This is a genomic window from Streptomyces sp. CHD11, assembly GCF_018638295.1.
Taxonomy (GTDB): Bacteria; Actinomycetota; Actinomycetes; order Streptomycetales; family Streptomycetaceae; genus Streptomyces.
The window spans coordinates 1-56572 of record NZ_JABTTS010000014.1 but is presented as its reverse complement, the minus strand read 5'-3'; the positions used below and the strand labels follow the sequence as shown (position 1 = coordinate 56572).

Below are 56572 nucleotides of genomic sequence, written 5' to 3'. Positions count from 1 at the left end.
GCGGCGGACTGCTTGATCACGGCACCGTCGGGGCACAGGTTGCCGCGCAGGACGGCGATACCGGTACCGGCCGGCTGGAAGGGGGCGTCGAGGCGGGTGATGACGTCGGAGTCGACGCGCTCGGCGTTCTCGTTGTTCTCGGCGATGGTGCGTCCGGTGACCGTGATCTGTCCTCCGTGCAGCAGCTCGCCGCCGAGCAGCTCGGCCATGACGGCGGGCAGACCACCCGCGTAACAGAAGTCCTCCATGAGGTACTTGCCGCTGGGCATCAGGTTGACCAGGGTCGGTACCGCGCGGACCAGGTCGTCGAAGTCCCGCAGGTCCAGCTCGACGCCGACGCGTCCGGCGATGGCGGTGAGGTGGATGATCGCGTTCGTGGAGCCGCCGATGGCCGCGTTGACCCGGATGGCGTTCTCGAACGCCTCCCGGGTCAGGATCGCCGAGGGCCGCAGCTCCTCCTCCACCATCGTCACGATGCGCTGCCCCGCCGCCTGAGCGACCTCCATCCGCCGGGAGTCGACCGCGGGCCAGGCCGCCGAGCCCGGCAGCTGCATACCGAGCGCCTCGGCCACGCAGGCCATCGTCGAGGCGGTCCCCATCGTCATGCAGTGCCCGCTTGAGCGGGCCATGCACCCTTCCGCGAAGAAGCACTCCTCCTCGGTCATCCGGCCGGTCTTCAGGTCCTCCTCGAACTTCCACACGTGGGTGCCGGATCCCACGTCCTGGCCCCGGTACTTGCCGTTGAGCATCGGCCCGCCGGTGACCATGACGGCGGGCAGGTCGACGCTGGCGGCGCCCATGAGCATGGCGGGGGTCGTCTTGTCGCAGCCGGACAGCAGCACGACACCGTCGAGCGGATTGGCCCGGATCAGCTCCTCGACCTCCATGGCCATGAGGTTGCGGTACAGCATGGCGGTCGGGCGCATCAGGGTCTCGCCGGTGGCCATGGTGGGGAACTGGAGCGGCAGGCCGCCCGCCTGCCACACACCGCGTTTGACCGCTTCGGCGACGCGTGTCAGATGGGCGTTGCACGGGGCGAGTTCGGAGGCGCTGGTCGCGATGCCGATGACGGGACGCCCGTCGAACACCTCGTGCCCGAACCCCTGGTTGCGCATCCAGGAGCGGTACAGCATCCCGCTGCGGCCCCGCGCGCCGAACCATGCCTGGCTGCGGCGACTCGTCTTCCGACCGTCGGTCATGTGGGCCCTTCCCGTGGCTTCGCCGTCGTCCGCTTCGCGATGGGGTCGTGGGTGAAGCCCGCAGGCCGTACCCTGGACCGCAATCATTAAATGATTCGATGAATGAGTCCAGAGGGTGAGCGAAGATCGTGGTGCACTTTCTGACCATGCACCAGCGCGTGGTCGACGAACTCGGGCGGCGCGTCGCGGGCGGCGTGTGGGAGCCGGGGGATCCGCTGCCGGTCGAGGACGCGCTCGCGGCCGAGATCGGCGTCAGCCGAGGGGTGGTGCGGGAAGCGGTCAAGGCACTGGTGGCCAAGGGGATGCTGCACGTACGCCCGCGCACCGGCACGCGGGTGCTGCCCCCGGAGCACTGGAACCACCTGGACCGTGACGTGCTGCGCTGGCAACAGGCCGGGGAGGCCACGGCCCTGCTGCGCGACACGACCGAACTGCGCCGGATCGTCGAGCCCGAGGCGGCCCGGCTCGCCGCCGACCGGGCCGGCCCCGGCGAGGTGCGCGCCCTGTACGACCTCCTGGCCGCCATGGAGGCCGCGGCGGCGGAACCCGGCCGCGGCGGTTACGTCGAGGCCGACATCGCCTTCCACCGGGCGCTGCTCGACGCCAGCGGCAACCGTCTCCTCGGCTCACTGGGCCGCGCCGTCGACATCGCGCTGGAGCACAGCTTCCTCGTCAGCACCCGGACCCCCGGCGCGGTGGAGGCCTCGCTGCCGGGCCACCGCGCCGTGGTGCACGCCGTCGAGGCCCGCGACCCCGCGGCCGCGGCGGCCGCCGTCCTGGCCATCATCGACGCCGCCGAACAGGAGATCGCCGAGTCGCCCGATCTGCCGGGCGGCGCCGCGTGACCTGACGCGACCCCTCGACCCCGCGACCCCGCGACCCCGCGACCCCGCGCCCCCGCGGCGTCACGGCGTCACGGCGGCGCGGAGGATGGGTGCCGGCGAGATCCTCCTCCGGCGCCTCCGACGCGAGGGCCCCGCACGAGGTGGTCGCTCGCCCGGGGCAGCCGTCCGGCCGGCCGGGTCGCTCGGCGGCGTGCGAGGCCGTACCGCGCGACCCGCCGGGGAACGCCCACCGCCAGCTGCCGGCAGCCCGTTCGTCACCACCGCGCCGGCGTCCGGCGCCGGCGCCTCAGGAGACGGTGCGGGCCGTCCCGCCCCCGCCTGTGGCGACTGAGCCGCTCGGCCTGGGCGCGGCGAACGGCGGTGTGTCCTGTTCGCACGTCGCCCCGGGCGGCGGCAGGACGCCGTCGACCAGGTAGCGGCTCTCGTGGGCCTGGACGCAACCGCTGGGGTTGAGCAGCGCGGTGTGCCCGTGGCCGTGGTGCCTCAGCAGCCGGGCGTCGGCCAGTTCCTCCGCCATGGCCTGCGCCGCCGAGTAGGGGGTGGAGGGATCGTAGGTGGTGCCGATCACCAGGACCGGGTGTGCCGTCGGGGTGTCCCACGGCCCGCGGTAGCGGTGCTCGGCGACCGCCGGCCAGGAGGCGCACGCGGCGGTGGCCCAGACCCAGTAGCGCCCCAGGTCGCCCGCGCGGGCGGCGCTCAGCTCCTCCAGGGCGTGGTAGGCCCCGGCGTCCGGTGGATTGGGACTGTCACCGCAGAACACCGCGGTGCTCTGTTCCTCGCCCAGGTACGGAGCGGGGTCGGGGACCGCCGGCGGGGGCGGGGACGGCGCCGGCCGCGGGGCGCGGCCCTGCCAGAGGTCCTGCAGCCGGGCGGCGAGCAGTGTCCACCCGGGGTGGACGACGTAGAAGCTGTTCACCACGTCGGCGACCGTGCCGGCGTAGGTCCACCCCTCCACGGGCCGCTCCCGCAGCCGCCGCATCAGCCCGTCGAACTTGTCCCTGGTCGCCTCCGGGCTGCCCGCGGAGAAGGCGCAGCGGTCGGTGCCGGCAGACCCGCACAGCGTCAGGAAGCGGTCCAGGGTCGCCGCGGCACCGCGGTCGGAGCCCAGTCGCTGGAAGCTCGTCAGCCGGGCGTCCTCGTCCGAGGCGTTGTCCGTCCAGGCCCGCGGATCCCAGTTGCTGTCCAGGATCATCGCCCGCACCCGGTCGGGGAACAGGTTCGCGTAGGTGGCGCCCAGTATCGTGCCGTAGGAGATCCCCAGGTAGTTGAGCCGGTCCTCGCCCACCGCCGCGCGGAGCAGGTCGAGGTCGCGTGCCGTGTCGGCGGTCGACACATGACGCAGCAGCTCCGGGTCCCGCCGCTCGCAGCGCCGGCCCAGCTCCTCGTACGAGGCGGTGAACGCCGCCCGCTCCTCCTCCCCGACCGGGAAGCCCGCGGCGCGGTCCGCGCTCCACCCGGCGGCCTCCTCGAGGCTCGCGAAGCAGTTCACCGCCGTGCTGTTGCCGATCCCGCGGGGGTCCCAGCTGACGATGTCGAACCGCTCCCGCACCTCGCGCGGGAAGGACGCGTGGTTCTGCGGCATCTGTACCGTTCCCGGACCGCCGGGGCCGCCGGGATTGAAGAACAGGGTGCCGACGCGCCGGTCCGGGTCGGCCGCCTTCCGTCTGACGACGGCCAGTTCGATGGCGCGGCCCCCGGGATCGCCGTGGTCCAGGGGCACCTTCGCGGTCGCGCAGTCGAAGTCGCTGCCCGGCACGCACCGGGTCCAGTCCAGCTCCGGGACGGGCGGGGCGGGCGGGGGAGCGCCGCCGGCCGCTGCGGGACCCGGTCCGCTCAGAACCGTGCAACCGGCCAGCAGGGCCGCGACGACGGCGGTACGACGTCGGCGCCCTGCCAGGGGGCCGCGTATTCGGGGTATGTGCATGTTCCGTCCCTCTCACTGCGCCGGACCGGGCGCCCGGGGCCACCGATGCCCTGGCGGCGGGCGCGTCACGCCAACGACACCGTGAAGCGGCCGGACGGGCGAGGCGACCGCGGCCGAACGGGCGAGCCCGGCGCCCGCCGGCGCCCGCCGGCGCGCACCGGGGCGGACGGAGTCGCCGGACGGCCCCGTCATCCCGCCGGCCGGCCCGGTGAACGGACCGGTTCCGGGGCCCGGCGGTCACCGCGCCCGGCTGGGTGATCACCGGTGGCGGGGCGGAACACCCGCTCATAGCTTCGGCTCATGAACAGACGCCACATCGCGTATCTCGCATGTACCACCGCAGTCGTGGCCGCGGGGCTGGGTGCCGCTCCGTCGGCCCAGCAGCCGACCGTGCACCGTGTACAGCCAGGACAGTCGATCCAGAAAGCCGTCGACGCCGCCGAACCGGGGGACACCGTCCTGCTGGCGCCCGGTACCTACCGGCAGAGCGTCGACATCACCGAGTCGGACATCGCCCTGCGCGGTCACGGTGCCACCCGCACCGTCCTGGTGCCCGCCAAGACCCCCGGCAAGAGCGCCTGCGCCAAGGCGGGCAACGGCATCTGCGTCACCGGCACCGACAAGAAGCCCCTCGACGACGTCAGCGTGCGGTCGCTGACGGTGCGTGGCTTCGCCAAGAACGGAGTGTGGGCCACCGGCACGGAGGACCTGAGGGTCCAGCACGTGACCGCGGAGAAGAACGGCCAGTGGGGCATCGCCGCGGAACGCTCCGTCAGCAGCGTGATCAGTCACAACCTCACCCGGACGAACGGCGACGCCGGACTCTTCGTCGCCAACACCGTCGACACCGAGGAGGGTGCCCGCGACGCCCGCAGCACGGCGGTCCGGCACAACAGGACCGAGGGCAACCGGGTCGGCGTCACGGTACGGCGGCTGCGGAACCTCAGCGTCTCCCACAACGAGGCCACCGGCAACTGCGCCGCCGTGTTCGTGGTGGGGGACGAGTCCACGCCGCGCGCCGGTCATCTGGACGTGACGTGGAATCGCATCCACGCCAACAACAAGCACTGCGCCAAGACACCGAGGCTCCCCTTCCTCCAGGGCTCGGGCATCGTCCTCACCGGTGTCGAGAAGACGCGCGTCGCCTTCAACCGGGTCGAGAACAACAAGGGCACCTCCCCCCTGTCCGGCGGCATCGTGCTGTTCAAGAGCCTCGTCGGCACCCCCAGTGAGCACAACGAGATCCGCGACAACCTGGTGACCGGCAACGCCCCGGCCGACCTGGCCAACCGGGACACCGCCCGGACCAACACCTTCAGCCGCAACACCTGCACGCTCTCCGAACCCGCCGGAATGTGCTGACCCGCACCACCCACCTCCCCCCCACCGACTGCACTGCAGCAGAAGCGAGGCAACGGATGACCACCGTTGATCCGGCTCCCCCGCCGCCCATGCGGCTCAGGGAGCTCGTATTCGGGGCGGCCTGTGCCGCCGCCGTACGCGCGGCCGTCCGGCTCGGCGTGCCGGACGCCCTGGACGACAGCCCCATGACCGTCGACGACCTGGCGGCGGCGGTGAAGAGCCAGCCGCACACCCTGCGCAGGCTGCTGCGCGCACTGTCCTGTCAGGGAGTCTTCGCGGAGAACCCCGACGGCACCTTCGCGCACACCGAGATGTCGCGGCTGCTGCGCGAGGACGACCCGCACAGCCTGCGCTACATCGCCCTGTGGTGCACCGAGCCGTGGACCTGGAACGTCTGGCCACTCCTCGACGACGCGGTGCGCTCCGGCCACAACGTCTTCGAGGACGTGTACGACCGGGAGTTCTTCACGTACCTCAACGACTCGGCCCCCGAGTCCGCGCACGTGTTCAACCGCGCGATGACGACCTCCAGCGAGCAGTCCGCGCGCGACGTGGCCCGCCTGCTGGACCTGGACGACGCCTCCTCGGTCGTGGACATCGGGGGCGGCCAGGGCCACGTCCTGGCGAGCCTCCTGGAGAAGCACCCCCACCTGCACGGCACGCTGCTCGACCTGCCGGGCGTCGTCGAGAACGCCGACCCGCGGCTGCGCGCGGGCGGTGCCCTCGCCGGCCGGGTCGAGGTCGTGGCCGGTGACTGCCGCGAGAAGGTGCCCGTCCGGGCGGACGTGTACATCATCAAGAACGTCCTGGAGTGGGACGACGACAGCACCCGCCGGGCGCTGGGATCCGTCCACGAGGCGGCCCGGCCCGGAGCCCGCGTCGTGGTCATCGAGAACCTCGTCGACGACACCCCGTCGATGCGGTTCACCACCGCCATGGACCTGCTGCTGCTCCTCAACGTGGGCGGCGCCAAGCACACCCGGCAGAGCATGGTCGACCGGCTGACCGACGCGGGCCTGGTCATCGGCGACATCCGCCCCGTCAACGCCTACCTGCACGCCTTCGAGTGCACCGTGCCCGGCTGATCCGAGGACGCCGCAACCCGGAATCCCGGGAACCGCGAGGCGCCGACACCCCGGGGCCGCCGGCTCCGCGACTGACGCGGAACCGGCGGCCCCGGGGTTTCCCGGCGGGCCCGGCTCAGGAACCGGCGCCGCGCTCCCAGCGGTAGAAGCACTGCGCCATGGCGTCCTTCGGGCCACGCCACGTGGCCGGGTCGTACGGGCTGACGTACGCCTCCAGCCGCTCGCTGATGCCGCGGAACTCGGGGTGCGAGGCCAGCTCGGCGATGGCGGGCGCCGGGTCCCGCTCGGACTCGATGAGGTGCAGGTACAGGTCGTCCCCGAACCGGAAGAGGCTGCGCCGGCTGACTCCGACCAGGTGGGGGAGTTCACCCCGGTCGGAGGCGGCGAACACGTCGGCGATGTCCGTCGCCGAACCGGGCTTCATCCGGGCGACGATGAGGGCGTGGTGCATGAGGGTGTCCTTCCGTGTCCTTCCCGGACCGGCGCTCAGCGCGAGGACGCGACGGACGCGCTCGCGCTGTCGCGGGCGGCCTGCTCGATCCGGTCCCGGATGAGGGCCATCTGCGTACGGGAGTTGCGGTTGATGTTGTCCGTCATCCAGTCGTCGTCGACCGGGGCGTCGGGCTTCATCGCGAAGTCCTGCGTCCAGCGCATCTCGACGCCGCCGGACAGCTCCGCGTACTCCCACAGGATGTCCATGTGGGCGAACGGGCCCGTCTCGACCCGGCGGGCGCGCACGATCCGCTTCGCGCGGTCCGGGGTGCGTTCCGACACCCAGCTCCACACCTTGCCGTTCTCGTCCGGGTGCATGGTCAGCCGGAACGTCGTCGTGTCGCCCTCCCGGGAGATGACGTCCACGGACGCGTACTCGCTGAACAGGCGCGGCCAGTTCTCCAGGTCGTTGGTCATCTCCCACACGAGGTCGAGGGGAGCGTCGATGGTGATGCTGTTCTCGGTGTGTCCGGCCATTTTCAGGCTCCAGCCGTGAGGGTGCCGTTGATGAGGTTCAGGAACTCCCGGGGCGTCCTGCAGCGCTCCGTGTCGGGGGGCAGCGACTGCCCGTACCGGTTCTCCAGCTCGCCGACGATGCCGAGCAGCCCGAGCGAGTCCAGACCGAAGGAGTCGAACGGGGACTCCGCGGCCTCCTTGAGCTCCAGGGGGTCGACGCTGATGCCGGCCGCCTGCTTCATCAGGGCGGACAGCTCTTCGAAGGTCACTTCGGTGGTGATCATGGGTGACTGCTCCTTCCCCGCCCGGACCTACCGGGCGGAATCGTCACCGCGGCGCACGACCAGCGCCGCGTTGGAGCCCATCAGTCCCCGGCTGAGGACGAGGGCGGTGCGCAGCTCGGCGGGGCGGGCGTGCGACATCACCAGGTCGAGGTCGTGGCAGATGTCGAACACGTTGGGTGTGGGCGGCACCTGGCCGTTCTCCATGGCGAGCACCGCCGCCACCGTGTCCAGTACGGGCGCCGCGCAGTAGGCACGGCCGATGCCGGTCTTGGGGGCCGTGACGGGCACCCGCCTGCCGTGCGCGCCGAGGACGTCGGCGATCGCCAGCGCCTCCGCGCGGTCCGCCTCGGGCACACCCATGGCGTCGGCGAACACGACGTCGATCTCCTCCGGAGCACAGCCCGCGTCGTCCAGCGCGCCGGAGATCGCGCGGGCCAGCCCCTCGCGGGACTCCGCCCACCGGGAGGCCCCGGTGAACGTGGCGGCGTGGCCGGCCACGACGGCCCGTACCGGCACACCGCGCGAGCGGGCCCGCTCCTCGTCCTCGACGACGAGCAGGGCGCCGCCCTCGGCGGGCACGAAGCCGCACGCCTTCTCGGTGAACGGACGGTAGGCGAGGGCGGGGTCGTCGACGGTGCTGAGTTCGGGGTAGCCGAGCTGGCAGACCATCGAGTACGGGGCCAGCGGCGCCTCCGCGGCCCCCACCACCATCACGTCGGTGCCGCGCCGCACGGCCCGGCTCGCGTGCGCGAGGGAGTCAAGACCGCCGGCCTCGTCACTGGCCACCACCCCGCAGGGCCCCTTGAGGCCGCCGCGAATGGAGATCTGGCCGGTGCTCGCGGCGTAGAACCAGGCGATGGACTGGTACGGGCCGACGAACTTGGAACCCTTTCCCCAGAGTTTCTGCAGCTCGCGCTGGCCGAACTCGCCGCCGCCGGAGCCGGCCGCGGTGACCACGCCGACCGAGAAGGGCTCCGCGGGATCACCGCCGAGCCCGGCGTCGTCGAGGGCGAGCGCGGCCGCGGCCATCGCGAAGTGGCTGAACCGGTCGGTCTGCACCAGGAACCGGTCCTCGATGAGGGCCGCCGGATCGAAGGACCGCACCTCGCCCGCCACACGGAGCGGCAGATGCTCACAGCCCTCCCGGCTGATCAGATCCAGTACGCCGATGCCTTCGCGGACGGACTTCCAGTAGGCGTCGGTCCGCTGTCCGTTGGGCGCGATCACACCGATGCCGGTGACGGCCGCGCGCCCGGAGCGCCGATTGCTCATCGTGTCCTCCCGCCCGGCCCCGTCAGCAGCACCGCGGACTGGAAGCCGCCGAACCCGCTGCCGACGGAGAGCACGTTGTTCAGCTTCCGCGGGCGGGCGGTGCGCGGCACGTAGTCCAGGTCGCACTCGGGGTCGGGGGTCTCGTAGTTCGCCGTCGGCGGCACGACCTGGTGCTTCAGCGCGAGCACGCAGGCGACCACCTCGATCGCGCCGATCGCGCCCAGTGAGTGCCCGACCATCGACTTGATGGAGCTCATCGGTGTCTCATGGGCGTGCGCGCCCAGCGACCGCTTCACGGCGGCCGTCTCGTGCCGGTCGTTCTGCCGGGTGCCGGAACCGTGCGCGTTGACGTAGTCGATCAGCGTGGGGTCGATACGGGCCTGGTCGAGCGTGGTGTCGATCGCCCGGGCCATCTCCAGTCCCTCACTGGTCAGACCGGTCATGTGGTAGGCGTTGCCGTACGTGGCGTAGCCGCCCACCTCGCAGAGGATCTCCGCGCCGCGGGCCCGCGCGTGCTCGTACTCCTCCAGCACGAGCACCGCCGCGCCCTCACCCATCACGAAGCCGTCGCGGTCGGCGTCGAACGGCCGGGAGGCGTGCTCGGGGTCGTCGTTGTTGGGCGACGTCGCCTTGATGGCGTCGAAGCACGCCATCGTGATCGGTGAGATCGGCGAGTCCGACGCCCCCGTGACGCAGACGTCGGCGCGGCCCTCGGTGATGGTGTGGAAGGCGTAGCCCACCGCGTCGAGTCCGGAGGTGCAGCCGGTGGAGACCGTCTGCACCGGGCCCCGGGCGCCGAACCGCTCGGCGACGACCGAGGCGAGGGTGCTCGGTGAGAACGCCAGATGCAGCTTGGGCTCGGCCTGCCGGTGGTCCACGTCCCAGCGACTGCCGTGCTCGCTGACCCGCACGTAGTCGCTCTCCAGCCGGGTGGTGCCGCCGACCGCGCTGCCCAGCGACACCGCGGTGCGCCAGGGATCCACGGCCCCGGTGTCCAGCCCGGAGTCCCGGACGGCCTCCGTGGCGGCGACCACGGCGAACTGGATGTAGCGGTCCGCGTGCCGGCACAGGTCCGCGTCGAGGCCGTACTCGTACGGATCGAAGTCGCACTCGGCGGCTATCCGCGAACGCAGGCCCGCCGGGTCGAACAGGGAGATGCCGCGGGTCGCGGTGCGGCCGGCTGCCAGAAGATCCCAGAACGCCGTCGCTCCGATGCCGCCGGGAGCGACCACACCGACACCGGTGACGGCCACCCGCCGGGTCATTTTATGGCCTCGCTGGGCTCGGCCGGCCGGCCGTGTTCCGGGCCGCCGACCTTCAACTGGGGCCCGGCGACGGCACTTTCGGTCTCCTCGGTGTCGACGTGACCGAGGCTCGGGTGCGGGGCGAGCGGGCCCAGGTGGAACACCATGCGGGCCTCCTGGCCGCCGACGTTGCGGAAGCGGTGCCGCATGTCGACCGGGATCATCAGTCCCTGCTCGGCGCGGAGCGCGAACGGCTCACCGTCCAGGTCCACTTCGAGCGCGCCGCTGACCACGTACACGAACTCCTCGGAGTACGGGTGGTAGTGCTCGCCGATGCGCTCGCCGGGCTTGATGATCGCCAGGCCCATGAAGCCACTGGTGGAGCCGACGGTGGAGGGGGTGAGCAGGGTCCTGAGGTCACCTCCGCGCCGTCGGTTGGGTTCCGTCTCGCTCAGGTCCACGATGCGTGGATGCTGCTTGGACATGGTTGATACCTCCGGTGTGCCGGTGACGTCCGGGCGGGCACGGCCGAGGACGCCACCACGGTCGGCCGTCAGGAATCCGCGGAGCTGCGGTCGGTGACCGGCAGCATGTCTGCGTGGGCCAGAAGGCGGTTGAGGTTGCGCTCCGAGTCCAGGGCGCCCTCGACGCCGATCGCGGCGCCGTCCAGGAGCCCCCGGAGTTCCGCGGCCTTGCCCGGGCCCTTGATGCCGAGGGCGGCGAGCGGGTCCAGGTCGAGGTCGCCGGTGACGTCGACGAGGCGCACCACGATGTCGTCGCGCTGGAACACGGTGCTCGCGAACACGGGGCCGTCCGGATCGGCGGCCGCGGCCTCGTCCTGGTGGGCGAGGAACCGGGCCAGGTCCATGCCCCGGCCCTCGACGGCCGGGTAGTACAGCGCGTGCCGTCGCAGGTCCGCGGGTTCCGGGCGGCCGGCCGCCACATGGTGGACGGCCGGGAGCGCGGCCCGGGTGAAGAACACCCGCGCGGAGTCGGGGTCGGTCAGGTCCCGGTCCTGCTCCAGATAGGGGTTGATGGCCTCCTCGACCGCCCGCACCTCCGGCTGACGGGCGACGTGGCGCAGCGCGGCCAGCAGGTCGCCCTCCACCTCCACGGCGCGCACGACACGGTTGCCGTGCATGAACAGCGAGGTGCGGCGCAGCCGTGTGGTGTCGTCGACCTGCGCCTTGGGCGACCGGTAGGCGGCCAGGTGCTCCGCGACCTTGGACTCGGAGCCGGGCTTGACGGTGAAGGTGAGGGCGTGGCGCGCCACACCGTCGCCCACCCGGGCGGCCGACTGGAGGCCCGCTGCCGCGGCCTGTGGGGTCAGCGGCCGGTCGGGGTGGGTCTCGCGCAGGACGCTGTAGCGCATCGACCGGGTGTCGCGGACGCAACTGTGCATCGGCCGGACGGTCTCGACGTGCTCCTCGCTGTTCACCCACGCGAGGAACGGCGGGGCGCTCTCCCATTCGCTGGTGATGAGCCACTGCGAGGGGTTCTCGATGGACTGGCACAGCTGGTCACTGATGTGACCGGGGACGGACGCGACCTGGTTGCGCATGTGCTCGTAGGCGTCGAGGAACTGCTCCTGGGCTCCTTCGTACAGGTCGAGCAGCAGGATCACCCGCAGCCTGGACCCGTCGAAGGCGGACTGCGATATGCGTCCCGGCATGGTCATCCGGCGCACCTCTCCTCTTCTTCACGAGGCCTCTGCGCGAGGCCTCTCGCCGAAAAGCTCTTCACGGAAGGTCGGAAACGACCACCGTGTCCGATGGGCCGGGGTCGCCATGTGTCGATGGTCGACGCGTCCCCGGGAGCGCGCGAGCGACACGGAGCACCTGGGTGAACCGCGTGTCATCCGGGTGCCGCCGGGACGCGAACCGGTCCGTACCGGGCATGCAATGTGCGTCCCGTATCTCACCGTCGCGGGCGACGCTGGAGGCGTTTCAATGAACCGATCGGACACGGCCGGCGAGGCGGTTCACCGCACGCCCGTCCTCATCGTCGGCGGCTCCCTCGTAGGGCTGTCCATGTCCCTGTTCCTGGGGCGGCACGGGGTGCCGCACACGCTCGTGGAGCGTCACGCGGGTACGTCGGTCCATCCGCGCGGGCGGGGGAACAACGTGCGCACGATGGAGCTGTTCCGGACGGCCGGTGTGGACCGGCGCATCGAACAGGCGGCGTCGGTGCTGGCCGGCAACCACGGCATCCTGCAGACGCCGGGCCTGGCCGGCGACGAGGGTGAGTGGCTCTTCCGGGAGATCGACCCCGGCGGCGGACTCGCCCGGTTCAGCCCCGCCGGATGGTGCCTGTGCAGCCAGAACGATCTGGAACCGGTGCTGCTGAGGAGCGCGCGGGAACTCGGCGGGGACCTGCGGTTCGGCACGGAGATGATGTCGTTCGACCAGGATCCCGACGGAGTGACGGCCCGGGTCAAGAGCCGGGAGACGGGCGAGCACAGCACCGTCCGCGCGGACTACCTCGTCGCCGCGGACGGTCCGCGCAGCCCCGTCCGCGAGCAGCTGGGCATCGGGCGGAACGGCCCGGGAGACCTGTTCCACAACGTCAGCGTCACCTTCACCTCCCGGGACCTCGCCGGTGTCGTCGGCGACCGGAGGTTCATCGTCTGCTATCTGACGAGCCCGGAAGCCGACGGAGCGCTGCTTCCGGTCGACAACCGCGAGCGCTGGGTGTTCCACGCCCCCTGGCACCCCGAACACGGCGAGACCATCGAGGAGTTCACCGACGAGCGGTGTGCCGCCCACATCCGGCGCGCCGTCGGCGTACCGGACCTGGACGTGACGATCACCGGCCGGGCCGCCTGGCACGCCGCCGAGCGGGTCGCCGAACGGTACGCCGACGGCAGGGTGTTCCTGGCCGGCGACGCGGCCCACGAGATGTCGCCCACCGGGGCCTTCGGCTCCAACACCGGCATCCAGGACGCGCACAACCTCGCCTGGAAGCTGGCCGCCGTGCTGGGCGGCTGGGCCGCACCCGCGCTGCTCGGCACCTACGACGCCGAACGCCGGCCCGTCGCGGAGGCCACCGGCGCCCGCGCCTCGTCCCGCTCCGTGGAGCACAGCCACCCCGGGTACACGCCGGCCGACGGTGCCACGGGTGCGGCGGGCAGGAAGGGCGGCATCCTCAACGTGGCGCTGGGCTACCGCTATCCGGGCGGCGCGGTGCTGGGCGCCGACACGGCCGCGCCGGTGGTCCCGGACGCGCTCGCGCTGACCGGTGAGCCCGGTACCCGGGCCCCGCACCTGTGGCTGGAGCGTGCCGGCACCCGTGTCTCCACCCTCGATCTGTACGAGCGCTCACTGGTGCTGCTGAGCTCCTGCGACAGCCCCTGGCAGACCGCGGCGGCCGAGGTGTCGGCAGACCTCGGCGTACCGATCGACGCCTACGGGCTCGGCGACGGCCCCGGCGCCGACCTGACGCCCGACCCCGGCACGGACTGGGCCGCGGCCCACGGCGTCTCCCCGGACGGCACGGTCCTGATCCGCCCCGACGGCTTCGTCGCCTGGCGCCACGAGATCCACTCGACCGACCCGGCCAAGACACTGCGCGAGGCGATCACCGCCCTCTTCCCGCCCCCCTGACGAGCCCACCCCCACCAGGTCCCCCACGGGGCCTTGGGGCCTACGCCCCTCCGAACCCGCCCTGCCGTCCCCGTTCCGCCTTGCCCATGTGCTGCTCGAAGCGCTGGACGGCCGGCCCGTCGACATCCCACGGCCACGGAGTGACCACACCCTGGAGCGCCTCGAACACCGGATGCGCGTCAGCGGCGCGTCCGGCCGCGCACAGCGCGTACGCCAGCACGTTCAGATCCGACGCGGCCGCCGCGTGCTGGAAGAACCCCGGCTTCACCCACAGCGCGGCCGCCTGCTCCAGCGCTGTGGCGATCTGCCCGCCCTCCCACAGCTGACCGGCCGTCATGGCCCGTACGCCGCCCTGCGCCAGCAACCCCTGGTACTGGCGGACGGCCGCGGTCAACTCCACCGCCGCACACGGCGCGTTGGCCGGGATCCGGCTGCGTACCACGTCGACGAAATCGAGTACGGAGGCGCTGGAACCGCCCTCCTCCGGCGACAGATACGCGAGCATCTGCAGATACGCCTCACGGTGCCAGCGGTCACGGCCGGTGGCCTCCCGCCAGACGGCGTTGACGTCGTTCTGGCCGTACCGCTCGATCCGTGACACACCGATCAGGACGACCCACGGCAGCGGATCCTCCGGTCTCAGCTCGGCGGCCTGGTGGCACTGGGTGAGCAGCTGCCCGGCGTCTTCCAGGTGCCCTTCGCGCAGCCCGCGCGCCAGCTGGGACCAGGCGTGGAAGATCAGGGCGTCGGCGTTGTCCGGCTCCCTGGCCAGCCAGGCGGAACCGACCCCGGTGTCCGCCGTCGCCTCGGCCAGAACCGACATCCGGTGACTGCGGCGGTCCCAGTCGTCCCCGGTCTCCTCCAGCAGGGTGGCCACGAGCGCCACGTCGGCCGACTTGCCGCTGCCGCCCCGCTTGCTCAACTTCCCCAGTACGCGGGCGAGATCGGCGTCATCGAGGGCCGGTGCGATGCGGGGACGTCTGCTGGTGCGACTGCTGAAGAGGGACATGTGTGAAGACTAGGAACTCCGGATGCCCGGGGAAGCCGGTCGGGGCGATCGTTATCGATCTGGCCCTTACCGCCGGTCAGCCGGGCAGACCGGGGCGGGGCCGGACATGTCGTCGGCCCCGCCCACCGCTTTGTCGCTCCGCCCGCGCGGCAGCGGCCGTACCGATCAGACCTCCGGCGCCGGGTACGTCGGGTACTCCACGCCCGAGACGTACTGGACGACCCGGACGACCTGGCAGGAGTAGCCGAACTCGTTGTCGTACCAGAGGTAGAGGATCGCGTTGTCGCCCTCGACCTTCAGCGCGCCGGCGTCCAGGATCGAGGCGTGCCGGGAGCCGACGAAGTCGCTGGAGACCGCGTCGGGCGCGCTGATGAAGTCGATCTGACGCTTCAGCGGCGAGGTCAGCGACACGTTGCGCAGATGGTCGAGGACCTCCTGGCGGTCGGTCGCGCGGGCCAGCTGGAGGTTGAGGATCGCTATCGAGACGTTCGGCACCGGGACCCGGATCGAGCTGCCCGTGATGGTGGCGTCGAGGTCCGGCAGCGCCTTGGCGACGGCCGAGGCGGCGCCCGTCTCGGTGATCACCATGTTCAGCGGCGCCGACCGCCCGCGGCGCTCCGACTTGTGGTAATTGTCCAGCAGGTTCTGGTCGTTGGTGAACGAGTGGACCGTCTCCACATGTCCGCGCAGTACCCCGTACTCGTCCGCCATCGCCTTCAGCGGCGGCACGATCGCGTTGGTGGTGCAGGACGCGCAGGACAGGATCCGCTCGTCGGGCTTGAGGGTGTCGTGGTTGACACCGTGCACGATGTTGGGCACGTCGCCCTTGCCGGGCGCGGTCAGCACCACCTTGTCGACACCCGGGCGCAGGTGCTGCGACAGCCCTTCGCGGTCGCGCCACATACCGGTGTTGTCGATCAGGATGGCGTCGTTGATGCCGTACGCGGCGTAGTCGATCTCCGCCGGGTCGTTCGCGTAGATCACCTTGACGGTGTTGCCGTTGGCGACGATGGCGCTGTTCGCCTCGTCGACGGTGATCGTGCCCTGGAACTGGCCGTGCACGGAGTCCCGGCGCAGCAGCGAGGCCCGCTTGACGATGTCCTGCTCGCCGCCCCCGCGGACCACGATCGCGCGCAGCCGCAGACCGTTGCCGGAACCCGACTTCTCGATCAGCAGCCGGGCCAGCAGGCGGCCGATGCGGCCGAAACCGTAGAGGACGACGTCACGCGGCTCCCGGCGGTCGATCTTGTTGGCGCCGGTCGCGCCGGCGACGGCCTCAGCGGTGAACTCGGCCACCGACCGGCCCTGGTCGCCGGCGCGGTACGCCTCGGCGAGCAGGCCGATGTCGATCTGGGACGGACCGAGGTCGAGGGTGGTGAGTGCCTGGAGGAAGGGCAGCGTCTCGGTGACCGACAGCTCCTCACCGGCGATCTGCCGGGCGAAGCGGTGGGTCTTGAGGATGCTGACCACCGACTTGTTCACCAAGGAGCGACTGTGCAGCAGGACGGTCACGTCCCGCTCGCGGTGCAGCTTCCCGATGATCGGGATCATCGACTCCGCGATCTCCTCGCGGTGTTTCCAGTGGGTGAACGAGTCTTCGTTGACAGTCACAGGATCATCTTTCGAGCTAGAGGGTGCTCATATGATAGCCATGCTGGTCGGGGGGTCCGGAGGGGGTGTCCGCAACGGGGGAGCGCCCGCGATCCACAGGGTTGCGCGCCAGATGACCGGGTACGCGTGCAGGACTGCGCCCGGGCCGGATCTTGGTCCCGGGTGGGCCGCACGACCATCGCAACCAGGGAATCTGCCATGGAAACTCCTGCGCACGAGAACAACGCCCCGACGCCCGCCCAGCGGGCCCTGGACACCCTGTCCGACAACACCGAGGACACGGCGGCGCTGGACGCTCTCGCCAACAGCGACGTACTGATCCCAGTTCCCGACGACGCGGGTGACCAGGAGGCCGCCGACCCGGGCGCCGTGGCACTGCCCGTGCTGGAGCAGCCGGGCGGCGATCACGTGGTGCCCGTGTTCACGTCCGAGCTGGAGATGGCCGGGCTGCTGCCGTTCGTCTCCCGCTACCGCCTGGTCCCGCTCGGCGCGCTCGCCGCCCAGTGGCCGGCCGAGGATCTGTCGCTGACCATCGACGGCAGCTCCGAGCACCGCCTCACGCTCACCTCGGAGGGGGTGCGGTCCCTGCTGGCCCGCCCGTGATGCCGAGCCGGTCCGGCCCCGGGCCCGGTCCGCTCACCCGGCGCCCGTGGCGGCACGCCGCGCCGGCGGCGCGGGGGGCGTGCGGAGCCCTGCCCTCGGGGTGAGCGCGCCGGAGGGCCGGCGGGCTCCGGCCCGGAGGGACCCGGACCACCGGCTTCCGCTCCCGCCTCCGGCCATCGTTCGGCCGCCGCGGTGCGGCCCGCCGGACCGAGCGGGTCCAGCACCCCGGGACCGTGCCCGCCGAGTCCGTACCGGGAGAGGCGCACGACTGCTCCGCGCCACGGCGCCCCGCACCGGGCGGGGCGGGCCCCTCGGGCCGAGTCGTGTCTCACCAGCTCCGTCGGCGGGATCGCCGCCGCCGGGTCCTCACCGCCGATCTGCGGCGACGGCATGGCGCGAAGCCGGTCGCGGCCGGTCGCCCGTCGACTGGTTCGGGGTTGAACGACCGTGCGGCTGAAGGCCGTTGAGTCCCGGCCGGGGTGCCGGCAGTCCGGGACAGGAGGGCCCCGGTCGCGGCACAGTGGGAGGGCGCCGGAGTAAGGAAGCCCGGCGTGGAGGTGGACGAGATGCTGAGGATTCCCGTCGACGGGACACGGCTGCGCATCCTGACATGGCTGGGCGAACCCGCCGCGGTGGAGCGCGGTCTCACCGCGGACGACGTCGCCACCCGGCTCGGCGTCACCCGCCCGGCCGCCCTGACCCACCTCCGGCTGCTCACCGCGCTGGGCCTGCTGTACACCGGCGCCGACCACCGGTACTACCGGCGTGACGAGGTGCGCATCGCCGAGGTGGCGCAGCTGTTCGGCAAGGGCTGGTAGCGCGCTCCCGGAATGCCCCGTCCGGTGCCCGGCCGGTAGGCTGGCCCCGAACGAGTGGGAGACGTACGACCGTGACAGCCCCGGAAACCGAGGGTCCCCGGGCCCGCCACGTCTTGCGTACCCGGGCCGCCGTGGTCGCGGCGGTCGCCCTCGGCGGGGGAGCGGGGGCGGTGGCGCGGTACGCGGCCTCGCTGGGGTGGCCGGCCCCGGCGCACGGATTCCCCTGGACGAACCTCTGGGTCAATGTCTCCGGCTGTGCCGCCATCGGCGTGTTCATGGTGATCATCACCGGGTCCGGCGCCGTCCACCCCCTCGTCCGGCCGTTCTTCGGCACCGGCGTCCTCGGCGGTTTCACCACCTTCTCGACCTACGCCGTGGACCTCCACGGCCTGTTCGGCGAGGGCGAGGCGGGTGCCGGACTCGTGTACCTCGCGGTGACCCCCCTCGCGGCGCTGGCCGCGGTGTGGTCGGCCGCCTCGGTGACCCGGCGCGTCCTGACCAGGAGGCGGCCGTGACACGGTCGGCCGGAGCCGTCCCCCGCCCGAGCGCGTATGCCGGCGAGAGCGACATCCGGCGCCACCGGCCCCGCTCCGTGGAGGGTGGGGACCACCCGGCGGCGGTCGTCGTGACCGGCATCGGGCGGCGCACAGGGGCCCCGCCGGAACCCGACGGGCCGGGCGGCCGGAGCCCGGCGCTCCCGCACCGCCGCGGGGCGGCCCGGCACACGCGCCGCGAGGAGCCTCGGTGAACTGGCTGTACGTGATGCTGGGCGCCATGGTCGGGGCCCCGCTGCGTTATCTCACCGACCGTGCGGTGCAGTTCCGGCACGACTCCGTGTTTCCCTGGGGGACGTTCACGGTCAATGTCACGGGCAGTCTGGTACTCGGCCTGCTCACCGGCGCGGCGGCGGCGGGCGCCGCGGACTCCCGTCTCCAGCTGCTTCTCGGCACGGGCCTGTGCGGCGCCCTGACCACCTACTCCACCTTCTCCTACGAGACCCTTCGCCTGGCCGGGACCGGCGCCCGCGGCTACGCCGCCGCGAACGTGGTGGTGAGTGTGGCGGCCGGCCTGGGCGCGGCCTTCGCGGGTGCGGCACTGGCCGAAGCGGTGTGGGGTTAGAACCGCGTGTCCGGTGCTCCCGGCCCGTGCGGGACGGCGAGGGACCGCACGGTGCGGGGCGAGCGGAACCGCCCAAGGGCCGGCGAGCGGGAACGCGCCCGCGGACGGCACTCGACCTCCGCTTGACAGCGCCCGTGCCACCCCCGCACCATCGGCTCCGTGAATCTGTCAGACAGCCGGACAAGTGGGCCGGGGCTGCGGCGTGTCAGCGCGATGGAAGCGGTGCTCACCCACCTTCGCGGCGCCATCGAGCGCGGTGAGTACCCGATCGGCGCCAAGCTGCCCCCCGAGGCGGAGCTGTGCCGCGTCCTCGAGGTCTCCCGGCCCGTGCTCCGCGAGGCCCTGAGGGCCCTGCAGACGATGGGCCTGACCGTCTCCAGGACCGGCAGCGGCACCTTCGTCGTGGCCGACGCCGTACAGGACCCCACCTTCGGCGACTACGCGGCCGGCGACCTGATGGAGGTGCGCCGTCACATCGAGATCCCGATCGCCGGGTACGCCGCCCGGCGGCGCACCCCGGAGAACCTCGACCGCCTGGAGCGTCTCCTGGACCGGATGGAACGGGAGACGGACACCACCGCGTGGGTGGCCATGGACACCCTCTTCCACCTCTCCGTCGCCGAGGCCGCCCAGAACCCGGTGTTCCGCCGCGTCATCGAGGAGATCCGGGACGCACTGGCCCGCCAGTCCGCGTTCCTCAACGAACTCGGCGACCGCCGCGAGCGGTCCGACCGCGAGCACCGGGCGATCCTCGAGTCGCTGACCGCCGGCTCCGAGTCCGGCGCCGTCGACGCCATGACCCACCATCTCGACCGCGTCGGGACCACCCTCACCGACATCGTGCGCTCGGCGCCGCCCCACGACCGATCCCAGGCAGTGTGATGCACAGCAGCTTCCCCGCCGGTCCGCCCCCGGTCCGCGAGCCCTTCCACGCCCCCGTCGCCCACCTGATACGGGGCGGGGTCGTCGAAGGCGTCCACTACGGCTCCGTCGTGATCCTCGACGGGGCCGGCCAGGTCTGCTTCGAGCTCGGCGACGCCGAGGCGGCCTGCTATCCCCGTTCCGCGCTCAAGCCCGTCCAGGCCGTGGCCATGGTCCGCGCCGGACTCCCCCTCGACGCGGAACTGCTGTCGCTCGCCGCGGCCAGCCACTCCGGCGAGGAACGCCATCTGGCCGGCACCCGGCGCGTCCTCGAACTGGCCGGACTGACCGAGGACGATCTCCGTAACATCCCCGACCTGCCGTTCGACCCGGTCGTGCGGGACACCTGGGTGCTCGAGGGCCGGCCGCCGTCCCGGCTCGCGCAGAACTGCTCGGGCAAGCACGCCGCCATGATGTACACGGCCGCGCTCAACGGCTGGTCCCTCGACGACTACCTCGACCCCGCCCACCCCCTCCAGCGGGCGATCGCCGAGACCGTCGAGGACCTCACGGGGCAGCGTGTCGCCGCGGTCACCGTCGACGGCTGCGGCGCGCCCCTGTTCTCGGTCTCCCTGCGCGGTCTCGCCGTCGCCGCCGCACGGCTCACCACCGCCGCGCCCGGAACCCCCGAGGCCCGCGTCGCCGACGCGATGCGCGGGCACGCCGAGATGGCCTCCGGTTCCGGCCGTGACGTGGCCGCGCTGATGCGGGCGGTCCCCGGGCTCCTCGCCAAGGACGGCTTCGAGGGCGTGCAGGTCGCCGCTCTGCCCGACGGCCGCGCCGTCGCCGTGAAGATCGCCGACGGGGCCGCCCGGGCACGGGTCCCGGTGGCCGCGGCGGCACTGGCGCTCGCGGGGGTGGACGCGTCGCTGCTCGCGGAGTTCGCGGGGGAGGCGCTGCTCGGGGGCGGGCGGCCGGTCGGTGAGGTGCGGCGGGCGCCGGCGCTCGCTCCGGCGACCGTCCCCGCGTGTGCCTGACCTTTGCCGCTCGCCGCCGGGGAGAACGGGGTTCCGTCCGTCCGTGCGGTCCGCCGGCGGCCCGTCGTGCGGTTCCCCACGCCCCCGCGCGGCGGGTCCTCGTGCGACCCTCCCCTAGGACGTCGCCGGGGCGAAGCCGCCGAAGGCACGCAGGACCCTCTCCTGGAGAATGAGGTCATGGCAGTTCCCACGACGTTCGAGCCGGTTCTGGAGCGTATCGCCGAGGAGATCGAGCGGACCCCGGGCCGGGGCCGTCCCGCCGGCTACATTCCGGCGCTCGCGGCCTGTGACCCCAGGAGCTTCGGCATGGCCGTCGCCGAACCGGACGGCACGGTGTACGGGGTGGGGGAGTGGCGCCGGCCGTTCTCCGCGCAGTCCATCACCAAGGTGTTCACCCTCGCCCTCGACCTGGCGCGCGAGGGCGACGACCTGTGGGAGCACGTGGGCCGCGAACCCTCCGGCAACCCGTTCAACTCCCTGGTCCAGCTGGAGTACGAGGACGGCATCCCGCGCAATCCGTTCATCAACGCGGGCGCCCTCGTCGTCACGGACCGGCTGCACACCCGTACCGGTGACGCGGCCGGCGAACTGCTGACGTTCCTGCGGGCGGAGAGCGGCAATCCCGACCTCGGGTTCGACATGGCGGTCGCCGCCTCCGAGGAGTCCCACAGCGACCGGAACGCGGCCCTGGCCCACTTCATGGCGTCCTACGGCAATATCGACAATCCCGTGCCGGTCCTGCTCGACCAGTACTTCCGCCAGTGTTCCGTCTCCGCTTCCTGCGCGGATCTCGCTCTGGCGACCGGCTTCCTCGCCCGGCACGGCGTCCGCGCCGACGGCACCCGGCTGCTCAGCGGCAGCCAGGCCAAACAGGTCAACGCCGTGATGCTGACCTGCGGTACGTACGACGCGGCCGGGGACTTCGCCTACCGGGTCGGACTGCCCGGCAAGAGCGGTGTCGGCGGCGGGATCATCGCGGTCGTCCCGGGCCGCTGCGCTCTGTGCGTGTGGGGCCCCGGACTGGACGAGCGGGGCAACTCGGTGGCCGGCGTCGCCGCGCTGGACCGGTTCACCACACTCACCGGCCTCTCGGTGTTCTGAGCCGGCCCTCCGCCGGCCCTCCGCCGGTCAGTCGGCCGGCACCGGGCCCCACCTGAGCCGCAGGAACAGCGCCGTCCCCGCCCCGCCCAGCAGGGCGGCGCCGGCGATGGTCCAGGACGCCGGCCGCCCGGGCCCGTCGTCCCTCCGGGCCACCGGCACCGCCGCCTCCGCCTCCGGTCCGCGCAGCGGCCCGGCTCGCAGGGCGTCCAGTGAGCCCACCGCGTCGACCCGCCCGGCCGCCCCGAATCCCCAGTCCAGGAGCGAGCGCGCTTCCTCGTAGACCGCGTACCCGTCGTCCGAGCGGGGGTTCATGACCGTCGCCACGAGGGTGCGCCCGTCGCGGCGCGCGGCGGCGATGAGCGTGTTCCCGGCGTTGCCGGTGTAGCCGTTCTTGATCCCGATCAGGCCGCGGTACGGTTCGACACCGTCCGCTCCGGTGAGCAGCCGGTTGGTGTTGACGATGGGGTACGAGCCGCCGTCACGGCCGGGGAACCGGGCCTCTTCCCGGGCGCAGTACCGCGCGAACTCGGGGTTGCGCAGCCCGGCCCGGCCGAACACCGCCAGGTCGAACGCGGACGACACCTGGCCCGGGGCGTCGTAGCCGTCGGGCGACTTCACCCGGGTGTCGCGGGCGCCGAGGGCGCGGGCCTTGGCCTGCATCCGCTCGGCCGTGGCCCGCCAGCCGCCGGTCAGCCCGGCCAGTACGTGCACGGCGTCGTTGCCGGAGCTGAGGAAGACCCCGTTCCACAGGTCGGCCACCTGGTACGTCCGGTTCTCCGCGACCCCGACCAGGCTGCTGCCGGGCCCGACGTCCGCCAGTTCCTTCTGGCCGACCCGGTGCCGGATGCCGGCCGGCAGGGCGGGCAGCACGGTGAGGGCGAACAGCGTCTTGAGGGTGCTGGCGGGCGGAAGCCTGCGGTGCGCGTCGTGTGCCGCCAGCACATCGCCGGTGCGCGCGTCGGCGATCAGCCAGGAGCGGGCGGTCAGCTCGGGGACCTCGGGCGCCCCCCGGCGCGGGCGGACGTGGGTGCCGGGGCGGTCCAACGGCGAGGTGGCGGCGTCCGTCGCCCGCGGCCCCGGTTCCGGGACCGTACCGGTGGTGGCCGCGGCGGGCGCCAGCACCAGCAGGCCCGCGGTGCAGAGTGCGCAGGCGGGTGCGGCCACCTGTGAAGCAAATCCGATAGTCATACCGCAAAAGTAGGAAGGGCCCCCCGGAACAGCGTGCTGCCCCGGCCGGGGGCCACCCCCGAGCACCCGGATGCCACACCTCGACGTACCGTCAGCCGCCCGGCGGCGCCGGCCGGGTCCGGCGCAGGAACGTCGTGTTGACGGGGGTCTCGCGCAACCGCCCGAGCGGTGTCTCCGGACCGGCCGGAGCGTCCCGGGAGCCCAGAACGCGCCGCGGTCCCGCCGCGGCGGTCAACTCGGCCGGGCTGAGCAGCGGGTGGCGGGAGACCCTGCCGACGAGGTGATGCGGGAAAGCCGGTGAGCCGGTCGTTGACACGGGCGGAGCGGCGAACCGAAGGAGAACCGGCACCGACACCCGAACACGGGCGTACAGCAGATGCTGGCTGAACCGCACCACCGGTGTCCCCGGTGTGGAAGACCGCCGTGACCCGGAGCGCTCCTCTAGGCTGATCCGATGTTCGACCCCGAAGGTCCTCGCCTGCGTGAACTCGTCGTCCAGGCGCTCTCATCCGTGGAGCGTGGTTACGACCTCCTCGCGCCGAAGTTCGACCACACCCCGTTCCGTACGCCGGACTCGGTGCTCGAGGCGACGGCGTCGGCGCTGCGCCGGGCCGGGCCGTTCGGCACGGGGCTTGATCTGTGCTGCGGCACCGGGGCGGGTGTCGATGTCCTGCGGCAGGTGTGCGAGGCAGGCGTCACGGGTGTGGACTTCAGCGCGGGGATGCTGGAGGTCGCGCGGGAGCGGACCGGCCCGACCGGGGTGTCCGCCTCCTCGGGGCCGCCGGTCGGCTGGGTGCGGGCGGACGCGCGGGCGCTGCCGTTCGGGCCGGCCTTCGACCTCGTGGTCAGCTTCGGGGCGTTCGGGCACTTCCTGCCGCGCGAGCTGCCGGGGCTGTTCGCGCAGGTCCACTCGGTGCTGCGGCCCGGTGGCCGTTTCGTCTTCCCTGTCGTCGCTCCGCCCCGGCCGGGCTCGCTGATGTACGGGATGCTGCTGGGTTTCGACACGGTGATGCGGCTGCGGAATGTGGTGTGGCGTCCGCCGTTCGTCATGTACTACCGGTCGTTGCGTTTCGGGGAGATGCGGCGGGAGCTGACGGGGGTGGGGTTCCGGGTCGGGTTCTGGCCGCTGCCCGAGTTCGGCCGGCGCGCGGACGGCAGCCCGGAGGTGCGGCTGGTCGTGGCCACGGTGTAGCGGGCCGCCCGTTGGTGCCCCGCGTGGGTGCTGGGCGTGCCTGTCGCGCGACCCGGCGTGTGCGGGGTGCCTCCCCCCTCCCGGCTTCTCCTTCCCGCTCGGCCGCGCTCGAGCGGGGGCACCCCCAGCGCCCTGGGGGTACCTTCCAGGCTCTTCAAGAACTGGGGAGGCGCCACTGCCCGCGGAGGCGGTGTGTCTCCGGTCCTGGATGGTCAGACCGTGGCGGGGACCGTGAATTCGTAGACCAGGGCGTCCTGCTGAGTGTCCATCACCACTTCGGTGATCTCCAGCGGACGGCCGTACTGGTCGTGCACCCGCCGGGTGACCCGGACCGACGGTGTTCCCGCGAGGCGTGTGATCGTGTCGCGGTGATGCAGGGAGAGGCCCGCCCGGCGCATCCAGTCGTAGGCGCGCCGCAGCTCCGCCGCTCCCGCGCCGTCGGCCCGGTCGCGGTAGCGGCACAGCTCCCCGACCTCGGCGAGCGCCACGGCGGAAAACGATGTCACCGCCGTACGGGATTCGTGCCCGTCGGCCGACGCCGACCAGTAGTGGTGCACCAGCGTCGGCCGGGCGGGCGCCAGGCCCAGCGCTTCGGCGTGACCGGGCGGCGGGATCTCCCAGGCGACACCGGCCCTGGACACCGTGCCATGGGTGGCGGAGCCGGCGCCGAGGGGGAAGCCGGAGCAGGCCGGTGTCTCCACCGGCGGGCCGGGCAGGGCGGCATGACTGCCCCGCCGGTCGGTGGCGACCAGTCCCTCACGGCGCAGCAGTTGCAGCGCCTGTCGTACGGTCTCCCGGCTGACCCCGAAGTGTTCGGCCAACTGCCGCTCTCCAGGGAGGCGTTCACCGGGCGGGATGGTTCCGTCGTGCAGCTCGCCGAGCAACTGCGTCGCGATCCTCCGGTAGAGGGGCTCCCCTTCGGTGAGCGGATGGTCGTGCGGGGTGGTGCGGGCCATGCCGCGCCTCCTGTTGGTGACGTTCCGTAGCCGTGCGGGCTCGTTGCGCCATCACATCTAGCATTGGTCTACACCACCAGGGAAGGGCGCGCCGCCAGATCGGCCGGAACCGTACGCTCTGCCCGGTCGCCGGAACCACCCCGCTGGAACCGCCCTGCCGGAGCCGCGGCGCGGCCGCACACCGTCCGCCGCCGACCGTCAGATGTACGAGCGCATCCACCGCAGCTTGGCCGCTTCGTGGTACGGCCCGCCGCCTTCGTGGTCGTTGAAGTCGTACACCTCGATGCTCTTGTCCTCGTGCGCCCACGCGTTGTACGCCCCGAACACCGTCGAGGGAGGGCAGGTCTGGTCCTCCAGGGCCGCCGAGAAGAGCGCCGGTGCCCGGCCGCGGGCGGCGAAGTGCACGGCGTCGAAGTAGGACAGGGTGCGCAGGACGTCGTCGAAGCGGCCCCGGTGCGTCTTGAGGTAGAGGCCGACCTCCCGGTAGGGATGCCGGTCGGTGAGTGTCGTCGCGCGCGGGAAGTCGCACAGGAACGGCACGTCCGGCGCGATGCCGGCCAGGTCCGGGACGAGGCCGCCGACCGCGAGGGTGATGCCCCCGCCCTGGCTGGCGCCGACGGCCACGGTACGGCTCGCGTCGGTCAGCGGATGCGACCGCGCCGCCTCCACCGCGCGCACGGCGTCGGTGAACACCCGGCGGTAGTAGTAGCGCTCGGGTGCGTCGATGCCGCGTGTCATGAAGCCCGGGTAGGCCGGGGCGCCGCCCACCGGGTCGGCGGTGCCTCCGCCGGCGCCCCAGGCGCTGCCCTGCCCGCGGGTGTCCATCACGAAGTGGGCCCGGCCGGTGGATGCCCAGAGCAGATGCTCGTGGGGCAGTCCGCGCCCTCCGCCGTATCCGATGAACTCCACCACCAGCGGCAGTGGCGTGTCGGCGCCGGCGGGCAGGGTCAGCCAGCCTTTGACCGGATGGCCGCCGAACCCCGCGAACGTCACGTCGAACACCTGCACGGTGGACAGTCCCGTGTCGACCGGTTCGAAACGCGCGTCCAGATCGTACTCACGTGCCTCGTCCAGCGTCCTCGACCAGAAGGCGTCGAAGTCCTCGGGCGCCGTGGACGTGCTGCGGTACTCGCGCAGTTTGCCGAGGGGGAGGTCGAACAGGGCCATCAGGGACCGCCTTCGTGAAGAGACAGTGCGAAGCGATGACACCGTACGTGGATCATCCGGGGGGTTTCCAGAGCGTTCCGGAAAGGCAGCAGGTGAAGGGGATGGAAAGCGGTTTCTCATCCCGTCGCCCGGCCGCAGGGTCAGCCGAAGCGCTCGATCCGGATCCGCTCCACGGGCTGGCCGGCTGCCACCAGCAGCCGGGAGGCGTGCTCGGCGAAGGAGCTGGAGCCGCACACATAGGCTTCCCACCCGCCGGCGGGCCGTTCCGCCATGACCGGTGCCAGGTGTGCGGCCGTCATACGTCCCACGGCCTCACCCTCCGGCGCGCTCCGTGTGAACACCGGAGTCGTCTCCGCGCCGAACTCGCGCGCGTAGATCAGCTCCGCCGGACCGCGCGCGGACACCAGCAGCCGCAGCGGCACGCTCAGGCCCCGCGCCCGGTGGTGCCGCACCATGGACATCAGCGGGACCACGCCGGAGCCGGCGCCCACCAGCAGGGCGGGCCGGTCGCCCGGCCAGGCGAAGAAGCCGCTGAGCGGGCCGCGGACCTCGATGCGGTCGCCGGGGCGGGCCACCGTGTGGAACCAGCCCGAGACCTCGCCGTCCTCGACATGGTCCAGTGTCAACTCGACGTGTCCGTCTCCGGAGTCGTCCGGCGCGGACGCGATCGAATAGTGGCGCTGGGCCACATAGCCGTCCTCGGCGACCAGCCGCAGCATCAGATGCTGCCCGGGGACATGCCCCGGCCAGCCGGGCACCGCGAACCGGAAGGTCGACACGCGGGGGGTCTCGCGGCGGATCCCGGCCAGGGTGGCCGTCCGCCACACGGAGGCGGTGTGTGCGCTCACCCCGATGCGCCCGGGTACGGCGAACCGGGTCAGCGGGGCGAACGGCTCCGGTGCGTTCCGCCGCGTCCGGTCCGCGGATGCCTTGCTCCGCGTCGTCCGCTCAGTCACCGGAGTACCGCTGTTCGTCCCAGGGGTTGCCACGGGGGTGGTAGCCGTTGCCCTCCCAGAAGCCGGGCTCGTCGTGGTCCAGGAGCCGCAGCCCGGCGATCCACTTGGCGCTCTTCCAGAAGTACAGGTGAGGTACCAGCAGCCGCGCCGGACCGCCGTGCTCGGCGGGCAGCGGACGTCCGTCGTACTCCCAGGCGATCCAGGCCCGGCCGCCGGTCACATCGGTCAGCGGCAGGCTGGTGGTGTAACCGGTGTGCGCGTAGGCGACCACATGGGTGGCCGAACCATGGGGCCGGACCGTGTCCAGGAACGCGTCCAGCGAGACGCCGCCGAACCGCACCCCGAACTTCGACCAGCTCGTCACACAATGGATGGCACCCTCGTACGTCGAGGCCGGCAGCGCGTGCGCCTGGTCCCAGTCCCAGGTACGCGGCTCCGCCACCAGACCGTCGATCCGGAAGGTCCAGTCGGCCGGCGCCAGGTCGGGGGTGACTTCTGCGGACAGGACGGGCCATTCGTCGCCCGCGTCGTACTGTCCGGGCGGCAGCCCCGGATCGTCCACGCGGGGTCGGCCGGTGAAGCCTCGGGTGATGTTCACGTGATCGGTGATTCCGTTACGGCTGGTGCTCAAGTGTTTCCGAGTTCAACCGTACGGGATTCCGTACCGACAGCGCGTACCGGCGGACGCCCCCACAGCGCATCCCGAGTCCCGGCACACCGTACGACCGCGGAGATCGTCGGGTAGTGTTGCTCCCCGGCTGAGGACCGGCCCAGCCGTGGACGCCGAGGGAGGTGAGACCGATCACCGTTCGTCAGATCGGGTGCTCTCACCTCGAAGCGAAGCCGTTCACCGACAGCAGGTGACCGCGAGGGCGCCCTTCGGCTCCCGAAAGGCTCCAGGCTCGTGCCGCACTCGCCGTACCGGTCCCCTTCACCTCTCCCTCCGCCCGTTTCCGGCCCGCCCTCCCGGGACTCCGTCGTCGCGGCCCTCCGCGCCGCCGGGTGCGTCTTCGCCGAGGACGAGACCGAGCTGATCCTCGCCGCCGCGCCGGCTCCCCGGGACATCGCCCCGATGGTCGAGCGCCGGGCAGCCGGGCTGCCCCTCGAACTCGTGGTCGGCTGGGCGGAGTTCCACGGCCGGCGCGTCGCGGTGGAACCCGGTGTCTTCGTGCCCCGGAGGCGTACCGAGTTCCTCGTCGAACAGGCTCTCGCGCAGGCGCCCCGCGCGGCTGTCGTCGTGGACCTGTGCTGTGGCTCCGGCGCTGTGGGCGCCGCCCTGGCGGCCGGCCTCGACGGGGCCGAGCTGCACGCCGCCGACATCGACCCGGCCGCGGTGTGCTGCGCCCGCCGCAATGTCACGGCTCTCGGCGGGCGGGTCCACCGGGGCGACCTGTTCGAGGCGCTCCCCGGCGAGCTGCGAAGCCGTGTCGACATCCTGGCGGCGAACGTGCCGTACGTGCCGAGCGACGAGATGGGTCTGCTGCCTGTGGAGGCCCGCGAGTACGAGCCGCGGGTCGCGCTCGACGGCGGCGCGGACGGCCTCGACGTGCTGCGCCGGGTCGCCTCCGGGGCGCCCGGATGGCTCGCCCCGGGCGGCTGTGTACTGGTGGAGACCAGCGGCCGGCAGGCTCCGGCAGCCGTCGACGCCTTCACCGCCGCCGGGCTGCGCACGCGCCTGGCCGTCTGCGAGGGACGTCACGCGCACGTCGTGATCGGCGTGGCGGCCGGGGCGCCCGGCGCGCGGGACCTCGGACCCGCCCGGCGGATCACGCCGGAGGCAGCCGACGGGGCCCAGGACTCTGACGGGTGAGGTCCGGCGCGGCCGGAGACCGGCGGCACAGCGGCGGGGAGTACGTACCGCGCCCGTCGCGGGGGAGGCGGTGCCGAACCCCCGGTCCCCGGCCGATCCGCCGGGCAGGCCCCGTGCTCACGCCTCCGGCGCTGTCGTCGCGCGGGCGATCAGCAGGGCCACGTCATCGAAGTTGTCGGGTTCGTGCAGGGTGCGCAGGAGCAGGTCGCAAACCTGTTCCAGGGAGTGGCCGGGCCGGTCCAGCAGGGTGAGCAGCCGGTCGAGGCGCTCGTCCAGGGGGTGCCGGCGGGTCTCGACGAGACCGTCGGTGTAGAACACCAGCCGGTCGCCCGGCTCCACCTCGACGGTGGTCGTGGAGAACGCGACCCCGCCGACGCCCAGCGGCACCCCGGTGGGCAGATCGAGGAGTACGGGCGGGTGGCCGGCCCGTACCCGGGCGGGCGGCAGATGGCCGGCGTTGGCGATGACGCAGCTACGCTCGCGCGGATCGTGGACGGCGTAGACGCAGGTGGCGAAGGCCTGGTCCAGCCCGCAGGTGATCCGGTCCAGGTGTTCCAGGAGCACGGCCGGGTCCAGGCCGAGGGAGGCCAGGGTGTGGGTCGCGGTGCGCAGCCGGCCCATGGTGGCCGCGGCGGGGATGCCGCTGCCCATCACGTCCCCCACGACGAGGGCCGTCCGGTCGTCCCCCAGCGGGATCACGTCGAACCAGTCACCTCCGACCTCGCTGGTGGTACCGGCCGGCTGGTAGCGGGAGGCGACCTCGAGCCCGCCCGTGATGGACGGATGGCTCGGCAGCAGACTGCGCTGCAGGGTGAGGGCGGTGTCGCGGGCGTTCTGGTACCAGCGGGCGTTGTCGATCTGTACGGCCGCCCGGGAGGCCAGCTCCCGCGCCAGCAGAAGGTCGTCCTCGTCGAAGGCGCGGGGGGTCCGGGTGCGGGTGAGGTCGAGGGCGCCGAGCACCTCCCCGCGCGCGATCAGCGGCACGGCGAGGTACGAGTGGACCCCCGCCTGCGCGAGCAGGGCCGCCGCCTCCGGGGAGCGGGCGATCCGGGCGAGATCCTCGTCCTTCACCCGCGGCACCATCACGGGCAGTCCGGTGCGGACGCACTCGGTGACCAGCCGGTCCGGCGCGTACCGGGTCACCGTGCCCGGCGGGTCGGCGGCCGGCAGCACCCCGGCCGTGTCCACCGAGCGCACCGCCAGCGCCCGCATCACCGCCGGCTCGGTGGGGCCGAGGGCGCTGCGGCGGCCGCGTACCACGGCGTCCAGCAGATCCACCGCGGCCGCGTCGGCCAGTTCCGGCACGGCGACGTCGGCGAGTTCGGCGGCCGTACGGTGGAGGTCCAGCGTGGTGCCGATCCGGGCCGAGGCGTCGGCGATCACCGCGAGCCGCCGCCGCGCTCGCTCGGCCTCGGCGTTCGCCCGGTACTGCTCGGTGATGTCCACCACCGAGATCGCCACACCCAGCACCGTCCCGAGCGAGTTCTCCAGCCGGTACAGGGAGACGGACCAGGCGTGGTCCTCGTCCGGATCGGCCGGGGTGCGGCCGGTCGTGAACCGGTCGATCACGGGGCGGCCGGTGTCCAGGACATGATGCGCGGCTGTCTCGATCGTGTCCGCTTCCAGCTGCGGCAGCACCTCCCGCATGGTCCGGCCCAGGTGCTGTTCGGCCGGGATACCGTTGATCTGCTCCAGTGCCGGGTTCACCGAGACGTACCGCAGCCCGATGTCGAGGACGGCCAGGCCGATGGGGGACTGGGCGACGATCCGGGTGGACAGGGCCACGTCCTGCTCCAGCCGGCGCACGGTCGACTGGTCCACCGCGAGGCCGAGCGCGTACACGTCCCCCCGGGTGTCCAGCAGCCGCATATTGCGGAATTCCACCAGTCGGGTGTCGCCGTCCTTGCGCCGGATCGGGAAGGCACCGGCCCAGCTCACGCCGGTGCGCATGACATCGGCGAACAGTCTTGCGACGAGGTCCAGATGTTCCTCGTGCACCATGAACCGGGCGGCGTACTGGCCCAGCGCCTCCCGCGCGCTGTACCCGAACACCTCCTCGGCCTGCGGGCTCCACAGCACGACCCGCCCCTCGGTGTCCAGGACCACCGAGGCCACCCGCAGCACGTCGAGCAGGCCGCTGGGACGCACCGCGCCGCGTGCCGGTCCGTCCCCGCCGGTCTGGGGTGACCCCGCTGCACTCATCCCGCGCCCCGCCTTCGCCGATTGCCGCCGGCCCGCCGTCACTGTGCCGACCCCCCTCGTTCTACCGCGCGCGGGGGCGGTTTCCCGCCGCTCCCGCCGTTCGTTTCCAGCTTCTCCCACCTCCGGGGCGGACGCTCCGTGAGACGGCCGCCGCCGAGGCGGTCCGCGGGTAGTGCTCCCCCGTGCGTGGTGCTTTGCTGAGTGAGGGGTGGGGCGGGGTGGCCACGAGAGGAGCGATCACCATGAGCAACCGGCAACCGCACCCGGAGTCCGTCTCGGTCGAGATCAGCGGATGCAGCAAGGACGATGCCCGGATCGTCTTCGACACGCTGTGCGCGTGTTTCTCGTCCGACCGGTGCTCGGACGACGTACCCGAGGAGGTCCACGAGACACGGCCCACGGTGTGGCTCGGCACGTTCGACGTCGCCGACGCGCACGAGAGCGGAGTCCGCCCGGCCCGCCTGTCGTCGTCGGTCGACGCCGACGTGCACGGCGGCTACTGGGCGATCGACCGGTTCCGCACCACGCTCGACTCCTTGTTCACGGTGCACGACCTGACCCTGGTCCCCGGGGACCAGGAGAGGGAACTGCATGTCCGTCTCGAAAGCGGGTGAACCCCTGGCGCTCCCTGTGCCCTCCGTCACGGCCTTTCTGCAACTAGTTGCATAAGCCGGTGCGCGTGCCTTACAACTACAGGCACGACACCGCGCACGGAGGGCCCGATGAGCCGTTACCCGCACCTGCTGACCCCCCTCGACCTGGGCTTCACCACCCTGCCCAACCGGGTCCTCATGGGCTCCATGCACGTCGGCCTGGAGGAGGCCGAGGGAGGTTTCGCCCGTATGGCCGAGTTCTACGCCGCCCGTGCCCGCGGCGGTGTGGGCCTCATCGTCACCGGCGGTATCGCCCCCAACGACGAGGGACGGCCCTACGAGGGCGGCGCCAGGCTCACCACCGAGGCCGAGGCGGACCAGCACCGGGTCGTCACCGCCGCCGTGCACCGCGAGGGCGGACGCATCGCGATGCAGATCCTGCACTTCGGCCGTTACGCCTACCACCGGGACCTGGTCGCCCCCAGCCCCCTCCAGGCGCCGATCAGCCCCTTCGCGCCCCGCGAACTCACCGGCGCGGACGTCGAACGCACCATCGACGACTACGTCCGCGCCGCCCGTCTCGCCCGGCGGGCCGGCTACGACGGCGTCGAGATCATGGGCTCCGAGGGCTACCTGATCAACGAGTTCATCGCCCGGGGGACCAACCACCGCACCGACCGCTGGGGCGGCTCCTACGAGAACCGGATGCGCTTCCCCGTGGAGATCGTCCGCCGGGTGCGCGAGGCGGTCGGTGAGGACTTCATCGTCATCTACCGGCTCTCCATGCTCGACCTCGTGCCCGGCGGCTCCACCCTGGACGAGGTGATCACCCTCGCAGGGGCGGTCGAGGCCGCCGGGGCCACGATCATCAACACCGGCATCGGCTGGCACGAGGCCCGCATCCCCACCATCGCGACCTCGGTGCCGCGCGGCGCCTACACCTGGGTGACCAAACGGCTCATGGGCGAGGTGTCGGTCCCCCTCGTCACCACCAACCGCATCAACACCCCGGAACTCGCCGAGCAGCTGCTAGCCGAAGGCACCGCCGACATGGTGTCGATGGCCCGCCCGATGCTCGCCGACCCCGACTTCGTCGCCAAGGCCGCGGACGGCCGCCCCGAGGCGATCAACACCTGCATCGGCTGCAACCAGGCCTGCCTCGACCACACCTTCAGCGGGCAGATCACCTCCTGCCTGGTCAATCCGCGTGCCTGCCACGAGACCGAGCTGGTCCTGTCCCCGACCCGCCGCCGCAAGCGGGTCGCGGTCGTCGGCGCCGGACCGGCCGGCCTCGCCTGCGCGGTGAGCGCCGCCGAACGCGGCCACGACGTCACCCTGTTCGACTCCGGCAGCGAGATCGGCGGACAGCTCAACGTCGCCCGCAAGGTTCCCGGCAAGCAGGAGTTCGACGAGACCCTGCGCTACTTCCGCACCCGGCTCGCCGAACTGGCCGTCGACATACGCCTGGACATCCGTGTCACCGAGGACGACGTGTCGGGACACGACGAGATCGTCGTCGCCACCGGCGTGAGCCCGCGCCTCCCGGACATCCCCGGCATCGACCACCCGAGTGTCCTGGGCTACCTCGACGTGCTGCGCGACGGTGCCCCCGTCGGCGACCGGGTGGCGATCCTCGGCGCGGGCGGCATCGGCTTCGACGTCGCCGAGTTCCTCACCGACGGCGGTGACAAGGCGCACGAGGACCCCGAGACCTACTTCCGTCAGTGGGGCGTCGACCTCGACTACCGTGCCCCCGGCGGTCTCACCGCGCCCGAGCGCCCCGCTCCGCCGCGCACCGTCCACCTGCTGCAGCGCAAGACGTCCAAGGTCGGCGCGGGGCTCGGCAGGACGACCGGCTGGATCCACCGCACCGAGCTCAGGCACCGGGGCGTCACCATGGTCCCGGGGGTGCGCTACGACCGGATCGACGATGCCGGACTGCACCTCACCGTCGACGGCGAGGGCACCGTCCTGGAGGTCGACACGATCGTCCTGTGCACCGGGCAGGAGCCGCGCCGCGACCTGTACGAGACCCTGCTCGCCGCCGGCCGTCCGGTGCATCTGATCGGCGGCGCCGACGTGGCCGCCGAGCTGGACGCCAAGCGCGCCATCAAGCAGGGCACGGAGCTGGCGGCGGCGTTGTAGGGGCGGCGCGGACCGTCCCTAGGATGAGCCCATGTCACTCCCGCACGCGATCCTCACCGCCCTGCTCGAGAAGCCGTCGGCGGGGCTGGAGCTGACCCGCCGGTTCGACCGGTCGATCGGCTACTTCTGGTCCGCGACACACCAGCAGATCTATCGCGAGCTGGGAAAACTGGAGGCGCGGGGATTGATCAGGACCCTCCCCTCCGAGCAGCCGGCCCGGGGGCAGAAGAAGGTGTACGAGGTACTGCCCGCGGGCCGGGAGGAACTGGTCCGCTGGACCGCGGCGTCCCAGGATCCGCGGCCGCTCCGCGATGTGATGCTGCTGCGGCTGAGGGCGGCGGCCGTCGTCGGCACCGAGGGCCTTCAGGCCGATCTGCTGCGCCACCGGGAACTGCACGGCCGGCAGCTGGAGACGTACCGGGAGATCGAGCGGCGCGACTTCCCGCCCGGCAAGGACGGGCCGCAGGACCGGCTGCGGCATCTGGTGCTGCGGGCCGGCATCGACCTGGAGACGTTCTGGACCCAGTGGCTCGACCACGCGCTGTCGGAGTTCGACCGGCTGCCGCAGGCGGAGGAGCCGGAGCGGCCCGGCGCACGGAAGGCATGACCGCCGGACCGCGGGGGTGGGCCGGCGCCGGCTGCCCGACCGGAGCGCGTCGGACGTGATGGCGGCCGGCGCCGGGTCTGGGTCCGGGCGTGCGGGCCGCACCCGGCCGGCCGGGTGCGGCCGTCGGCGTCCACGCGGCGGTACCGGCCGCACCGCTCGCCGCTCACCCGCGCCTGCGGGAACCCGCCGGCTTCCTCCGGCCCGGTCCGCCGGACAGGCCTAGAGGTGGCTCGCCCGGTTGCGCCGGCGCAGGTACCAGGCCGTGGCGAGGAGTCCGGTGCCGACCAGGGAGCCGCCGGCCACCAGTGTCACCGTGCCGTAGTCGGTCGAGCCGCCGCCGAGGCCGCCCATCACCCCCCGGGAGGGCGAGGCGGAGGGGGTGGCCGACGGGCTGGACACCGGGGACACGACGACGGCCTGGGTGCCCGCGGTGCTGCCGTTGGCACACACCACGACCACCGTGTAGGTGCCCGAGCCGACGTTCGACCAGGCGGCGGACTGGCCCGCGGCCGTCCCCGAGAGCGCCACCTGGCGCCCTTGCGAAGGGCTTGTCTGACCGCTGCTGAGCAGCGAGGCGGTGCCCCAGTGGCCGTTGATCTGGCTGCACGCGCTGGTGGTGACCGAGACGGTCGTCCCGGTGGTGCTGACGGAGATCCCGGCCGCGGCGGCCGGTCCGGCCAGGGCCAGGGCGAGCGCGGCGGCCGCCGCGGCCGGTCCGGAGCGGAGCAGTGGCTTCGAGATGCGCATGTGGACTGCCTTCCGGCGGCACGGCCGGCGGTACATCCCTTGCGCCGCCGAGGTCGGGGAGCGCCCGTGCTGCCACGGAGCCAGCCAACGGGCAGCGCGGCCGGAGCGCACTCCGGCCGCGGCCGGGCAGGTGACGGCCGTCCCTTCCGCGGAGTCCCCGGGGCACCGTCTCAGCGCCGCCCGCCCGTCGTCACCGTGCGCTCGGCGGAGAAGCCGCCCCAGGTCCCGTCCGGCAGCAGCGCGCGGATCCGCACCCGATGGCTGACTCCCGGCTCCCGGCCCAGGTAGAAGCGGTAGGCCGCCCGGTCGCGCGGTGGGTCACCGCCGTAGACCAGCGAGGTGGCCGCACGGCCGTCCAGCCACACCTCGTACTCGGTGACCACCCCGTCCACACGCGGCGGCACCCAGTCGAGGGCGAGGTGGTGGGCGCCGCCGGATTCCGCGCTCGTGGCGCGGAAGGCGGTCGGCGCGGTGGCGGCAGGGCCGGGGCCGGCGCCGCCCGCGGTGGTGAGGCGGACGGTCGCGCCGGGCGGGGAGAGACTGCCGGCCGCGTCCCGGGCCCGGACGGTGAAGGCGTAACGGGTGCCCGGCCGCAGTCCCGTGAGCACGGTGGACGTCTGGTTCCCGCCCACACTGTGGATCTTCTTCCCGCCCTGGTGGATGTCGTACGACACCACGTCCCGGTCGTCCGTCGAGGCGGCCCACGACAGCTGGGCCGCCCGGCTCCCGGCCGCCCGGCCGCGCGGCTCGGCCGGACGGGTGGGCGGGGAGTCGTCGGCCGTGACCGCCCCGGGTGTCGTCGCCCGTACCGCCCGGCTGGGCGGACCCAGCCGTCCGTCCGCGTCCCGGGCCCGCACCGTGAAGACATGCGTGGTCGCGGGCCGGAGCCTGGCGACGTCAGCCATGTGTGCGGAACCCGGCACTTCCTTGACCCTGGTGGTGCCCCGGTACACCTCGTAGCGGCTCACCCGCGCATCGACGGCGGCGACCGCGTTCCACATGACATGCACGCTGGTGGCGCTGCCCGCCTCGGCCGTGACACCGGTGGGGGCCCCGGGCGGCCGCTCGCCCGCCCCGTCGTCCGATCCGCCCCACCGGCAGGAAGCGACCAGCAGGAGCGCCCCGCAGAGCGCGAGGAGGCGATGCCGGGACACGGCTGGGTGAACGCCACGCACGATTCTGCCTCCCGGGTGGGGCACGGGACCGGTCCGATATTGGTCCGTACCAATATGCCGCTCCTGACGCGTCCCCATCAAGAGGGTGGGAGGTGCGGTGTCGTGTCGCGGTGTGGGTGCCGCGCGTCCGCTCGGGTCGAAGGTGCCGCGGCTGCGCTGGTGTTCGGCCCGTGGCGGGGGTGCCGCGGTCGTGGACGCGGTGCCGGGACGCGGGCGACCGGGCGGCGGGAGCCGGTACGGCCCGGGCTCCGGCCCTCGTCGCGGTCGCTGGTGCGTTCGTGCGTCGTCCGGCCTCGCCGGGACTCGTCACACCATCATATTCGGGAGAAATAGTGCAAAGTGCCCGAATGTGTGCGTCAGTGTCCCCGACGAGAGGCCTTCCTGATCGTGTCCCGTGTCCGGTCGCTCACTCTGGCCATGGCCGGTGTAGCCCTGCTCGCCCCCTCCGCGCCACCCGCCGCCGCACCCCAGCCCCGCGCGGAACCGGCCGCACGGCGCGCGCACCCCGCCGCGGTACCGCACGCGAGGCCCGTCACCCCGCGGTACGCGGACCCCGCCACGCCGAGGCGTGCCGCGGACCCCGCCGCGGCACGGCACTCCAGGCCCGCCGCCGAACGGAGCGCGGACCCCGTCAGCGCCGCCGACCTGCTGGGCAGGGTGCGCGCGTGCACGCCCGTCTCCCGCGGCCGCTACCGCACGGACCACGGCGCCCGGTCCACCGTCCCGGTGTGCGGCACCCGCGACGCCGTGTTCTGGAAGGCCGATATGGACATCGACTGCGACGGCCGCCCCGGCCGCCACTGCAACGCCCGTACCGACCCCCATTTCTCCGCCTCCACCGCCTTCGCCCAGTCCGACGGCCGTCCGCTGAGCGCGGAGGAACTGCCCTACGTCGTGGTGCCGGCCCCCAGCGCCGCCTGGGACTACCGGTCCCACGGTGTGCGCGGCGGTTCCGTCGCGGCGGTGGTCTACCGCGACCGGGTGCGCTACGCGGTCGTCGGCGACACCGGCCCCCGGGACATCATCGGTGAGGCGTCCTACGCCGCGGCCGAGTCGCTGGGCATCGACCCCGACCCACGGGCCGGCGGCACCCCCTCGGGGGTCACCTACATCGTGTTCAAGGACAGCGAGGTGACCCCCGTCGAGGACCACGAGAGCGCGGTCACCAAGGGGAAACGGCTGGCCCGGGAGTTCGTGGACGGCGACGGCTGACCACGCGGCCGGGCGTCAGCGCGTCCCCCTCACACCTTGCGGTAGGCGTACGCCTCCCCGGCCGCAGCCTCCACGGCGGACAGGTCCGCCCCCGTGGACGCCGTGACCACCGCCGCCACCGCCCCTTCGACGAACGGCGCGTCCACCAGCCGGGTGCTCGCGGGGAGTTCGTCCCCCTCGGCCAGCAGCGCCTTCACGGTGAGCACGGCGCTGCCCAGATCGGTGAGCACGGCGACCCCGGCCCCGCGGTCGACGGACGCGGCCGCCGCGGAGATCAGCTCGGCACTGGTGCCGAAGCCGCCGCCCTCGGTGCCGCCCGCCGGGGCCACGGGAACCGTGTCGCCGGCGCCCGCCAGTCCCTTCGCCAGCTCTGCCACCGACTCGGCCACCGCCGCGCTGTGCGACACCAGGACGATGCCCACCGGCTTCGCGTCACTCACCGCCGGCCTCCGCGTCCGCCGCCGCGTCGGCCAGCGCGGCGATCAGCAGCGCCGCCGACGTGGCCCCGGGGTCCTGGTGGCCGATGCTGCGCTCGCCCAGATAGCTGGCCCGGCCCTTGCGGGCGAGCAGCGGCGTCGTGGCGACGGCTCCCTCCTCGGCCGCGTCACGGGCCGCGGTGAAGGAGTCGCCGAGCGCGTCCACCGCCGGCACCAGCGCGTCGATCATCGTCTTGTCGCCCGGCGCGGCGCCGCCGAGCCGCATCACCGCCTCCGTTCCGGCACGCAGCGCCTCGGCCAGCTGCCGCTGGTCCACCTCGGCGGCGTCACCGAGGGTCTTCCCCGTACGGCGCAGCAGGGTGCCGTACAGCGGGCCCGACGCGCCGCCGACCGTCGAGATGAGCAGGCGCCCGGCCTGGGTCAGCACCGCTCCGGGGGTGGCGGGCGGCTCCTTGTCCAGCGCGTCCCGCACCGCCCGGAAACCGCGCTGGAGGTTGCTGCCGTGATCGGCGTCCCCGATGGGTGAGTCGAGAGTGGTGAGCCGTTCCGCCTCGTGTTCCACGGACGCGGCGGCGGCCGTCATCCAGCGGCGGAAGAAGTCGGCATCGAGCACGGGAACTCCTTGCGTGGTAGGTACTCCGGAACCGTTCACACCGCCGCCGCTCACATGCCCCAGCGCAGCCCCGCGGTACGCACCGGCGCGTCCCACAGCCGCAGCAGTTCCTCGTCGATCTGGCACAGGGTGACCGAGGCGCCCGCCATGTCGAGGGACGTGACGTAGTTGCCGACGAGGATCCTGGCCACGGGGACCCCGCGTTCGGCGAGTACGCGCTGTACCTCGGCGTTGAAGCCGTACAGCTCGAGCAGCGGGGTGGCGCCCATGCCGTTGACCAGAACCAGCACGGGGTTGCGCGGGGTGATGTCCGCCAGGATGGCGTCGACGGCCGCCTCGGCGATTTCCCCGGACGTCATCATCGGCCGCCGCTCGCGCCCCGGCTCCCCGTGGATGCCGATGCCCAGCTCCAGCTCCCCCTCGGGCAGGTCGAAGGTCGGTGTGCCCTTGGACGGGGTGGTGACGGCGCTCAGTGCCACACCGAAGCTGCGGGAGTTCTCGTTCACCTGCCGGGCGAGGGCCTCCACCCGCTCCAGCGGCAGTCCCTGTTCGGCCGCGGCGCCCGCGATCTTCTCCACGAACAGCGTCGCGCCGGTGCCCCTGCGGCCGGCCGTGTACAGGCTGTCGGTCACCGCCACATCATCGTTGACCAGTACCTTCCCGACCCGGATGCCCTCCTCCTCGGCCAGTTCCGCGGCCATGTCGAAGTTGAGCACGTCCCCGGTGTAGTTCTTCACGATGAAGAGCACCCCGGCCCCGCTGTCCACGGCGGCCGCGGCCCGCACCATCTGGTCGGGCACGGGCGAGGTGAACACCTCGCCGGGGCAGGCCGCCGAGAGCATCCCCGGCCCCACGAAACCGCCGTGCAGCGGCTCGTGCCCGGAACCCCCGCCCGACACCAGACCCACCTTCCCGGCCACGGGGGCGTCCTTGCGGACGATCACCCGGTTCTCCACATCCACCGACAGGTCCGGATGCGCCGCCGCCATTCCGCGCAACGCGTCCGCGACCACGGTCTCCGGCACGTTGATCAGCATCTTCATGGGTACCTCCTGGGGCTCCGGCAGGTGTGTCGGATCTGCCGGGTGGTGGGATGCGGGTCTCGGCTCAGGTCCTCCTGTCGGAAGTATCGGCCCTGTGGGAGCGAAGGTCACGTGCGCGGGCGCCCGGGCGTGCCCGGAGCCGGGGCGCGACGGCAACGGCACGGCAGGGCCTGCCACGGCCGACGCGCGTCACGGCGCGTCCGCCCGCCATGGCCTCATGGGAACGCCCGGGCAGGGCCCGGGCCGGAGTGCGTCCGTGACCACGCGGCCCCTACCGGCGGTTGCGGCGTCGGGCGACGAGCCGGCCGAGGAGCATGCCCACGAGGAGCGTGACCGTGAGGACGCACCACAGTGGCAGCGTGACGGTCGAGACCCACAGCCTGATGCTGACCGATTCCGTGTTGGCGGCGATGAACCAGACGGCCAGACCGGCGAGCAGCAGAAAGCCGATGGTGCGCAGCCTGACGTTCCGCCCCTTGACCGTCACGGTCGGCGGACCGTACGCGTGTTCGGTGTTCCGGACCATACGTCCTATTATCTGACCAGGTGCCCGCATTGGCGACTCCCCGACCTGAGGTCCCCGCCCCCGAGTGCGAGATCCACCACCACTCCCTCACGGGATGCCCCACGGGCACGGTGCGTCCCGTTCCGGCAGCCGGTTGACCGCGAAGGACCGTGAAGCCGCCGTGGCCGGCACTCCTGCCCCGGTCCTTCCGGACGGCCCCGGGCCGGAGCCCGGCTGCGGGAGTTCACGTCGTCGCGCTCCGCGAGGCGGGGGCAGGGCGCCGGGTCCGCCTCGCGCGTGCTTCCCGCGCGGAAGGGACGGCCGCGGCCCAGGTGTATTGACCCGGAGCGTTGTTCACGCGGTTGATCGGTGGGTGGCCGCCGAGTGCGGTGCGGCGTGGTGCGGGGACGGCTGGAGCGGTCGTGCAGCCCTTGCTCGCCTTCGGACCTCCAGCGGCGGACCCACTTGTGGGCCGTGACACGCGAGATGCCCATCTCCGCTGCGACGTGCGCGACAGGGCGGCCGGTGCGGACACGCTCGATGAGCAGCCGCCTGCCGTGAACGGTCAGCCGGGCATTACGGTGGGACACGAAGACCTCCGTGCGGTGCAGTCCTAGACAGCTCCACCACACCGGAGGTCTTCGCCATGTTCAAGCCCCGCCAGCGTTGACAACGCTCGTGATCAATACACCTAGGGCCTGCCGTCCCGCTGCGGTGCGCCGCCAGGGCGCTCGGTCCATTCGGCCACGGGTGACTTCAGGGCGCTCGACTCGGCCTTGAGGATGCGGGCCGACTTCCCCGCGGAGCGGACGACGTCCGGGAGCTTTCTGACGGCGAGGACGGCTACGACGACGACGAGGATGACGGCCAGCTCGCTCAGTCCGAACATGGATGTCCTGCTCCTTCTCCGGGGCCCGGCGGCACCTCTACATCACTGTAGAGTAAAGCTGGGCTCCCGTGTGCGGCGCGGGGATTCCGGGAGGGCGTCGCTACGATGACTGCCCGGGAAACCGGGGGTGCGGAAGGGAGTCAGGGCGTGACGGAGCAGCGGCAGGGAGCCCGGCGGCGGGGGCAGGGTGAGCTGGAGGCGCTGGTCCTGTCGGCACTGCGGGAGGCGGACGGCCCGGTGACGGCCGGCTGGGTGCAGGAACGCCTCGGCACGGATCTCGCCTATACGACCGTCATCACCATCCTGACCAGGCTGCTGGCCAAGGGCGCGGTCACCCGTCAGCGCGCGGGCCGGTCCTTCGTGTGGACGTCCGCGTCGGACCAGGCGGGCCTGGCCGCGCACAAGATGCGCAAGGTGCTGGACGCCGAGAGCGACCGGGAGGCCGTACTGGCCAGCTTCGTCACCGGCCTCGGACCGAACGACGAACGCCTCCTGCGGGAGCTGCTGGGCCGGCCGGGGAACGACGGGGAACTCTGAGCCGTCATGGGGGTGTTCGTCTTTCTGCCGCTGGTGCTGCCCCTGACCGCCTGGCCGATCGCGCGCCTCGCCGAGCATCACCTGCATCCGCGTACCGCGACCCGGCTGCTGACCGGGGTGGCCGCGGTGATGGCGGTCTGCAGCACGGTGTGCCTGGCCCTGGTGATGGTGGTCGGCACCGCCCAGCTGCCCGGTAACCCCCTGCCGGACGGCTGGTCGGACCCCGAGGTGCGCGCGGCCGTCCCGTACGACGAGATCGTCGGGAAGGCCGCGATCCCCGCGCTGTGCGCGGTCCTGCTGGCGTGCGGCCGGACGCTGTGGCGGCACGGCCGGGTGCGCCGCCGGGCCCACCGTGCGCTGGCCGGGCTGCGCGGGACCGGGGTGGCGGTCCTTTCCGACGGGGCGCCGTACGCGTACGCGCTGCCCGGCGGGCGACGGAGTCCGGGCCGGGTGGTGGTGACCACGGGGCTGCTCGGGCACCTCGGTCCGCCCGAGCGCCGCGCGCTGTTCGCGCACGAGCGGGCTCATCTCGCCGCCCGTCACCACCGCTTCCTTCTCGCGGTCCAGCTGGCCGCGCGGGCCAACCCGTTCCTGCGGCCGCTGCGGACCGCGGTGGCCTACACGGCCGAGCGGTGGGCGGACGAGGAGGCCGCGCAGACGGTCGGCAGCCGCCGCGTGGTGGCGCACGCGATCGGCAGGGCCGCCCTGGTGTCGCGGAGCACTCCGGTGCCGACCCTGGCCGGCCTCGCCGCGGCCGGGCCGGTTCCGCGCCGGGTGGCGGCCCTGCTCGGCCCCGCCCCGGCCGTGCGGCGCTGGCCCTCGCTGTTCACCCTGGTGGGGCTGGCGGCGTGGGGCGCCGCCGCGGGAGCCCTCACGTCCGCGATGTCGTCCGCGAACTCCGCCGTGACGATGGCCCTCATCCTGTACGCGGCCACACCCCTGTGAGCGGACGGGCGGAGAGGCGGGACGCCCCGTCGGGACGCCCCGTTCCCGCAGGACCCGCCCGTCCTCGCCCACGCTGCGGACGCGCCCGGTGTGCCGGGGCGGCCGCCGGCCGGTGACCTGTGCCGTGCCGCGGCGGGCGGGCTGCCCCGTGGCCGTGGCGCCGCACTCCCGACCGCGCGGCCCGCGGGTCCGCCGGAGTCCGTCCCGCGGTGGTCCTGTCTTCCGCATGGTTACGGATGTACGGAATCGGTAGATTTAACGCCGAAGTGCCAAAGTGCCAGAGGTGCCGGACTGTCGGACCGACGGGCAGCCGGACCGACGAACGCGGGCATACCCCGATCGCGGACTTCCCGGGCGAGGACTTATGTTCAACTTGAGTGCGCCGATCGTGACCACGTTCATCCTGTACGTGGCCGCCATGGTCGGAACCGGACTCTGGGCCCGGAGCCGCAACCGCACCTTCTCCGACTTCGCCCTGGGCGGCCGCCGGCTGCGGCCGTCCGTGGCCGCTCTGTCCGCCGGCGCCAGCGACATGTCCGGCTGGCTGTTCCTGGCCCTGCCCGGCGCCGTCTACGCGGCAGGCACCGGCTCCGCCTGGATCGCCCTCGGCCTCGCGGCCGGCACCTACCTGAACTGGCTCTTCGTGGCGCCGCGGCTGCGCACCTACACCGAGCGGGCCGGCAACGCCGTGAGCCTGTCCGCCTATCTGGAGGAGCGGTTCGAGGACCGCACCCGGATGCTCAGACTGGTCTCGGCCGCGGTCACGCTGGTGTTCTTCACCCTCTACGTCAGCAGTGGCCTGGTGGCCGGCGGACTGCTGTTCGAAACCGTATTCGATCTCCGTTTCGGGCTGGGAGTCAGCCTCACCGCCCTGGTCATCGTCATCTACTCGTGCCTGGGCGGCTTCCTGGCGGTGAGCATGACCCATGTCATGCAGGCCACGCTCATGCTCGTCGCGCTGGTGGCGCTCTCCGTCACCGCCGTCGTCTCCCTCGGCGGTTTCGGCGCCCTGGGCGACGCCCTCGACAGCCGGGAGCCCGCGCTGCGCGACCCCGGCACCCGGGTCGGCTACGGGGGCGGTCTGTGGTCGGCCGACGGCGCCCTCGGGGTCGTGGCGATCGTCTCGCTGCTCTCCTGGGGCCTCGGATACTTCGGGCAGCCCCACATCCTGGCCCGGTTCATGAGCATCCGCAGTGTCCGCGACGTGCCCGCGGCCCGGCGCATCGGCACCGCGTGGGTGGTGGTCGTGCTCGCCGGCGCCACCCTCGTCGGCCTGGCGGGGATCGGGAGACTCGCACCCTCGCTCGCCGCGCCGGACACGGTGTTCATCGCCCTGTCCCAGCTCCTGCTCAATCCGTGGGTCGCCGGCGTGATGCTGATCGCCGTGCTCGCCGCCGTCATCTCGACCGCGGACAGTCAGCTCCTCGTCTCGTCCGTGGCACTGACGGAGGACTTCTACCGGGCCTTCCTCAACCGGCGGGCCACCGACCGGGCGCTGGTCTGGGTGGGACGCGGCACGGTGGTCCTGGTGATCGTGGTGGCCTTCGTCGTCGCGCTGAGAGGCGACGGGCTGCTGGACATCGTCGCCCACGCCTGGGCGGGCTTCGGAGCCGCCTTCGGGCCGGTCGTGCTGCTGTCGTTGTACTGGCCCCGCATGACCTGGGCGGGGGCGATGGCCGGCATCGTGGCGGGCGCGGGCACGGTACTGCTCTGGGACCGGATCAACCCCCTGCTCGGACCGCTCGAGTCGGGGGTCTACGAAATGGTCCCGGGCGTCCTGGTGGCCACGGCCGCCGCCCTCCTGTTCGGACGGTACGCCGGGCGGCCGCCGAAGCGGGCGTTCTGGCGGATGCCCGGGGGAGGCATGAGCCAGCTGATGCTCACCTCCTTCCTCGCCCACGCCCCGGTCGGCCTGGCGGTCCTGGACACCGATCTGCGCTACGTCTGGGTGAACGACCCCCTGGACCGCCTGGTGCCCCTGGGCGACCGACTGGGACGGCAGGTGGAGGACGTGCTTCCGGCGGCGGAGGCGGCGCTCTTCGAGGAGAGGATGCGCTCGGTCCTCGACACGGGACGCCCCGTCATGGACTGCGAGTTCCGCACCACCACCGACGACCCCGAGCGCGCCCGCACGATCTCCGCGTCCTTCTTCGGGATGAGGGACCGCCGCGACCGCACCGTGGGCATCCTGTACATGCTCATCGACGTCACCGAACGCCGGCGTGCCCAGGAACGCCTCGCCCTGCTGAACGACGTCGGCTCCAGGATCGGCAGCACACTCGACATCTGGCGCACCGCGCAGGAACTGGCCGAGGAGTCCGTCCCGCCCCTCGCCGACTTCGTCGCCGTCGACCTGCTGGACTCCGTCATGAGGGGCGAGGAGCCGGCTCCCGGACCGGTGGGCATGGCCCCCGTCATCCGCCGCGCCGGCCAGGCCTCGATACGCGCGGGCTGCCCGGAGGGCTCGCTGGTCGTGGGAGAGGCGGTCCGGCGCGCCACCTCCTCGCCGGTGACGCACTGTCTGCAGCAGAGCAGGACGCTCCTGGAACGCACACTGGACCGCACCGCCAGCCCCTGGGTGACCGAGGACCCCACGCTGGGCGCGTCGATCATCAGTTACGACTTCCGCTCGCTGCTGGTGGTGCCGGTACGGGCACGCGGCGTCACCCTGGGCGTGGCGACCTTCGCGCGGTCACGGCGCTTCGCCCCCTTCGAGGACGACGACGTGCGTCTCGCCGAGGAGATCGTCTCCCGCGCGGCGGTGTCCATCGACAACGCCCGCCGCTTCACCCGGGAGCGCACCGCGTCCCGCGCCATGCAGCAGTTCCTGCTGCCGCAGGCCCTGACGGGCGGATCCGCGCTCGAGGTCGCGTCGTGGTACCGGCCGGCCGGCGTCCCCAGCGGCGTGGGCGGCGACTGGTTCGACGTCATCCCGCTCTCCGGCGCCCGGGTCGGCCTCGTCGTCGGAGACGTCGTCGGACACGGGATGAACGCGTCGGCGACCATGGGACGGCTGCGCACCGCGGTGCGCACCCTCGCCAATCTGGATTTCCCCCCGGACGAACTCCTCGCCCACCTCGACGACCTCGTCATCGGTCTGATGGGGGCGCACGACGACAGCGAGCAGGCGGCCGAGGCAGGCGCCGGATTCATGGGAGCGACCTGCCTGTACGCCGTGTACGACCCGGTCGGCGGACGGTGCACGCTGGCCCGCGCGGGCCATCTCCCGCCCGTCCTGCTGGCTCCCGGCCGCACCGCCGAGATCCTGGACCTGCCCGCCGGGCCGCCCCTCGGCCTCGGGTACCTGCCGTTCGAATCCGTCGAACTGGAGCTGGCCGAGGGCAGTCTCCTGGCGCTCTACACCGACGGTCTCGTCGAGACCGCCGACCGCGACATCGACGCGGGGATCTCCCGGCTGGGCGACGTGCTCGCCCTGCCCGGCCACTCGCTGGAGGAGGCCGGCCGACGCGCGGTCGACACCCTGCTGACCGGCCCGCCACCCGACGACGCCGCGCTGCTCCTGGCCCGGACCAGAGTCCTCTCGCCGCACGAGGTCGTCTCCTGGGATCTCCCCAGCGACCCGGCCGCGGTCGGCGACGCCCGCAACCGCGCCAACCGCCAGCTGGCGGAGTGGGGCCTGGACCACCTGGCGTTCACCACGGAGCTCATCGTCAGCGAACTGGTCACCAACGCGATCCGCCACGCGTCCGGCCCGGTGGCCCTGCGGCTGATCCGGGACCGCAACCTCATCTGCGAGGTCTCCGACTCCAGCGGCACCTCACCGCGCCCGCGTCACGCCCGTACCACGGACGAGGGCGGACGCGGACTGATGATCGTGGCTCAGCTCGCCCACCGCTGGGGTACCCGCCACACATCGGCGGGCAAGGTCATCTGGACGGAACAGCCCTTCGTCGGCCCCTGAGCCCCTCGGCCCTCCCAGAACCTCCCGGGCGTCCTGGTCCGTCCGCGCGCTCCGGCACCGGCCGCGGTGCCGTGAGAGCGTGGTCGCCCAACCGGTCACTTTGCGGCTCCTTTACAGTTGGCGTAGAAACAGGCCATCCTGTTTCCCCGACATTTCCTCCCATGCGTCCGAGAAGGAGCGACGGTTACCCGATGGGTGATCCTCCCAGTAGCAGCCGTGCCACCACCGCCCGTCCGTGCCATACGGCCAGCAGGGGAGCGGGGGTGGCACGGTGACCGAGATCCTGCTGCTTCTGCTCGCTCTGCTGCTGACGCTGGCCTGCGCGGTCTTCGTCGCCGCAGAGTTCTCCCTGACCACCGTCGAGCGCGGTGAGCTGGAGCGTGCCGCCGATGCCGGCGAGCGCGGTGCCGAGAGCGCGCTGCGTGCCGTACGGCGTCTGACGCTTCAGCTGTCCGGGGCCCAGCTCGGCATCACCGTCACCTCACTGGTGATCGGCATGCTCGCCGAGCCGTCCCTCGCCGCGCTGCTGCGCGGCCCCCTGCGCGCCCTCGGCCTCGGCGGGGCCGCCCCGACCGTGGCCACCCTGCTGGGTGTGGCGCTGTCCACCGTGGTCCTGATGGTGATCGGCGAGCTGGTTCCGAAGAACTGGGCGATCTCCCGCCCGGCCGCGGTCGCGAAGGTGGTCGCCGGGCCCCAGCGCGCGTTCACCGCCGCCTTCGGGCCGTTCATCGGACATCTGAACAGCACCGCGAACCGCTTCGTGCGCCGCGTCGGCCTCGAGCCCGCCGAGGAACTGGCCTCCGCCCGCACCGCCGAGGAACTGGGCGCGCTCGCCCGGCGCTCGGCCGCCGAGGGTGCCCTGGAGGCGGACTCCGCCGAACTCTTCGTACGCACCCTGCACCTGAGCGAGCTGACCGCGGAGAACGTGATGACCCCGAGGGTCGACGTCAAGGCCCTGGAGGTGCACGCCACCGCCGCCGACGCCGCCGCGCTCAGCCACGCCACCGGACTGTCCCGTTTCCCGGTCTACCGCGACAGCCTCGACGAGGTGGTCGGCACCGTCCACATCCGGGACGTACTCGCCCTGGAGCCCGAGCGGCGGGCCGGGACGCCCGTCACCGAGCTGACCACCCCGCCCCTGGCGGTCCCCGACAGCCTCCCCGCCGACCGGCTGCTGGAACGGATGCGTGCCGCCCGCACGATGGCCGTGATCATCGACGAGTACGGCGGCACCGCCGGCGTGGCCACCGTGGAGGACATCGTCGAGGAGGTCGTCGGTGAGGTCCGTGACGAGCACGACCCCTTCGAGGCCCCCGACCTGGCGCCCGCTCCGGCCACCGAGGACGGACGCGCCGTCTGGGAGGCCGACGGAAGCGTCCGCCTCGACCGGCTCACCGGCATCGGACTCACCGCGCCGGACGGCCCGTACGAGACGGTCGCCGGACTGATCGCCACCCGCCTGGCCCGCATCCCCGTCAAGGGCGACGTGGTGGACCTGGACGGCTGGCGGCTGGACGTCCTGGAGGTCGAGCACCACCGCGCCGACCGGATACGTGTCACCGAACCGGCCATGGCCGCGCTCGCCCAGGCCGTGGAGGGAACCCGATGACCGCGCTGCAACTCGCCATCGGCGCCCTGACCCTCCTGACCAACGCGTTCTTCGTCGGCGCCGAGTTCGCCCTGATCTCGGTGCGCCGCAGCCAGATCGAACCGCGCGCCCAGGCGGGCGAGAAGCGCGCCCGGATGACCCTGTGGGCGCTGGAACACCTGTCCGCGATGATGGCCACCGCCCAGCTCGGCATCACCGTCTCCTCCCTGGTGCTCGGCGCGGTCGCCGAACCCGCCATCGCCCACCTGCTGGAACCCGGCTTCGAGGCCGTGCACATCCCGCACGGCCTGGTGCACCCGATCGCGTTCGTCATCGCCCTGAGCCTCGCCACGTATCTGCACATGCTGATCGGCGAGATGGTGCCCAAGAACATCGCGCTCGCCGCACCCGTGCCCACCGCCCTGCTGCTGGGCCCGCCGCTGGTGGCGCTCACCCGGGCGCTGCGGCCGTTCGTCTTCGGCATCAACGCCTTCGCCAACGTCCTGCTGCGGCTGCTGCGCGTCGAGCCGAAGGACGAGGTCGAGTCCGTCTTCACCGACGACCAGCTCGCCCGCATGGTCGTCGACTCCAGCGCCGCCGGGCTGCTGGGCCCCGCCGACGGACAGCGGCTGCGCGACGCCCTGGAACTGGGCACCCGTCCGGTCGGCGAGATCGTGGTCCCCGTGCAGCGGATGCGTACCGCCGACCACACCATCACCCCGGCCCGGCTGGAACGGCTGGCCGCCGGGGCGGGCCTGTCCCGCTTCCCGGTCACCGGACCCGACGGCGCCGTCCTCGGCTATCTGCACGTCAAGGACACCCTCGGCGTCACCGACCGCGACCGGCCCTTCCCGCGCACCGCGCTGCACAAGGTCACCCGGGTCCGCATCGACACCCCGCTGGACGACACCCTCACCGCCCTGCGGGCCGAGGACAGCCATCTCGCCGCCGTCGTCGGGGAGAGTGGCACCGTCATCGGGTTCGTGACCATGGAGGACGTCCTGTCCGAACTGGTCGGACCGGCGGCCCCGGCCACCGCCTGACCGTCCCGGCCGGGAGCAAGGCCCGGCCGTGACCGGTCACATCCCGCACACCCACAGAAGGAGCGCGTACGTGTCCGCCAGACCGACGGACCCCCCGGGGCACAGTCCCCGGCCGTCCCGCCAGGAACCCCCTGAGTACGACCCACGGCGGGACGCCCCCTCGCCGGCAGCACGCCGGTGAGCGCCGCGAACGCCCTGATGGGCGTGCTGGCCGTGTTCGTGCTGACCGCGGGCACCGGATACTTCGTCGCCCAGGAATTCGCCTACGTCTCCGCCGACCGGCTCGCCCTGGCACGCGAGGCCGAGTCCGGGGACCGCAAGGCCACCCGCGCCCTGAAGGTGCTGGAACGGCTGTCCTTCATGCTGTCGGGCGCCCAGCTCGGCATCACCGTGACCGGACTGGTGGTCGGCTTCATCGCCGAGCCGTCGGTGTCCGCACTGCTGCGGCCCGTGCTGTCCGGCCTGAACCTGCCCGACGCCGCCGTCGGCGGCATCGCGGTGGTGCTGGCCTTCGTGCTGGCCACCGTCGTCCAGATGGTGCTGGGCGAGCTGGCCCCGAAGAACCTCGCCATCGCCGTGCCGGAACGTCTGGCGAAGGCGCTGGCCGGCTCCACACTGGCCTATCTGAAGATCGTCGGACCCGTCGTCCACATCTTCGACGCGACGGCGAACCGGCTGCTGCGCCGGGTCGGCATCGAACCGGTCGAGGAGCTGCACCACGGCGCCACACTGGAGGAACTCGGCCACCTCATCGGCGAGTCCCATGAGCAGGGCGCCCTGCCCAAGGACACCGCCGCCCTGCTCGACCACGCCCTGGAGTTCTCCGACCGGACGCTGAGCCAGGTGATGGTGCCCCGCGTGGACGCCGTCTTCGTCCGCGAGGGCGCCACCGCCGCCGAAGCGGTCGACCTGATCGCCGTGCACGGGCACTCCAACTATCCGGTTCTCGGCGACCACCCCGACGACATCGGCGGTGTGCTCGGCGTGGCCGAGCTGATGAGCCTGCCCGCGGACGGTCTCACCGGCACCACGGCCGGCGCGGTCGCCCGGCGGCCGCTGCTGCTGCCGGAAACCCTTCCGCTGCCCGACGCCGTCACCCAGATGAGGGAGCGCGACGACGAGTTCGCCGTCGTCCTGGACGAGCACGGCGGTGTCGCCGGCATCGTCACCTACGAGGACATCGCCGAGGAACTGGTCGGTGACATCGCGGACGAGTCCGACGCCGTCACCGAGGTCGCCGTCGCCAGCGGCGACGGCTGGCTGGTGGACGCCGGCCGCAGACTGGACGAGGTGGCCGAGGCCACCGGTGTCGAGCTGCCCGAGGAAGAGGACTACGACACGGTGGCCGGCCTGATCGTCGACCGGCTCGGCCGCTTCCCGGCCATCGGGGACCGGCTCACGGTCCAGCTGCCCGACGGCGGGACCGTGGTGATCGACGTGCGCACCCTCGACCGGCATGTGCCGGAACAGGTGCGCATCGAGCGGCAGGCCGCCGTGACGGAGGAGCAGGTATGAGTTTCCCGATGGCGGTCTTCGTCACCGTGCTGCTGCTGGTCGGCAGCGGGTTCTTCGTGGCCGCGGAGTTCGCGCTGGTCGCCGCCAAACGGCACCGCATGGAGAAGGCCGCGGCCCAGGGCCGCGGCGGCGCCAAGGCGGCCCTCGCCGGAATGCGCGAACTGTCCCTGATGCTGGCCGGCGCGCAGCTGGGAATCACCGTCTGCACCCTGGGCCTGGGCTCGGTGTCCAAGCCCGCGATCTCGCACGAACTCGACCCGCTGCTGCACGAGCTGGGCCTGCCCAGCGCCCTCAGCTACGGTGTCGCCTTCGCGGTCGCCATGAGCGTGGTCGTGTTCCTGCACATGGTGCTCGGCGAGATGGCCCCCAAGTCCTGGGCCATCGCCCATCCCGAGCGGTCCGCGATGCTGCTCTCCCCGCCCTTCCGGGCCGTGGTGCGGGTCGTACGGCCGCTGATCCGCGTCCTCAACGCGGTGAGCAACGTCCTGGTACGACTGTGCCGGGTCACCCCGCGCGACGAGCTGGCCTCGGTGCACAACCGGGAGCAGCTCACCGACCTGGTCGCGGAGTCCGAGCGGCTCGGTCTGATCAGCGAGAGGGATTCGGTACTGCTGACCCGTTCGCTGACCGAGCCCCAGACACCGGTGCGGGAACTGCGGGTGCCGGCCGACGAAATCGTCTGGGTGGACGGCACCGCCGGCCTGGACGAGATCCTGCGCGTGGCCGCGGACCGGGATCGCACCCGGCTGCTGGTCCGTGAGCACGACACGGTCCTCGGCTCGGTGCACGCCCGGGACGCCGTCGTGGCCCGCTCCAGGGGGCGGGCCACCAGCGCCCGCGCGCTGGCCCGACCGGTGCCGGGCCTGGCCGAGGACGCGACGGTCGCCGAGGCCATCGACCTGCTGCGCCGCCGCCGCTCCTCGCTCGCCGTGGTGCGTGACGACTCCGGGGCGCTGACCGGCATGGTGAGCCTGGACGACCTGCTGGCCCGCTTCCTGCAGCCCCGGACGGCCTAGCGGGGGTCTTCGCCCGGATCACGCCGGTGCCGCGGGCGCGGCAGGAGCCCTGGCCGGTGGCCGGCTCCTGCCGGGCGGGTCCGGGCCGGGGAGCGGGAGGAGGCACGGGGGAGCGGGAGGCGTTCCGGCGTCCCTCGCGCCCGCGGTCACTCGCCCAGCCGGCGGCGTCGCTCGTTGTGCCAGGCGATCGCCCGCCGTATGTCGGGCTCGTGCAGCCCGGTCCGGCGGGCCAGCCGGACCATGGGAACCGCCGGCGGGCCGGACATCATGACCCGGCTGATCTTGGCGGCCCACAGCTCCTCGTCCACGAACGGGCGTCGCCCGTACTCCTCACGGATCATGCCGAAGTGGGCCTCGCAGCAGGCGGTCACCCGGCGCAGACCGTCGTGCCGCTCGTCCGTCGGGTGGGCGGACGACGAGTCCGCGACATATCCGCGCACCGCCTCACCCGCCGGGAAGGTGTCCCCGCAGAGGTCGCACAGCTCCGGCGCGGAGCTCCGCGGACGCCGTGCACGCCGCTTCCTGCGCTTCCACATCGTCAGCTCCCGGGGGCCGGATACGGTCAGCGTACTGCGCCCACCGGCGCCCGCACCCGGTGGCGTTGCCGCGTCCGTCGGACCCGGGACGGACACCCCCTGGCTAGGGCACGCCCAGCTCGAACAGGACGTAGCCCGCGTACGAACCGGAGGCCAGGGCCGCCGTGCCCAGGAGGGTGGCCAGGGAGAGCCGGCTCAGGCGGCTCATGGCCACGGCGAGGGGGACGAGGAGCGGGAACAGGGGGAGCAGATAGCGGGACACATTGCCGAAGTACTGCTGGGTGGCCATCACCATCAGATACGACAGGACCGTGTACACGATCAGGACGGCGGGCGGACGCAGCCGTATCAGCAGCACGGTCAGCATCGGCACCAGCAGCACCACCCCGACGCCGATCGTGTCCTCCATCGGCATCGCGAACAGGTAGTCGAATCGGCCCACGGGCACGGAGGTGAGCACGTCGAAGCTGTGCCGGCCGTAGTCGAAGGTGTGGCCCCAGGCGCCGTCCTGCAGCTTGTTGTAGCCACCCCAGTCGCCCATCCGGTAGCCGACCCAGGCCAGATAGCCGGCCGCGCCGAGGGGTGCGATCACCACCGCGGCCAGCGGACGGCGGATGCCCTCCTCACGGCGCAGCACCGCGAGGAGTCCCGCCACGGCCAGCGCGGCGACCAGGGTGACCGCGGTGGGCCGGGCGAGCCCGGCGGTGAAGGTCAGCATCCCCGCGGTGAGCCAGTGACGGGTCATCACGGCATAACAGGCCCAGGCGGCCAGCGCCGTGTACACGGACTCGGAGTACACCGCCCACTCCACGCCGGAACCGGGCCACACCGCCCACAGCCCGGCGGCGACCAGGCCGGCCCGGTACCCGCCCAGCCGGGTGGTGACGGCGTGGATGCCGAGCGCCGCGACGAACGAGAAGACGACCGACACGGTCATACCGGCGCCGTACGGGCCGAGCCCGGTCACCTCCGAGACGATCCGCATCAGTGCCGGGTACAGAGGGAAGAACGCCGCGGAGTTGCCCTCGAGCGTGATCATGCCGGTGGCGCCGGGAACGGGCTCCAGCGCCGGGTCGTAGCCGTGCAGGACGATCTGCTGGTACCACCAGCCGTCCCAGCTGCCCAGCACCTCCCAGGTGTGGGCCCCGCCGCCGAAGCGCGGATGCTTCTCGCGGAAGTCGCCCGCCGAGTCCAGCAGGAACATGAAGACGGCGAAGCCCGCGAACTTCAGCACCCCGTACACCGCGAGGACCGGCCCGCAGTACCCGGCGGCCCGGCGCAGCCGCTCGCGCGGGGTGGCCCGGACGGCGGGCGGCGGGGAGTGGCGGGTCCGGGGTACGGGGGTGGTGGCCGGAGCGGCCTGCTGTGTCCCGGCGGTGGTCATGAGGCGGAGGGTCCTGTCGTACGGCGGGAGCGGCGGCCCGGGAACACCCAGGCCCGCAGGAGGAGGAAGCGCACCAGGGTGGCGGCGAGGTTGGCGGCCACCAGCGTCAGCAGTTCCACGCGGGAGTCCGCTCCCGGCGCGGCGCGGTGCAGGGCGGCCAGTGAACCGCTGGTGAGGGCGAGACCGGCCAGGAAGGCCGCCAGCCCTTTGAGCTGATGGCGCAGCATCCCGCCGCGTCCCCGCACACCGAAGGTGAGCCGGCGGTTCGCGGCGGTGTTGGCGACGGCACTGGCCAGCAGGGCGAGCGCATTGGCGGCCTGGGCGCCCGCCGAGGGCCGGAGCACGCTGTAGAGCAGCAGGTAGAACAGGGTGCTGGCGGCCCCGACGGCGGCGAACCGGAGCAACTGGGGGACCAGGGCGGGCGGCAGCGCGAAGTCCCCGGCCGGTCCCTCGCTGCGGCTCAGTGCCGACAGCGGCAGCCGGCCACGGGTCAGTGCCCGCCCCAGCCGGGCCATACCGCGCAGATCCGCGAGCACCGTGGGGAGGATGACGACCCGGCTGTCGGGATCGTCCACCCAGTCCACCGGCACCTCGTGGATGCGCAGTCCGGCGCGTTCGGCGATCACCAGCAGCTCGGTGTCGAAGAACCACTCGCGGTCCTCGACCAGCGGGAGCAGCCGCTCGGCGACGTCCCGGCGTACCGCCTTGAAACCGCACTGGGCGTCGGTGAACCCCACGGCGAGGGTGCCGCGCAGCAGCCCGTTGTAGCAGCGGGAGATGATCTCCCGCTTCGGTCCGCGCACCACCCGGGAGCCTCGGGCCAGCCGGGTGCCGATCGCGATGTCCGAATGCCCGGAGATCAGCGGCGCCACCAGGGGCAGCAGGGCCGCGAGGTCCGTGGACAGGTCCACGTCCAGATAGGCGAGTACCGGGGCGGGCGACCGCGACCAGGCGGTGTGCAGGGCGCGTCCGCGTCCCTTCGCGGCCAGCCTCAGCCACTCGGTCCCGGGCAGCTCCCGGGCCAGTCGCTCGGCGACGAGCGGGGTGCGGTCCGTGCTGGCGTTGTCGGCGACGGTGATCCGGAAGGGGTACGGGAACGTCTCCGTCAGGTGGGCGTGGAGCCGGCGGACACAGGGTTCCAGGTCGTTCTCCTCGTTGTGCACGGGCACCACCACGTCCAGAACGGGCTCCCGCTGGTGCGCGGGCAGCGGGTCCCGGCGCGGCAGCGCCCCCGGCACCGGGGGCGCTGCCGCGCGGCGGCCCGTCGGGTCCGGCGGCCTCGCTGTTCTCATCACGGATCACGGTCTCTTTCCGGCGTACGGCATGACGGAGCCCTGGTGGGGCTGGTGACGGCATGCGGGAGGCGCCCGGGTGGCGTCGGGTGAGGTGACCGGGGGCGAACACCCCCGGGGGTGGGACGGACGGCGGCGCGTCGGTCAGCCGCCGCCGGCCGTCATGGAGGAACCTCCTGTCCCTTCCGTGGACGGCGGTGTGACCGGCGGATCCGTGGAGACGGGGGCCGAGGGCGCGAACGTCGCCGACGTGCTCGCGTCGGGTGTGCGTGAGGGAGGGAAGGTCGGGGTGTCGCCGTCATCGGTCTCCGTGGTCCCGGACGTGTGCGTGGGCGGGTAGGAGGCGCTGGGGAAGGAAGTCCCGGCGGGCGGGGACGCCGGCGGGGACGACCGGGACGGCGTCGGACCGGTCACCGGCAGGGGCGGGCGGTCGGCGGGCAGGGAACGCGACCCGGCGCCGGGCAGCAGGGCCAGCCCGATGCTCAGCCCGGCCACGGCGAGGGCCGAGCCGCCGGCCCGCCACAGCACCCGCGACCGGTGCCGGACCCGGATGCCCTTGTACAGGCGATCCCGCTGCCCGGACTCGAAGGAGGCAGGCCTCCGGCTGTCGTGCATCATGCGCGTCAGCTCGCGCTCGAAGTCGTCCATCGCTGCTCCCCTCATCCCACGGGCCGGACGGAGTCGGACAGGATCTGCCGCAGCCGCGCCACTCCGCGCGACGCGTGCGAGCGGGCCGTGCCCACCGGGCAGCCGAGGGTCTGTGCCACCTGGCCCTCCGGCAGGTCCTCGCAGTAGCGCAGCACCACCGCGGCCCGCTGCCGCGGCGGCAGCAGAGCCAGCGCGGCCTCCAGCCGTGAGCGTTCCGCGACGGCCGCGGACACATCGCCCGGTCCCGCCCGGTCGGGCAGTTCTCCCACCGGGCGTTCCCCCCACCAGCGGCGGCGGGCGGAACGGGCCGCCATCCGCACCAGCACCTGGCGCACATAGGCCTCGGGTGCCTGTTCGGCGACCTTCGGCCACGCGAACCAGAGCTTCACCAGGGCCTCCTGGACGAGGTCCTCGGCGCGCTGCCGGTCGCCGCCGGTGAGCAGACGCGCGACATGGAGCAGCGTCGACCAGCGAGCGGCCACGAACTCGTCGAAGCCGTCGGCCCGAAACCGCTCCATCCCCACCGCCCCGCCTGCGAACAACCCCTTACACCCACTCAAAGACCCGGGACCCGGCGAAACGATGCACCCGAGCGGTGTGATCCACCTCACTTCGAGCGCGCGAAAGGGCGGGCCGCGCACCCGGGACCGCCTTCCGGCGATCGGTGGGTGCGCGGCCCGCCCTTGTGCGGCGGCCGCCGGGGCACGGCGGCGTGCCGTCGTACGGTCCGGTCACGGACCGCTCGCCCGCGTGGTCCTGCCGGTCCGGGGCCCGGACCGGCAGGG

Annotated in this window: 52 protein-coding genes and 2 pseudogenes (1 of these 54 cut by a window edge); 24 read left to right on the top strand and 30 right to left on the bottom strand. The window is 72.9% G+C overall.

From position 1 onward, the window contains the following. Positions 1-1199, bottom strand: partial view of an IlvD/Edd family dehydratase gene (locus tag HTV45_RS16975; protein ID WP_215206633.1) — the 5' portion only. It extends 538 nt beyond the left edge of the window; only the first 1199 of its 1737 coding nucleotides appear in the window; its start codon is at positions 1197-1199; its stop codon lies beyond the left edge, outside the window. 146 nt (positions 1200-1345) lie between these two features. On the opposite strand from HTV45_RS16975, the gene HTV45_RS16970 reads away from it, so the two are divergent. Then, positions 1346-2044, top strand: coding sequence for a FadR/GntR family transcriptional regulator (locus tag HTV45_RS16970; RefSeq protein WP_215206694.1), 699 nt, complete (start codon positions 1346-1348; stop codon positions 2042-2044). 286 nt (positions 2045-2330) lie between these two features. Here the strand turns inward: HTV45_RS16970 and HTV45_RS16965 are convergent, their stop codons facing one another. Further along, on the bottom strand, positions 2331-3968 hold the full coding sequence (locus HTV45_RS16965; RefSeq protein WP_215206632.1) for an alpha/beta hydrolase: 1638 nt from the start codon (positions 3966-3968) through the stop codon (positions 2331-2333). A gap of 300 nt (positions 3969-4268) precedes the next feature. On the opposite strand from HTV45_RS16965, the gene HTV45_RS16960 reads away from it, so the two are divergent. Both HTV45_RS16960 and HTV45_RS16955 read left to right on the top strand, forming a co-directional pair. Continuing rightward, on the top strand, positions 4269-5330 hold the full coding sequence (locus HTV45_RS16960) for a nitrous oxide reductase family maturation protein NosD (protein WP_215206631.1): 1062 nt from the start codon (positions 4269-4271) through the stop codon (positions 5328-5330). A gap of 56 nt (positions 5331-5386) precedes the next feature. Next, positions 5387-6415 (top strand): methyltransferase, encoded by a 1029-nt coding sequence (locus HTV45_RS16955; protein ID WP_215206630.1) that lies wholly within the window; start codon positions 5387-5389, stop codon positions 6413-6415. 115 nt (positions 6416-6530) lie between these two features. On the opposite strand, the gene HTV45_RS16950 is transcribed toward HTV45_RS16955, so the two are convergent. The 7 genes from HTV45_RS16950 to HTV45_RS16920 all read right to left on the bottom strand — a co-directional run bounded on the left by HTV45_RS16950 (position 6531) and on the right by HTV45_RS16920 (position 11841). After that, complete coding sequence (locus HTV45_RS16950) at positions 6531-6866, bottom strand: TcmI family type II polyketide cyclase (protein ID WP_215206629.1); 336 nt, start codon at positions 6864-6866, stop codon at positions 6531-6533. 35 nt (positions 6867-6901) lie between these two features. Beyond that, positions 6902-7384, bottom strand: a complete 483-nt coding sequence (locus tag HTV45_RS16945; RefSeq protein WP_215206628.1) for an SRPBCC family protein — start codon at positions 7382-7384, stop codon at positions 6902-6904. A gap of 2 nt (positions 7385-7386) precedes the next feature. Continuing rightward, the gene (locus tag HTV45_RS16940) at positions 7387-7647 is read right to left on the bottom strand and encodes an acyl carrier protein (RefSeq protein WP_215206627.1); all 261 of its coding nucleotides are present in this window, start codon (positions 7645-7647) and stop codon (positions 7387-7389) included. Between the two features lie 27 nt (positions 7648-7674). Further along, entirely contained in the window at positions 7675-8919 is a 1245-nt protein-coding gene (locus HTV45_RS16935) for a ketosynthase chain-length factor (protein WP_215206626.1), read from the bottom strand. Beyond that, positions 8916-10184, bottom strand: coding sequence for a beta-ketoacyl synthase (locus HTV45_RS16930; RefSeq protein WP_215206625.1), 1269 nt, complete (start codon positions 10182-10184; stop codon positions 8916-8918). The genes HTV45_RS16935 and HTV45_RS16930 overlap by 4 nt, the downstream gene beginning before the upstream one ends. Then, positions 10181-10648, bottom strand: coding sequence for a cupin domain-containing protein (locus HTV45_RS16925; protein ID WP_215206624.1), 468 nt, complete (start codon positions 10646-10648; stop codon positions 10181-10183). The genes HTV45_RS16930 and HTV45_RS16925 overlap by 4 nt, the downstream gene beginning before the upstream one ends. 68 nt (positions 10649-10716) lie before the next feature. Continuing rightward, positions 10717-11841, bottom strand: coding sequence for a SchA/CurD-like domain-containing protein (locus HTV45_RS16920; protein WP_215206623.1), 1125 nt, complete (start codon positions 11839-11841; stop codon positions 10717-10719). 271 nt (positions 11842-12112) lie between these two features. Between HTV45_RS16920 and HTV45_RS16915 the strand changes: the two genes are divergently transcribed. Then, on the top strand, positions 12113-13765 hold the full coding sequence (locus HTV45_RS16915) for an FAD-dependent monooxygenase (protein WP_215206622.1): 1653 nt from the start codon (positions 12113-12115) through the stop codon (positions 13763-13765). Between the two features lie 40 nt (positions 13766-13805). On the opposite strand, the gene HTV45_RS16910 is transcribed toward HTV45_RS16915, so the two are convergent. Together HTV45_RS16910 and HTV45_RS16905 are read right to left on the bottom strand one after the other, a co-directional pair. Continuing rightward, positions 13806-14774, bottom strand: a complete 969-nt coding sequence (locus HTV45_RS16910) for a hypothetical protein (protein ID WP_215206621.1) — start codon at positions 14772-14774, stop codon at positions 13806-13808. Positions 14775-14939: 165 nt separating this feature from the next. Continuing rightward, on the bottom strand, positions 14940-16385 hold the full coding sequence (locus tag HTV45_RS16905) for a glyceraldehyde-3-phosphate dehydrogenase (RefSeq protein ID WP_215206620.1): 1446 nt from the start codon (positions 16383-16385) through the stop codon (positions 14940-14942). Between the two features lie 198 nt (positions 16386-16583). On the opposite strand from HTV45_RS16905, the gene HTV45_RS16900 reads away from it, so the two are divergent. From HTV45_RS16900 to HTV45_RS16870, 7 genes are all read left to right on the top strand, one after another. Beyond that, a complete protein-coding gene (locus HTV45_RS16900) occupies positions 16584-16988 on the top strand; it encodes an SseB family protein (RefSeq protein WP_215206619.1) in 405 nt (134 codons plus the stop codon). 566 nt (positions 16989-17554) lie between these two features. After that, positions 17555-17806, top strand: coding sequence for a helix-turn-helix domain-containing protein (locus HTV45_RS16895; protein WP_215206693.1), 252 nt, complete (start codon positions 17555-17557; stop codon positions 17804-17806). 71 nt (positions 17807-17877) lie between these two features. Continuing rightward, the gene (locus HTV45_RS16890; RefSeq protein ID WP_215206618.1) at positions 17878-18321 is read left to right on the top strand and encodes a CrcB family protein; all 444 of its coding nucleotides are present in this window, start codon (positions 17878-17880) and stop codon (positions 18319-18321) included. A 229-nt stretch (positions 18322-18550) separates the two neighbouring features. Further along, positions 18551-18925 (top strand): fluoride efflux transporter CrcB, encoded by a 375-nt coding sequence (gene crcB, locus HTV45_RS16885; protein ID WP_215206617.1) that lies wholly within the window; start codon positions 18551-18553, stop codon positions 18923-18925. 213 nt (positions 18926-19138) lie between these two features. Then, the gene (locus HTV45_RS16880) at positions 19139-19807 is read left to right on the top strand and encodes a FadR/GntR family transcriptional regulator (RefSeq protein WP_215206692.1); all 669 of its coding nucleotides are present in this window, start codon (positions 19139-19141) and stop codon (positions 19805-19807) included. After that, the gene (locus HTV45_RS16875; protein ID WP_215206616.1) at positions 19807-20823 is read left to right on the top strand and encodes an asparaginase; all 1017 of its coding nucleotides are present in this window, start codon (positions 19807-19809) and stop codon (positions 20821-20823) included. Before HTV45_RS16880 ends, HTV45_RS16875 begins: the two co-directional genes overlap by 1 nt. Positions 20824-21000: 177 nt before the next feature. Next, positions 21001-21924: a glutaminase gene (locus tag HTV45_RS16870; protein ID WP_215206615.1), complete on the top strand. Its 924-nt coding sequence runs from the start codon at positions 21001-21003 to the stop codon at positions 21922-21924. Between the two features lie 27 nt (positions 21925-21951). Here the strand turns inward: HTV45_RS16870 and HTV45_RS16865 are convergent, their stop codons facing one another. Continuing rightward, complete coding sequence (locus HTV45_RS16865) at positions 21952-23112, bottom strand: D-alanyl-D-alanine carboxypeptidase family protein (RefSeq protein ID WP_215206614.1); 1161 nt, start codon at positions 23110-23112, stop codon at positions 21952-21954. Positions 23113-23566: 454 nt separating this feature from the next. Between HTV45_RS16865 and HTV45_RS16860 the strand changes: the two genes are divergently transcribed. Then, positions 23567-24304, top strand: coding sequence for a class I SAM-dependent methyltransferase (locus HTV45_RS16860; protein ID WP_215206613.1), 738 nt, complete (start codon positions 23567-23569; stop codon positions 24302-24304). Positions 24305-24516: 212 nt separating this feature from the next. Here the strand turns inward: HTV45_RS16860 and HTV45_RS16855 are convergent, their stop codons facing one another. From HTV45_RS16855 to HTV45_RS16840, 4 genes are all read right to left on the bottom strand, one after another. Then, positions 24517-25260: a GntR family transcriptional regulator gene (locus HTV45_RS16855; RefSeq protein ID WP_215206612.1), complete on the bottom strand. Its 744-nt coding sequence runs from the start codon at positions 25258-25260 to the stop codon at positions 24517-24519. Between the two features lie 198 nt (positions 25261-25458). Further along, complete coding sequence (locus tag HTV45_RS16850; protein ID WP_215206611.1) at positions 25459-26427, bottom strand: acetylxylan esterase; 969 nt, start codon at positions 26425-26427, stop codon at positions 25459-25461. 140 nt (positions 26428-26567) lie between these two features. Continuing rightward, positions 26568-27308, bottom strand: a complete 741-nt coding sequence (locus tag HTV45_RS16845) for a ferredoxin reductase (protein WP_251692249.1) — start codon at positions 27306-27308, stop codon at positions 26568-26570. Between the two features lie 67 nt (positions 27309-27375). Beyond that, positions 27376-27981, bottom strand: a complete 606-nt coding sequence (locus HTV45_RS16840) for a sulfite oxidase-like oxidoreductase (protein ID WP_215206609.1) — start codon at positions 27979-27981, stop codon at positions 27376-27378. A gap of 306 nt (positions 27982-28287) precedes the next feature. Between HTV45_RS16840 and HTV45_RS16835 the strand changes: the two genes are divergently transcribed. Then, a complete protein-coding gene (locus HTV45_RS16835) occupies positions 28288-29193 on the top strand; it encodes a putative protein N(5)-glutamine methyltransferase (protein ID WP_215206608.1) in 906 nt (301 codons plus the stop codon). Positions 29194-29310: 117 nt separating this feature from the next. Here HTV45_RS16835 and HTV45_RS16830 read toward each other — a convergent pair whose 3' ends face one another. Then, entirely contained in the window at positions 29311-31395 is a 2085-nt protein-coding gene (locus tag HTV45_RS16830; protein WP_215206607.1) for a SpoIIE family protein phosphatase, read from the bottom strand. 242 nt (positions 31396-31637) lie between these two features. Here HTV45_RS16830 and HTV45_RS16825 point away from each other — a divergent pair, with 242 nt between their 5' ends. The 3 genes from HTV45_RS16825 to HTV45_RS16815 all read left to right on the top strand — a co-directional run bounded on the left by HTV45_RS16825 (position 31638) and on the right by HTV45_RS16815 (position 34740). Continuing rightward, positions 31638-32009, top strand: a complete 372-nt coding sequence (locus HTV45_RS16825) for a hypothetical protein (protein WP_215206606.1) — start codon at positions 31638-31640, stop codon at positions 32007-32009. Positions 32010-32117: 108 nt separating this feature from the next. Beyond that, positions 32118-34133, top strand: a complete 2016-nt coding sequence (locus tag HTV45_RS16820; RefSeq protein ID WP_215206605.1) for an FAD-dependent oxidoreductase — start codon at positions 32118-32120, stop codon at positions 34131-34133. Between the two features lie 31 nt (positions 34134-34164). Beyond that, complete coding sequence (locus tag HTV45_RS16815) at positions 34165-34740, top strand: PadR family transcriptional regulator (RefSeq protein WP_215206604.1); 576 nt, start codon at positions 34165-34167, stop codon at positions 34738-34740. A gap of 219 nt (positions 34741-34959) precedes the next feature. On the opposite strand, the gene HTV45_RS16810 is transcribed toward HTV45_RS16815, so the two are convergent. Both HTV45_RS16810 and HTV45_RS16805 read right to left on the bottom strand, forming a co-directional pair. Beyond that, on the bottom strand, positions 34960-35487 hold the full coding sequence (locus HTV45_RS16810) for a hypothetical protein (protein ID WP_215206603.1): 528 nt from the start codon (positions 35485-35487) through the stop codon (positions 34960-34962). Between the two features lie 170 nt (positions 35488-35657). Further along, on the bottom strand, positions 35658-36641 hold the full coding sequence (locus HTV45_RS16805; RefSeq protein ID WP_308309689.1) for a fibronectin type III domain-containing protein: 984 nt from the start codon (positions 36639-36641) through the stop codon (positions 35658-35660). 438 nt (positions 36642-37079) lie between these two features. On the opposite strand from HTV45_RS16805, the gene HTV45_RS16800 reads away from it, so the two are divergent. Further along, on the top strand, positions 37080-37874 hold the full coding sequence (locus HTV45_RS16800; RefSeq protein ID WP_215206601.1) for a glycoside hydrolase family 75 protein: 795 nt from the start codon (positions 37080-37082) through the stop codon (positions 37872-37874). Positions 37875-37903: 29 nt separating this feature from the next. Here HTV45_RS16800 and HTV45_RS16795 read toward each other — a convergent pair whose 3' ends face one another. The 6 genes and pseudogenes from HTV45_RS16795 to HTV45_RS16770 all read right to left on the bottom strand — a co-directional run. Beyond that, positions 37904-38314 carry a PTS-dependent dihydroxyacetone kinase phosphotransferase subunit DhaM gene (locus HTV45_RS16795; RefSeq protein WP_215206600.1) on the bottom strand — a complete coding sequence of 137 codons (411 nt, stop codon included), beginning with the start codon at positions 38312-38314 and terminating at the stop codon, positions 37904-37906. Then, on the bottom strand, positions 38307-38924 hold the full coding sequence (gene dhaL, locus HTV45_RS16790) for a dihydroxyacetone kinase subunit DhaL (RefSeq protein WP_215206599.1): 618 nt from the start codon (positions 38922-38924) through the stop codon (positions 38307-38309). The genes HTV45_RS16795 and dhaL overlap by 8 nt, the downstream gene beginning before the upstream one ends. Before the next feature lie 50 nt (positions 38925-38974). Next, complete coding sequence (gene dhaK / locus HTV45_RS16785; RefSeq protein WP_215206598.1) at positions 38975-39967, bottom strand: dihydroxyacetone kinase subunit DhaK; 993 nt, start codon at positions 39965-39967, stop codon at positions 38975-38977. Positions 39968-40238: 271 nt separating this feature from the next. Beyond that, positions 40239-40493, bottom strand: coding sequence for a LapA family protein (locus HTV45_RS16780; protein ID WP_215206597.1), 255 nt, complete (start codon positions 40491-40493; stop codon positions 40239-40241). A gap of 362 nt (positions 40494-40855) precedes the next feature. Next, a pseudogene (locus HTV45_RS16775) lies at positions 40856-41062 on the bottom strand (leucine zipper domain-containing protein); the annotation flags it as partial. A 164-nt stretch (positions 41063-41226) separates the two neighbouring features. Continuing rightward, positions 41227-41361: pseudogene (locus HTV45_RS16770) on the bottom strand (twin-arginine translocase TatA/TatE family subunit); the annotation flags it as partial. 147 nt (positions 41362-41508) lie between these two features. Between HTV45_RS16770 and HTV45_RS16765 the strand changes: the two are divergent. The 7 genes from HTV45_RS16765 to HTV45_RS16735 all read left to right on the top strand — a co-directional run bounded on the left by HTV45_RS16765 (position 41509) and on the right by HTV45_RS16735 (position 51927). Further along, positions 41509-41898 (top strand): BlaI/MecI/CopY family transcriptional regulator, encoded by a 390-nt coding sequence (locus tag HTV45_RS16765; RefSeq protein ID WP_215206595.1) that lies wholly within the window; start codon positions 41509-41511, stop codon positions 41896-41898. Positions 41899-41904: 6 nt separating this feature from the next. Continuing rightward, a complete protein-coding gene (locus HTV45_RS16760) occupies positions 41905-42843 on the top strand; it encodes a M56 family metallopeptidase (protein WP_215206594.1) in 939 nt (312 codons plus the stop codon). Positions 42844-43231: 388 nt separating this feature from the next. Further along, positions 43232-46765 carry a sodium/proline symporter PutP gene (putP, locus tag HTV45_RS16755; protein WP_308309688.1) on the top strand — a complete coding sequence of 1178 codons (3534 nt, stop codon included), beginning with the start codon at positions 43232-43234 and terminating at the stop codon, positions 46763-46765. Positions 46766-47036: 271 nt separating this feature from the next. Next, positions 47037-48374: a hemolysin family protein gene (locus tag HTV45_RS16750; protein WP_215206592.1), complete on the top strand. Its 1338-nt coding sequence runs from the start codon at positions 47037-47039 to the stop codon at positions 48372-48374. Then, positions 48371-49396 carry a hemolysin family protein gene (locus HTV45_RS16745; RefSeq protein WP_215206591.1) on the top strand — a complete coding sequence of 342 codons (1026 nt, stop codon included), beginning with the start codon at positions 48371-48373 and terminating at the stop codon, positions 49394-49396. Before HTV45_RS16750 ends, HTV45_RS16745 begins: the two co-directional genes overlap by 4 nt. A 177-nt stretch (positions 49397-49573) precedes the next feature. Then, on the top strand, positions 49574-50911 hold the full coding sequence (locus tag HTV45_RS16740; RefSeq protein WP_215206590.1) for a hemolysin family protein: 1338 nt from the start codon (positions 49574-49576) through the stop codon (positions 50909-50911). Further along, positions 50908-51927, top strand: coding sequence for a hemolysin family protein (locus tag HTV45_RS16735; RefSeq protein WP_215206589.1), 1020 nt, complete (start codon positions 50908-50910; stop codon positions 51925-51927). The genes HTV45_RS16740 and HTV45_RS16735 overlap by 4 nt, the downstream gene beginning before the upstream one ends. A gap of 146 nt (positions 51928-52073) precedes the next feature. Here HTV45_RS16735 and HTV45_RS16730 read toward each other — a convergent pair whose 3' ends face one another. The 5 genes from HTV45_RS16730 to HTV45_RS16710 all read right to left on the bottom strand — a co-directional run bounded on the left by HTV45_RS16730 (position 52074) and on the right by HTV45_RS16710 (position 56305). Further along, positions 52074-52463 (bottom strand): hypothetical protein, encoded by a 390-nt coding sequence (locus HTV45_RS16730; protein ID WP_215206588.1) that lies wholly within the window; start codon positions 52461-52463, stop codon positions 52074-52076. Between the two features lie 103 nt (positions 52464-52566). Further along, positions 52567-53847 (bottom strand): hypothetical protein, encoded by a 1281-nt coding sequence (locus HTV45_RS16725; protein ID WP_215206587.1) that lies wholly within the window; start codon positions 53845-53847, stop codon positions 52567-52569. Continuing rightward, entirely contained in the window at positions 53844-55139 is a 1296-nt protein-coding gene (locus tag HTV45_RS16720) for a glycosyltransferase (RefSeq protein WP_215206586.1), read from the bottom strand. Before HTV45_RS16720 ends, HTV45_RS16725 begins: the two co-directional genes overlap by 4 nt. Before the next feature lie 144 nt (positions 55140-55283). Further along, a complete protein-coding gene (locus tag HTV45_RS16715) occupies positions 55284-55787 on the bottom strand; it encodes a cellulase (protein ID WP_215206585.1) in 504 nt (167 codons plus the stop codon). 11 nt (positions 55788-55798) lie between these two features. Further along, positions 55799-56305: a SigE family RNA polymerase sigma factor gene (locus HTV45_RS16710; protein WP_215206584.1), complete on the bottom strand. Its 507-nt coding sequence runs from the start codon at positions 56303-56305 to the stop codon at positions 55799-55801. Positions 56306-56572 lie beyond the last annotated feature (267 nt).

Coding starts and splice junctions, on each gene's coding strand:
- HTV45_RS16970 (WP_215206694.1), top strand. CDS start 1,346: ATGCACCAGCGCGTGGTCGACGAACTCGGGCGGCGCGTCGCGGGCGGC.
- HTV45_RS16965 (WP_215206632.1), bottom strand. CDS start 3,968: ATGCACATACCCCGAATACGCGGCCCCCTGGCAGGGCGCCGACGTCGT.
- HTV45_RS16960 (WP_215206631.1), top strand. CDS start 4,269: ATGAACAGACGCCACATCGCGTATCTCGCATGTACCACCGCAGTCGTG.
- HTV45_RS16955 (WP_215206630.1), top strand. CDS start 5,387: ATGACCACCGTTGATCCGGCTCCCCCGCCGCCCATGCGGCTCAGGGAG.
- HTV45_RS16950 (WP_215206629.1), bottom strand. CDS start 6,866: ATGCACCACGCCCTCATCGTCGCCCGGATGAAGCCCGGTTCGGCGACG.
- HTV45_RS16945 (WP_215206628.1), bottom strand. CDS start 7,384: ATGGCCGGACACACCGAGAACAGCATCACCATCGACGCTCCCCTCGAC.
- HTV45_RS16940 (WP_215206627.1), bottom strand. CDS start 7,647: ATGATCACCACCGAAGTGACCTTCGAAGAGCTGTCCGCCCTGATGAAG.
- HTV45_RS16935 (WP_215206626.1), bottom strand. CDS start 8,919: ATGAGCAATCGGCGCTCCGGGCGCGCGGCCGTCACCGGCATCGGTGTG.
- HTV45_RS16930 (WP_215206625.1), bottom strand. CDS start 10,184: ATGACCCGGCGGGTGGCCGTCACCGGTGTCGGTGTGGTCGCTCCCGGC.
- HTV45_RS16925 (WP_215206624.1), bottom strand. CDS start 10,648: ATGTCCAAGCAGCATCCACGCATCGTGGACCTGAGCGAGACGGAACCC.
- HTV45_RS16920 (WP_215206623.1), bottom strand. CDS start 11,841: ATGACCATGCCGGGACGCATATCGCAGTCCGCCTTCGACGGGTCCAGG.
- HTV45_RS16915 (WP_215206622.1), top strand. CDS start 12,113: ATGAACCGATCGGACACGGCCGGCGAGGCGGTTCACCGCACGCCCGTC.
- HTV45_RS16910 (WP_215206621.1), bottom strand. CDS start 14,774: ATGTCCCTCTTCAGCAGTCGCACCAGCAGACGTCCCCGCATCGCACCG.
- HTV45_RS16900 (WP_215206619.1), top strand. CDS start 16,584: ATGGAAACTCCTGCGCACGAGAACAACGCCCCGACGCCCGCCCAGCGG.
- HTV45_RS16895 (WP_215206693.1), top strand. CDS start 17,555: ATGCTGAGGATTCCCGTCGACGGGACACGGCTGCGCATCCTGACATGG.
- HTV45_RS16880 (WP_215206692.1), top strand. CDS start 19,139: ATGGAAGCGGTGCTCACCCACCTTCGCGGCGCCATCGAGCGCGGTGAG.
- HTV45_RS16875 (WP_215206616.1), top strand. CDS start 19,807: ATGCACAGCAGCTTCCCCGCCGGTCCGCCCCCGGTCCGCGAGCCCTTC.
- HTV45_RS16870 (WP_215206615.1), top strand. CDS start 21,001: ATGGCAGTTCCCACGACGTTCGAGCCGGTTCTGGAGCGTATCGCCGAG.
- HTV45_RS16865 (WP_215206614.1), bottom strand. CDS start 23,112: ATGACTATCGGATTTGCTTCACAGGTGGCCGCACCCGCCTGCGCACTC.
- HTV45_RS16860 (WP_215206613.1), top strand. CDS start 23,567: ATGTTCGACCCCGAAGGTCCTCGCCTGCGTGAACTCGTCGTCCAGGCG.
- HTV45_RS16855 (WP_215206612.1), bottom strand. CDS start 25,260: ATGGCCCGCACCACCCCGCACGACCATCCGCTCACCGAAGGGGAGCCC.
- HTV45_RS16850 (WP_215206611.1), bottom strand. CDS start 26,427: ATGGCCCTGTTCGACCTCCCCCTCGGCAAACTGCGCGAGTACCGCAGC.
- HTV45_RS16830 (WP_215206607.1), bottom strand. CDS start 31,395: ATGAGTGCAGCGGGGTCACCCCAGACCGGCGGGGACGGACCGGCACGC.
- HTV45_RS16825 (WP_215206606.1), top strand. CDS start 31,638: ATGAGCAACCGGCAACCGCACCCGGAGTCCGTCTCGGTCGAGATCAGC.
- HTV45_RS16820 (WP_215206605.1), top strand. CDS start 32,118: ATGAGCCGTTACCCGCACCTGCTGACCCCCCTCGACCTGGGCTTCACC.
- HTV45_RS16815 (WP_215206604.1), top strand. CDS start 34,165: ATGTCACTCCCGCACGCGATCCTCACCGCCCTGCTCGAGAAGCCGTCG.
- HTV45_RS16810 (WP_215206603.1), bottom strand. CDS start 35,487: ATGCGCATCTCGAAGCCACTGCTCCGCTCCGGACCGGCCGCGGCGGCC.
- HTV45_RS16800 (WP_215206601.1), top strand. CDS start 37,080: ATGGCCGGTGTAGCCCTGCTCGCCCCCTCCGCGCCACCCGCCGCCGCA.
- dhaK (WP_215206598.1), bottom strand. CDS start 39,967: ATGAAGATGCTGATCAACGTGCCGGAGACCGTGGTCGCGGACGCGTTG.
- HTV45_RS16780 (WP_215206597.1), bottom strand. CDS start 40,493: ATGGTCCGGAACACCGAACACGCGTACGGTCCGCCGACCGTGACGGTC.
- HTV45_RS16760 (WP_215206594.1), top strand. CDS start 41,905: ATGGGGGTGTTCGTCTTTCTGCCGCTGGTGCTGCCCCTGACCGCCTGG.
- HTV45_RS16745 (WP_215206591.1), top strand. CDS start 48,371: ATGACCGCGCTGCAACTCGCCATCGGCGCCCTGACCCTCCTGACCAAC.
- HTV45_RS16735 (WP_215206589.1), top strand. CDS start 50,908: ATGAGTTTCCCGATGGCGGTCTTCGTCACCGTGCTGCTGCTGGTCGGC.
- HTV45_RS16730 (WP_215206588.1), bottom strand. CDS start 52,463: ATGTGGAAGCGCAGGAAGCGGCGTGCACGGCGTCCGCGGAGCTCCGCG.
- HTV45_RS16725 (WP_215206587.1), bottom strand. CDS start 53,847: ATGACCACCGCCGGGACACAGCAGGCCGCTCCGGCCACCACCCCCGTA.
- HTV45_RS16720 (WP_215206586.1), bottom strand. CDS start 55,139: ATGAGAACAGCGAGGCCGCCGGACCCGACGGGCCGCCGCGCGGCAGCG.
- HTV45_RS16715 (WP_215206585.1), bottom strand. CDS start 55,787: ATGGACGACTTCGAGCGCGAGCTGACGCGCATGATGCACGACAGCCGG.
- HTV45_RS16710 (WP_215206584.1), bottom strand. CDS start 56,305: ATGGAGCGGTTTCGGGCCGACGGCTTCGACGAGTTCGTGGCCGCTCGC.